The organism is Helicobacter pylori (assembly GCF_014496485.1).
GTDB lineage: Bacteria > Campylobacterota > Campylobacteria > Campylobacterales > Helicobacteraceae > Helicobacter > Helicobacter pylori_DD.
Genome location: NZ_JACTAX010000014.1, coordinates 1 through 43,187, shown reverse-complemented (window position 1 = coordinate 43,187; position 43,187 = coordinate 1). Strand labels below are relative to the sequence as shown.

Below are 43,187 nucleotides of genomic sequence, written 5' to 3'. Positions count from 1 at the left end.
AACTTTGATTTTTAATAGAATGCGCTAAAAAGCGAATGGATTAGGTAGAATTACATTCAAATACCTAACGGCTAAGCACTTACATCTCCGCCCTAAAGGACGGAGTTTTTCGTGCTAGTGGGATAAAATGATAATACTCGCGCCATCATTGATCCCTGATGAATTCCCTGCCGTTACCGAGCCGTCTTTTTTGAAAGCGGGTTTGAGCTTTGCAAGGGATTCTAGAGTCGTGTCTCTAGGGTATTCGTCTTCTTTAAAAACCACCACGCCTTTTTTATTCGCTATTTCAATAGGCGTGATTTCTTCTTGGAATTTCTTTGCATTAATGGCGGCTCTTGCTTTGAGTTGCGATTGGAGCGCGAAATTATCTTGCTCTTCTCGGCTGATGTGGTATGCTTGAGCGACATTATCAGCGGTGATCCCCATGTGGTAATCATTGAACGCATCCCACAATCCATCATGGATCATGGAGTCTATCATGTTCGCATTCCCCATTCTTTTCCCCTCTCGCATGTCAAACGACAAATAAGGTGCTGCACTCATGTTTTCCACGCCACCGCACACCACCACCTCATCGCGCCCAAGCATGATGCTGTCATGCGCTAATTGAATGGCTTTCATAGACGATCCACAAACCATATTGACGCTAAAAGCGTTTTTGTCATTAGGGATGCCGGCGTCCAGTTGGATCTGCCTGGCGATATTTTGACCCAAACCAGCACCTAAAACATTGCCTAAAATGACGGAATCCACATCACTAGGCTTAAGGCCGCTTGCATTCAAAGCGTCTTTAAGCACGCAAACACCCATTTCTCTAGCACCAACGCTCTTTAGAGAGCCTAAAAAACTCCCCACTGCACTTCGTTTTGCTGCCACTATAACCACTTCATTCATGTCTTTGCCTTTAAGTTGATTTATCAGTCATAGTATCACTTTTAGGTGATTGACACCCTAACAGGTTGGATTTTGTTTTAGGTTTTGTTTTGGATTGAGGGAGATCCGTTTATTTTTTTCTCAAAAATATTATTCTTATCGTTCAATGATTATTGCACAATACAGCTTCAAGTGTGGACCTAAAATCAAGCAGATATGCACTTTAGGCTCATGTTTCTCTAACACTTTAAAAAATTTCTTTCTAAGCAGTCTTTGCCTAGTTTCAGGGTTTTAATAGAATTTTAAGCAAACTCCCTAATCTCTTTTTCTAAAGCGTTAATAAAAACGCTTGAATAGGATTTTTCCTTAGGGAATTTGGCTAAAAAATCATTCAATAGCCCAAGGTATTGTTCCTTATTTAAAGCCCCTTTCAACACTTCGTATTTTAAAAAAAGCCAGTAAGTGTTAAGCACATCGCTTTGGCAATAGCTATCAATAATCTCTTTTTTCTCCTTTTGGCTTAAATGTGGGTTGTAATAAATCGCATGCACTAAATCCCCGCTCACATCAAACTTACCAGGTATATTCGTCATAGAGCAAATGCCATTTAGATTCAACCCCCTAACGGATCCATAATGGCTCAAGCTATCCATCAAATCCAAATGAAACTGCTCGCTATAACGCGCACGGTAATTTTCCAACAATCATAAAAAATATTTTTAGGGGTTTTTGAAAAATTCCAATAGATAGTTTTTCTAAAATTCACAACACCTTAAATAATAGAGTATAAGTTTGTCATACATGATTTATCAATGGTATATCTAAACGCTTACAGAGTTTTTTAAAATCTAATAGAATATTGGAATTATTTTTTAGTTCTAAATAAACAATATTTAAATTTTCAAGCTGTTGTTTATTCTGTTCGCTTAGGGTATAAACTATAAAAATATCTGTATCTCTTGCAATGACCGCATCAGCACTTTCGGGATTGCCTTTACTCATTAATTTAACTTCTACTCTATAAACTCTACTCCTATCCTTATTATAAAGTTTAAAATCTACTTCTCTATCATACTCCAATTTTTTGTCTTTCTTAAAATTAGTTGCATCAATATGACTTTCTGAAATACAGCAACGCTTACACAATTCTAACATTAAAGGCTTTTCAATTCTTTTACCTATCATAGAATATGCACTTCCTCTCAAAGCAATTTTCTTGGTTGCTAAGGCATTAATAACAAGCAAGCTTTCTTTTAAGTCTAAATTAACACTAATATCCTTATAGGTAATTTTAATATTGATACCTAAATCTGCCATATTGTTGTTTTCTAAGTTCTGCAATATTTCATATAGATATTTTAAATTATTTTGTGCAATATCTAAAACAACTTCTTTAGTAGAAGTCCCATAAGTATTAAAAATGGTTTTGATATTGGTTCCACACAGAATGGCTATATCTTTTGGATCTTTATTATCCAAAACATATTGCTGATACCAACTAAAATCTATAGATTTATCATGCATTTTTGCGTAAATAATATCTTTAAAAAAAGATATAGCAAAATCTAAAAACTCTGTGTTAATAGTGTTTAAAACTACTTCTCTATAATCTTTTCCTTTTAAGAGTAAATCAATCGTATGATTTAAAGCTAATTCATTAAAATTCATTTTTAGATTTCCTTAAAACCAAGTTTGATTAGATTTTGAGCATATTTTGGATGCTGTTCACATAATAAAGGAATACGCCCCATAGATTTTGCAACCATTCCAAAAGTACCACTACCGGCAAAAGGGTCGCATACAACTTCATTTTCAAAAGAGTAGTAATTTAGCACTCTTTCACAAAGACTTTCAGGGAATACAGCCGGATGGTCTTTACTAGACTTTGGAGTAATATACCAACAATTGGTAGTTTCTATAGGCAATTCTTTTTTTCCAAATAAAGTATTATTTTGTTTGCTTGGTTTTAATCGTTTTTCAGCTATTTTAATATTTTTATCTAGTAGAAAAGGGGCTTTTTTACGATAAACTAACAAACTTTCACTCACACAATTAGGCTTGTATCCTAAAGGTTTTTTATTTTGTAAATATCCTCCAATACGATTAGGCACGCTAAAATCAGGTTTAATCCATAGGATTTCATCTACAAAGTAAAATCCATTGTCAATTAAAATTTGATGGAAATCAAAATGAATAGGATAACGCACACTTTCAAACTCACGCCCAGCTCTCTTGGTAATCACAGGTGAAACATTAATGATAATAAAACGCCCCTCTTCTAACACTCTAAAACAAGCTTTTAAACTTTGAGACATGGCATTTAGATAATCTTTGTAATTTTTATAATCACTATAAATTCTAGCATTATAGTAGGGTGGTGAAGTAAAAATAAGATTGATAGAATTAGGAACGATTTTATTGAGCGTTTGTGCATTATCCCCAATTAATAAAGAAGGTTTTTTAATAATATTCTCTATAATTTTTAAAGGTAGTTTTTTGGTATGGCGATAGTCATAGTATTGTTTCATTTTTTGCATGTTTTCATTTTGATAGTATTGCAACAAGTCATCGCATAATTTTGCGAATCGCATATCCTTAGATTTATATAAAGCAGTGCGTAAAAATTGATAAACAACTTCCATGTAATGTTCTTTAAAAGCTTCTTGCTTTAAAAAATTATAAATAATATCATCATCAAGTTGCCTACCAATAGAGCTTGCTATCTCTCTTTTTAGATCAATACTTAAATCTTGTTTAAACAATTCTAGCAATTTATTTAAATGGTCTTCGCTAGGGTGAGATCCCATATCCTTAATGCGTTTAATTGTGTAAAACTCAAGGTTTTTAATAAAACTATATGGTTTATTTTTTGATATTGTAGGCATAAAAGACTCTTTATTAAAAATATTAGATAGATTGTTTATACAATTATAAAACTTCAAGCAAACTCCCTAATTTCTTTCTCTAAAGCGTTAATAAAAACGCTTGAATAGGATTTTTCCTTAGGGAATTTGGCTAAAAAATCATTCAATAGCCCAAGGTATTGCTCCTTATTTAAAGCCCCTTTTAACACTTCGTATTTTAAAAAAAGCCAGTAAGTGTTAAGCACATCGCTCTGGCAATAGCTATCAATAATCTCTTTTTTCTCCTTTTGGCTTCTATTAGGGTTGTAATAAATCGCATGCACTAAATCCCCGCTCACATCAAATTTACCAGGAATATTCGTCATAGAGCAAATGCCATTTAGATTCAACCCCCTAACGGATCCATAATGGCTCAAGCTATCCATCAAATCCAAATGAAACTGCTCGCTATAACGCGCGCGATAATTTTCCCATTTGTTTTCTTGGTTGTAAAAAGCGTCTAAAGTTAAATTGTATTTAAGGGCTTTGAGCGTGAGTAGAGGCATATCAAAGCCTCTGCCATTGAAGCTTATTAGGCGCGGTTGCTTTTCGTTAAAGTATCTAAAAAAATCTTCTAAAAGCTCTTTTTCGCTTGTAAAATCCTCTTTATTCTCGTGTTTTTGCCCAAAATTCCCCACTTTGACAAACTGCCCGTAATCATCGCCAATGACTGCTGCAATAGAGACAATTTCATGCAAATAAAGGGGCAAAAACTCGCTCCCGCTTTTTTCTTTTTGCTTTTCAAAACTTAATTCACAGATTTTTAGCGCATCATTTTCTTCTAATTGGAAATGCTCTTTACACAAGCTCACGCTAGGAATGGTTTCTATATCAAACACGCACAACATTACACGCTCCTTTCGCATTTTAACATTCTTGTCTCGCTTTTATTATATAACAATTAGTCTTATAGCGCTATAGTGCTAACTTTTAATCTAAAAACGATATAACTAAAAATTAAAAAAACTTATTTGGAGAATTGGAAGTGAAAGAAATCACTATCGCTCTTGTGGGCCAACCTAATGTGGGGAAATCGTCTCTCATCAACGCTTTGAGCAACGCCCATTTGAAAGTGGGGAATTTTGCCGGGGTTACCGTGGATAAAATGGAAGTGGGCTTGATCCACAAAGAGCATCAAATCACTATCATTGATTTACCAGGCACTTACGCGCTCAATGACTTCACCACTGAAGAAAAGGTTACTAAAGATTTTTTAGAAAAAGGGCAATACGATCTCATTCTCAATGTGGTGGATTCCACCAATTTAGAGCGTAATTTAGCCTTAAGCGCGCAGCTATTAGACACGAATAAAAAAATGCTACTTGCGCTCAACATGTGGGATGAAGCCAAGAAAGAAGGCATTAAAATCAATACAGAAAAGCTTTCTCAAGAATTAGGGATTGTGTGCGTGCCTACAAGCGCAAGATCCAAAGAAGATCGCTTGAACACCGAGCTTTTATTAGATGAAATTGTCAGGCTTTATTCTCAAAACACTACAAATAATGAAAGCATCAAAGTCCCGTCTCAAAGCTTCAAGGAGTCTTTAAAATACAGCCAGAGCGCTCAAAGAATCGCTAAATCAGTGATCAGTGAAAACAAACAAAATGCGAGTTTTGAACACACTTATAAGATTGATAAGATTTTAATGCACCCGCGTTATGGGATTTTCATTTTTTTAGGGTTTATGTTTATCATCTTTTCTTTGAGCTTTTTAATAGGAGGGGGAGTGCAAAAAGCGCTTGAAGAAGGGTTTAAATTTTTGAGCGATAGCGTTAAAGAAAATGTGGCTAATGAAGATTTAGCGTCTTTAGTGGGCGATGGCATTATTGGGGGAGTGGGAGCGACGGTTTCATTCTTGCCTTTAATTGTGGTGTTGTATTTTGGGATTTCTTTACTAGAGACGACAGGCTATATGAGTAGGGTAGCGTTTTTATTGGATGGGATCTTGCATAAATTTGGCTTGCATGGGAAGAGTTTTATCCCTTTAATCACCGGTTTTGGCTGCTCAGTGCCAGCCTACATGGCGACAAGAACCTTACAAAACTATAACGAACGACTGATCACGCTTTTTGTGATCGGCTTTATGAGCTGCTCGGCAAGGCTGCCTATTTATGTGCTGTTTGTAGGATCGTTTTTCCCTTCTTCTAGCGCGGGGTTTGTGCTGTTTTGTATTTATATTTTGGGGGCGGTTGTGGCGTTAGTGATGGCCAAATTACTCAAATTAAGCGTGTTTAAAGGACAAACCGAATCTTTTATCATGGAAATGCCCAAATACCGCTTTCCCAGTTGGAGAATGGTCTATTTCAGTATCTACACCAAATCGCTTTCCTACCTAAAAAAAGCCGGGACTTACATTTTAGTGGGAGCGATTTTAATCTGGTTTATGTCTCAATACCCTAAAAGCGATGCGGCTATGAAAACTTATAAACAAGAAAGCTTATTGGTCAATAAGGATACCACTCTTTCAAGCGAAGCCAAAGAAGAAAAATTAAAAGAATTAAAAGCAGAATTGGATAAAAAGAATTTAAAAAACAGCATTGTAGGAAGAGGTGGGGCGTATTTAGAAAAAGTCTTTAGCCCTATGGATTTTGATTGGCGTTTGAGTGTGTCGCTTGTAACCGGATTTATGGCTAAAGAGGTGGTGGTTTCTACTTTGGGTGTGTTGTTTTCTTTAGGGGATCAAAATGAAAAATCTGACGCTTTTAGAGGGATCTTAAGAAAAGAAGTCAGCGTGCCAAGCGGGATCGCTTTTATCGTGTTTGTGATGTTTTATATCCCTTGTTTTGCAGCGACCATTACTTTTGGTAGGGAAGCTGGGGGGATAAAGTTTGTGGCGTATTTATTCATCTTCACAACCGTTGTGGCGTATGCGTTTTCCTTGATAGCTTTTTATGCGACTCAAATTTTGGTTTAAAAAGGCTAGCCATAAAAGGGTTTAAAAACCCTTTGTCCGTTTAAAATTCACCTCATTAGAAATATTAAAAAATTTTTATTTTTCTTTATATCCTAATCTTTTCTATAAACATTCGCATTAATCGGTATTTTTGATAAAAAAGTCATTAATATTATCTAAATAATAATTTTTTAAAAATTTAAGCTAAAACTAATAATAGTTATTATAAATTTCACCTTGTTGTAAAAAAGAACATTTTTCATAAAAGGTGGTAAATGAAAAGGATTTTAGTCTCTTTGGCTGTTTTGAGTCATAGCGCGCATGCTGTAAAAACCCACAATTTGGAAAGGGTAGAAGCTTCAGGGGTGGCTAACGATAAAGAAGCGCCTTTAAGCTGGAGGAGCAAGGAAGTTAGAAACTATATGGGTTCTCGCACGGTGATTTCTAACAAACAGCTCACTAAAAGCGCGAATCAAAGCATTGAAGAAGCTTTACAAAATGTGCCAGGCGTGCATATTAGAAACTCTACCGGTATTGGAGCTGTGCCTAGCATTTCCATTAGGGGGTTTGGTGCGGGAGGCCCAGGGCATTCTAATACGGGAATGATTCTAGTCAATGGGATTCCTATTTATGTCGCGCCCTATGTTGAAATTGGCACGGTTATTTTTCCTGTAACCTTTCAATCTGTGGATAGAATCAGCGTAACTAAGGGTGGGGAGAGCGTGCGTTATGGCCCTAACGCTTTTGGCGGTGTGATCAACATTATCACCAAAGGCATTCCTACCAAGTGGGAAAGTCAGGTGAGCGAGAGGACCACTTTTTGGGGCAAATCTGAAAATGGGGGGTTTTTCAATCAAAATTCTAAAAACATTGACAAAAGCTTAGTTAATAACATGCTTTTTAACACCTATTTAAGAACAGGGGGCATGATGAATAAGCATTTTGGAATCCAAGCTCAAGTCAATTGGCTCAAAGGGCAAGGGTTTAGATACAACAGCCCTACCAACATTCAAAACTACTTGCTAGATTCGTTGTATCAAATTAATGATAGTAATAAAATCACTGCTTTTTTTCAATATTACAGCTATTTTTTAACAGACCCTGGGTCTTTAGGTATAGCTGCCTATAATGAAAATCGTTTTCAAAACAACCGCCCTAACAACGATAAAAGCGGGAGAGCGAAGCGATGGGGAGCTGTGTATCAAAACTTTTTTGGGGACACGGATAGGGTAGGGGGGGATTTCACTTTCAGTTACTATGGGCATGACATGTCAAGGGATTTTAAATTTGATTCTAACTATTTAAATGTCAATACCAATCCTAAATTAGGCCCTGTTTATACCAATCAAAATTATCCAGGATTTTTTATTTTTGATCATTTAAGGCGTTATGTGATGAACGCTTTTGAGCCTAATTTGAACTTAGTCGTCAATACCAATAAAGTTAAGCAAACTTTTAACGTGGGCATGCGTTTTATGACGATGGACATGTTCATTAGATCCGATCAAAGCACATGCGAAAAATCAGATATTATTGATGGGGTGTGCCATATGCCCCCATATGTTCTTTCTAAAAAGCCTAGTAACAATCAAGAAATGTTTAACAACTATACAGCGGTATGGTTGAGCGATAAAATAGAACTTTTTGATTCTAAATTGGTGATAACTCCAGGGCTTAGATACACCTTTTTAAACTACGATAACAAAGAGCCAGAAAAGAACGATTTTTCCGTATGGACCAGTAAAAAACAGCGTCAAAACGAATGGAGTCCCGCCCTTAACATTGGCTATAAACCTATGGAAAATTGGATATGGTATGCGAACTACCGCCGCAGTTTTATCCCCCCACAACACACAATGGTAGGCATTACTAGGACTAATTACAACCAAATTTTCAATGAAATTGAAGTGGGGCAACGCTATAGTTATAAAAATCTATTGAGCTTTAACACCAATTATTTTGTGATTTTTGCCAATCGTTACTATGCGGGAGGCTATAGTCCACAGCCTGTGAATGCTAGGAGTCAAGGGGTGGAATTAGAATTGTATTACGCGCCGATTAGGGGTTTGCAATTTCATGTGGCTTACACTTATATTGATGCGCGCATCACTTCTAACGCTGATGATATTGCTTATTATTTTACAGGCATTGTCAATAAACCCTTTGATATTAAAGGGAAGCGTTTGCCTTATGTGAGCCCTAACCAATTTATATTTGACATGATGTATACTTACAAGCACACGACTTTTGGAATCAGTAGCTATTTTTATAGTCGCGCTTATAGTTCTATGCTCAATCAGGCCAAAGATCAAACCGTGTGTCTGCCCTTAAACCCAGAATACACAGGGGGGTTAGAGTATGGTTGTAATTCAGTGGGGTTATTGCCCTTGTATTTTGTGTTGAATGTCCAAGTAAGCTCCGTTTTATGGCAAAGCGGTAGGCATAAAATCACAGGGAGTTTGCAAATCAATAACCTTTTTAACATGAAGTATTATTTTAGGGGGATTGGCACAAGCCCTACAGGGAGAGAGCCAGCACCAGGGAGATCCATTACAGCGTATTTGAATTATGAGTTTTAAATTAATTTCAAGCTATCCTTTTATGGCTTGAATGTTTTTAATATCAAACCATTTTAAAACTCGCCACTAAATTTTCGGTCAATAAATTAAACCCATCCACCAGAATAAACACTAAAATTTTAAAAGGCAGAGAAATCATTACAGGCGGGAGCATCATCATGCCCATCGCCATTAAAATAGAACTGATGACCATATCAATCACCAAAAAAGGCAAGTAGAGTAAAAAGCCGATTTGAAACGCTGTTTTCAATTCGCTTATCATAAACGCCGGGATTAAAACGCTCAAGCTCACATCATCAGGGGTTTTAGGGTTAGGCAAATTCCTAATCCTAAAAAAAAGGGCTAAATCCTTTTCTCGTGTGTTTTTAAGCATGAATTTCTTGAAAGGCAGAGCGCTTTTTTCAAACGCTTCGGTGTAAGAAATCTTTTTATCCATATAAGGCTTGATCCCTGTATCATAAGCCTTTTTCAAGCTAGGTTCCATGATAAAAAAAGTCAATATCAAAGAGAGCGAGACTAAAATTTGAGTGGGTGGGGTTTGTTGCGTGCCTAAAGCGGTCCTTAAAAAAGAAAACACCACGATCAAGCGGGTGAAACTCGTCATCACTAAAATCAACGATGGGGCTAAAACTAAAAGCGTGAGTAAGGCAATGACATTAAGGGTGGTTACGAGCTGTTTAGGATCATTAGGAGCGTTTAAAGAGAGATTGACGCTAGGCAAAGCGCTATCAGCGCTCATTAAAGGGCAAATGAGAATGAAAAAAATGAAAAAACGCAAAATTCTAGCCTTAAATCTTTGATGAAACGAAGTCAAATTATAAGATAAGGCATGTTAAAATTCCCTAAAATAACCCCATAAATTGAAGGATTTTAATGCTTTCTGTCATCATACTAGCCGCTGGCAAAGGCACTCGCATGCACTCTAGTCTACCTAAGACTTTACACACGATTTGCGGAGAGCCTATGCTGTTTTACATTTTAGAAGTGGCTTTTTCAATCAGTGATGATGTGCATCTTGTCTTACACCATCAACAAGAACGCATTAAAGAAGCGGTGTCAAAGCGTTTTAAGGGCGTTATTTTTCACGCTCAAATCGTGGAAAAATATTCAGGGACAGGTGGGGCCATCATGCAAAAAGATAAAACGCCTATTTCTACGAAACATGAGCGGGTTTTGATTTTGAATGCGGACATGCCCTTAATCACTAAAGACGCCCTCACCCCCTTATTAGAAAGCCAGAATAACGCCATAGGCTTACTGCATTTAGCTGACCCTAAAGGTTATGGGCGCGTTGTTTTAGAAAACCACCAGGCTAAAAAGATTGTAGAAGAAAAGGACGCTAATGATGAAGAAAAAAAAATTAAAAGCGTGAACGCTGGCGTGTATTTTTTTGAAAGAAAGTTTTTAGAAAGATACTTGCTCAAGCTTAATGACCAAAACGCCCAAAAAGAATACTACCTCACGGATTTGATCGCCCTAGGCATCAATGAAAATGAAAAAATTGACGCTATTTTTTTAGAAGAAGAGTGTTTTTTAGGGGTGAATAGCCAAACAGAAAGAGCGAAGGCTGAAGAAATCATGTTAGAAAGACTGCGAAAAAACGCCATGGACTTGGGGGTGATGATGCAATTACCAAAGAGCATTTATTTAGAAAAAGGCGTGAGTTTTAAGGGGGAGTGCGTTTTAGAGCAAGGGGTGCGTTTGAGTGGGAATTGCTTGATAGAAAACGCGCGCATTAAGGCTTATAGCGTGATAGAAGAGAGTCAAATTATTAATAGCAGTGTGGGGCCGTTTGCCCATGCGCGCCCTAAAAGCGTGATTTGTGATAGCCATGTGGGGAATTTTGTAGAGACTAAAAACGCTAAACTCCAAGGTGCTAAAGCGGGGCATTTGAGCTATTTAGGGGATTGCGAGATAGGGAAAAACACAAATATAGGGGCTGGCGTGATCACTTGCAATTACGATGGTAAAAAGAAACACCAAACGATCATCGGTGAAAATGTCTTTATAGGGAGCGATAGCCAGCTAGTCGCCCCTATAAATATCGGCTCTAATGTTTTAATTGGCAGCGGCACCACCATCACTAAAGACATTCCTAGTGGTTCGTTGAGCCTTTCACGCGCCCCTCAAACTAACATTGAAAACGGGTATTTTAAGTTTTTTAAGAAATCTTAAAGAGCTTGAAAAGAATTGCTGTTTTAAAACTTTATTGAGCGTATTTTTAAATAACGATTTACCTTAATCCTAATAATTTGTGAATAAATAAAACACTTATTGAGCTTCTTGTGATCTTTTGCCGATCTATAACAATTCTCTTAATGCGATTGTGGTATAAATATTCTTATCAAGGTGTGCCAAACATGCCTTGAGTCTCAATTTTTGAATCTCAATTTATGAAAGGATTTGTTATGAGTGGATTAAAAGCATTTAGTTGTGTAGTGGTTTTATGCGGTGCAATGGCTAATGTGGCTATAGCTGGTCCTAAAATAGAGGCAAGGGGTGAATTAGGCAAATTTATAGGGGGTGGTGTTGGGGGTTTTGTTGGTGATAAAATGGGCGGATTTGTTGGTGGTGCAATAGGAGGATATATTGGGTCTGAAGTAGGCGATAGGGTAGAAGATTATATCCGTGGCGTTGATAGAGAGCCTCAAACTAGAGAGCCTCAGACTAGAGAGCCACAAGCCCCAAGAGAACCTATCCGTGATCTTTATGATTACGGCTATAGTTTTGGGCATGCTTGGTGATCTTAAATGATCCAAGGTGATGGGGGGGGAGGAAATAACATGGATACTACAAAAGAGAACTTGAATGGCTCAAAAGAGCGTTTGAGCGATTTGGAATATCGATGGGCAATGGCTCTAGTCTATGGAGGATGTATCTCCATAACCACTAGGATTTTTTATGACATAAATGGTTCAGCTAGCGATCCGCTTTTTGACCCTAAATACAGCTATTATGTGTGGTTAGTGGGTCTAATAGCGGCTTTGTTGTCTAATCTCTTGTTTAATCCTAAAGGCAGGTCGGTAGGTTATTTAATGATTGAAACTTGGCAAGGATTCCCCAAGTTTTTTAAAGCCATTTTTAAGGCTAGGTTTTTTGGTGCGTTTTATGACGCTGTGTTAGGAGCAAGGCTAAGGGATTTTTATGTGATGCTTTTAACGATACCCTTTATTATCGCTATGCATGAAATTTCGGCGTATTGTGGGCATCCTAGCAATCTCCTTGTAGAGGGTTTGGTCATTTTAGGGTTTCAAGGTTTTCTTAAGCTTTGCGCTAAATGGGGGTGGTGATTTAACTCAAATAGCATTAAATGGAGGGGGAGTAAAAAAATTAAAGAAACTTTAAAACTCATTTTCATTAATAGAACAAATCCAACTTGAACTTTTCTTTTTCTTAAGTTTTTTATTGATACAATGCCAAATTTAAAAGAAAACGATTTGATTTAAAGGAAAAATTTTGATTACGGTGGTTAAACGAAACGGGCGCATTGAGCCTTTGGACATTACCAAAATCCAAAAATACACTAAGGACGCTACGGACAATTTAGAGGGCGTGAGCCAAAGTGAGCTGGAAGTGGATGCGAGGTTGCAATTCAGGGACAAGATCACTACTGAAGAAATCCAACAAACTTTGATTAAAACCGCTGTGGATAAGATAGATATTGGCACGCCTAATTGGAGCTTTGTCGCCTCAAGGCTTTTTTTGTATGATTTATACCATAAAGTAAGCGGTTTTACAGGGTATAGGCATTTGAAAGAGTATTTTGAAAACGCTGAAGAAAAGGGCCGCATCCTTAAGGGCTTTAAGGAAAAATTTGATCTAGAGTTTTTAAATAGCCAGATCAAGCCTGAAAGGGATTTCCAATTCAATTATTTGGGGATTAAAACCTTGTATGATCGCTATTTGTTAAAAGACGCTAACAATCACCCTATTGAATTGCCCCAACACATGTTTATGAGCATTGCGATGTTTTTGGCGCAAAACGAACAAGAACCTAATAAAATCGCCTTAGAATTTTATGAAGTTTTAAGCAAGTTTGAAGCGATGTGTGCAACCCCCACTCTAGCGAACGCGCGCACCACCAAGCACCAATTAAGCTCATGCTATATTGGCAGCACGCCGGATAACATTGAGGGGATTTTTGACAGCTATAAGGAAATGGCGCTATTGTCCAAATACGGCGGAGGGATTGGCTGGGATTTTTCTTTGGTGCGTTCTATTGGGAGTTATATTGATGGGCATAAAAATGCGAGCGCAGGCACGATCCCGTTTTTAAAAATCGCTAATGATGTGGCGATTGCGGTTGATCAATTAGGCACACGAAAGGGCGCGATTGCGGTGTATTTGGAAATCTGGCACATTGATGTGATGGAGTTCATTGATTTAAGGAAAAATAGCGGCGATGAAAGGCGAAGAGCGCATGATTTGTTCCCGGCCATTTGGGTGTGCGATTTGTTTATGAAAAGGGTTTTAGAAGACGCGATGTGGACTTTGTTTGACCCTTATGAGTGTAAGGATTTGACTGAGCTTTATGGGCAGGATTTTGAAAAACGCTATTTAGAGTATGAAAAAGATCCCAAAATCATTAAAGAATACATCAACGCTAAAGATTTATGGAAAAAAATCTTAATGAATTATTTTGAAGCCGGCTTGCCTTTCTTAGCCTTTAAAGATAACGCCAATCGGTGCAACCCAAACGCTCATGCAGGAATCATTCGATCCAGCAATCTATGCACGGAGATTTTTCAAAACACCGCGCCTAACCACTACTACATGCAAATAGAATACACCGATGGCACCATAGAGTTTTTTGAAGAAAAAGAGTTGGTAACGACAGATAGTAATATCACTAAATGCGCTAACAAGCTCACTAGCACGGATATTCTAAAGGGTAAGCCAATCTATATCGCTACTAAAGTCGCTAAAGACGGGCAAACGGCGGTGTGCAATCTGGCGAGCATCAATTTAAGCAAAATCAACACTGAAGAAGACATTAAAAGGGTTGTGCCGATCATGGTTAGGCTTTTAGACAATGTGATTGATTTGAATTTCTACCCTAACCGCAAAGTCAAAGCCACTAATTTACAAAATAGAGCCATAGGGTTAGGGGTTATGGGTGAAGCGCAAATGCTCGCAGAACACCAAATCGCTTGGGGGTCTAAAGAGCATTTAGAAAAAATTGACGCTTTAATGGAGCAAATCAGCTACCATGCGATTGACACGAGCGCGAATCTAGCGAAAGAAAAAGGGGTTTATAAGGATTTTGAAAATTCAGAATGGAGTAAGGGGATTTTCCCTATTGATAAAGCCAACAATGAAGCCTTAAAGCTCACCGAAAAAGGGCTTTTTAATCATGCTTGCGATTGGCAAGGTTTGAGGGAAAAAGTCAAAACTAATGGCATGCGTAATGGCTATTTAATGGCGATCGCTCCCACAAGCTCCATTTCTATTTTAGTAGGCACAACCCAAACGATTGAACCCATTTATAAGAAAAAATGGTTTGAAGAAAATTTGAGCGGGCTAATTCCTGTGGTAGTGCCTAATTTGAGCGTAGAAACTTGGAATTTTTACACATCGGCTTATGATATTGACGCTAAAGATTTAATTAAAGCAGCGGCCGTGCGCCAAAAATGGATCGATCAAGGCCAAAGCATTAATGTGTTTTTACGCATAGAAAACGCTAGCGGTAAAACCTTGCATGAAATCTACACGCTCGCTTGGAAATTAGGACTCAAATCCACTTATTATTTGCGCAGCGAAAGCCCTAGCATAGATGAAAAAAGCGTGTTGGATCGATCGGTGGAGTGTTTTAATTGCCAATAATATAAGCTTAAATAAGCTAATCTTTGCTAAAATGAGATTCAAAATGATTTAAGGAAGATGAATGCTTTTTGCGATGATTGGTTCAGGGGGGTTTATCGCTCCCAAGCACTTGCAAGCGATTAGAGATACTGGGCATTTTTTGGATTGCTCTTTTGATGTTCATGATAGCGTGGGGGTTTTAGATGAGTATTTTCCGCAATCAGAGTTTTTTACAAACATTGAAGATTTTGAAAAGCATTTAGAGCAATCTAAGGCTATGGGTAAAGAAATCAACTATTTGAGTGTTTGCACGCCCACGCACACGCATTTTGATCACATCCGTTTCGGGTTAAGAAACGGCATGCATGTGATTTGTGAAAAACCCTTAGTTTTAGACCCTGGCGAAATACAAGAATTGAAAGATTTGGAGGTGAAACACCAAAAAAGGGTATTTAGTCTTTTACCCTTACGCTTGCATTGCGACACGCTGGCTTTGAAAGAAAAAATCAAGAGCGAATTAGACAAAAACCCTAGCAAGGTGTTTGACATCACGCTCACTTATATCAGCGTTCAAGGGAAATGGTATTTTTCTTCATGGCGAGCGGATGTGAATAGGAGCGGGGGGTTAGCCACTCAAATGGGAGTGAATATTTTTGACACTTTATTGTATTTGTTTGGAGGCGTTAAAGACAAGGTTATCAATAGAGAAGAGCCTGATTGCGTGTGCGGGATACTCTTTTTAGAGCATGCCAAAATAAGATGGTTTTTTTCCATCAATCCAGAACACATGGGAGTGGCTAAAGAAAAAGTTTATCATAAAATGATCCTAGAGGGCGAAGAAGTCAATCTCACGCAGAGCTTTGATAACCTGTATATAGAAAGCTACAAACAGATTTTAGCTCAAGGGGGGTTTGGCTTGGATGACGCTACGGCGTCTATCAAACTGGCTTATGAATTAAGAAACCTTTCAGTCAGCGAACCCAATGAAGATTCGCATGTTTTGTGTTGCAAAAACAAAACAGACCAATAAAAGCATCACTTTTAAAAGCGTTGTTTAGGGGGTTTGGTTATTGGTGTTTGATTAGAATAGGGTTATTTTTAATTTTCTTTTAAGAGGGGTTTTACTTTTTTAAGGGTTTTTATGGATATTTATGTGTTATACATAGCGATAGGGCTTTTTACTGGCATTCTATCTGGGATTTTTGGCATTGGTGGGGGGTTGATCATTGTCCCTATCATGCTCGCAACCGGGCATTCTTTTGAAGAATCCATTGGGATTTCCATTTTGCAAATGGCGCTTTCATCGTTCGTGGGATCTGTTTTGAATTTCAAAAAAAAGTCGCTTGATTTTTCTTTAGGCTTGTTGATAGGGGCAGGGGGGCTGATAGGGGCGAGTTTTAGCGGATTTGTTTTAAAAATCGTTTCCAGTAAAATTTTAATGGTTATTTTCGCGCTTTTAGTTGTGTATTCTATGATCCAATTTGTTGTGAAACCCAAAAAAAAAGATTTGATAGCGGATACTAAACGCTATCATTTGCAAGGTTTAAAATTATTTTTAATTGGCGCGCTCACAGGGTTTTTTGCCATCACTTTAGGGATTGGTGGGGGGATGCTCATGGTGCCTTTGATGCATTATTTTTTAGGGTATGATTCTAAAAAATGCGTGGCGTTGGGGTTATTTTTTATTCTGTTTTCTTCTATTTCAGGAGCTTTTTCTTTAATCTATCACCACATCATCAATAAAGAAGTGCTCTTAGCAGGGGCGATTGTGGGCTTAGGCTCTGTTATGGGCGTGAGCATTGGGATTAAATGGATCATGGGGCTTTTGAATGAAAAAATGCATAAAGCTTTGATTTTGGGGGTGTATGGTTTGTCGCTGTTGATTATTTTATACAAACTCTTTTTTTAATTGATGGTTTTATACCACTACTATTTTAAGACCCCTAAGAGTTTCCCTTTAGAGTATTTGCATTTGTGCACTAATGAGAGCCATTTATTAAGGTTGGATTTTGATGCGGCCAATTTTTCTCATCACACCCCTATGAATACCCCATTAAAACTCAGCGTTCAAGCCTTGGAGCGTTATTTCTTGGGACAACTTTTTGAATTTGATACGCCTTTGGATTTGATAGGGACTTTTTTTCAAAAACAAGTTTGGTCTGCGTTATTAACTATCCCTTATGGTAAAACAAAAAGTTACGATGAAATCGCAAAGCTCATTAATAACCCTAAATCGTGCAGAGCGATTGGCAACGCTAACCGCAATAACCCTATTTCTTTGATCGTGCCTTGTCATAGAGTGGTGCGTAAAAATGGTGCTTTAGGGGGGTATAATGGGGGCATAGAAGTCAAAAAGTGGCTGTTAGAATTTGAAAGCAAAATTTTAAATGAGCGAGCTAAAAACTCTTTGATTTATTAAAAAATGGGGGTTTTAGTTGTTTTATAGTAAAAATGATTTTCTTAAGGGAGTAGGGGGGTGTTTTAATTTTCTTCCCAAATGCTCGCCGCTTCTTTTAAACGCTCTTTGTCAAAATGCGTGTAAATCCTGCTCGTATTCAAGCTCGCATGCCCCAAAGCTTCTTGAACCAAAATCAAATCATGGCGTTTTTGATAAAGCAAGGTCGCAAAAGAATGCCTTAACATGTGCGCCCCATTTTTCTCTCGCCTGAGTCCTGCAAAATTGATGATGCGTTCCACTTGCTTATACAAATACGCTTGCGTTAAAGCACTGCCTTTTTGGTTGCAAAACAATAAATCGTTTTTAACAGGATACAATTCCCTTTCTATGAGCCATTCTTTTAAAAGGCTCTCAATGTGGAAAGCTTTGAGCATCACCGCTCTGTATTTATCGCCCTTACCTTTAATCAAAATCGTGTAACAGCCATTTTCTAAAGTAAAATCCTTTATTTTAAGCTGTAAGGCTTCGTTAGAACGCATGCCTGTAAAAACGATGATTTTAATGAGCAGGCGGTTTCTGGCACGCACTTTAGCGGACATTTCTATTTTATCAATGCCCTCTAAAAATTTTTCTAATTCTTCATTATTTAAATGAGTAGGGAGCTTGTTGCCCGCGCTTTGATTGACTCCGCTAATGTTTTTAAGCGTGATATTATAAATATAAGATTTTTCATTTTCATCTTGATTTTGCTTGTCTATATAGCTAAAAAGCCCTAATAGAGCGATCCGGTAATTTTTCTTAGTGGCTAAACTCAAACCTCCGGTATAAATACTCAAAAATTCAGCCAACATGACTTCATCAATGCTTTTGAGCGATTTTAAAGAAAGCTTTTGAGCGTATTCGTAAAATTTGAGTAGGGGCAATGCGTAGGTGTTGATACCTAGTAATCCGGCACTGCGGGCTTTTTTGCAAACTTTTTCCAATTGGCTTGAATTGATGAACGCATGATTGAATTCGTTCAAGCATTCAAAAACCTTGTTTTGATCTTTCACTTGGGAATTAGACAGGCTCGTGCATTTGTAACGCAAAAAGCGCCCAATCCATAGCAAAAGATTTTCTACAGGGTCTTTTAATTCTTCTAGGGGGTGTTTCATTGGGGTTTTAGATTATTCTTTCAAACGCCTATCAGTATATAAGAGCCTTCATTCATTGATAAAGAATATCAACATATTGATTAACACATATCAGAGTTATTGTTGTTGTGATCAAATCTTATTGCCATAATTATTCCTTAAAATCTATTTTAGTTATGAAAACTGCACTTTTCAAACTTTTAAATCCAACCATTATACCACGCTATGCCACTAACCACAATATCAAATTCCAAACAAGATTAAGTCCCCCCTTTTTTAAATACCAATTTTTTATCCCTTTGATTTGACAAAGCGAGCGATGCGTTCAATCCCCTTTTCAATCTGTTCTTCTGAGCATGCAAAAGACAAACGGACATAGCCTTCCAATCCAAAAGCCTTTCCAGGCACTAACGCCACGCCTTCTTTTTCTAACAACTCATGGCAAAATCGCATCGAATCCCCCCCACAAAGGCTACCAATATGGATAAACAGATAAAACGCCCCATCAGGTTTTAAAGCATTCAACCCTCCAATCGCATTGATTTTTGCATGGGCTAAATCACAGCGCCTCTCAAAAGCCTGACGCATCGTTTCAATTTCCTTATCCACCAACCCCTCAAGTGCCACAATAGAAGCCATTTGCGTGATAGAATTGATATTGGAAGTGCATTGGCTTTGCAAGTTATTCATCAATTTGACTAATTTTTTATCCTTGCTCGCCGCATAGCCCATACGCCAGCCTGTCATCGCCACTGACTTGCTCAAGCCATTAATGGTAATGGTGCGTTTTTTCATCTCTTCACTCACCGCCGCACAAGAAACAAACTCCCCCTTATAAACAAGCTTTTCATAAATTTCATCGCTAAGCACCCAAATTGGAGTGTCTTTTAAAACTTCGCCCAAAGCCTCTAATTCCGCCTTGCTATAAAGCATGCCGGTAGGGTTTGATGGGGTGGTGAGAATGAGCATTTTCGTTTTGGGGCTTAAGGCGTCTTTAAGCTGCTTGGGGGTGATTTTAAAATGGCTTTTTTCATCGGTTTGAATGAATTGACTCACCCCTCCGCTGTATTTCACAAGCTCAGGGTAAGTTACCCAAAAAGGCACAGGGATAATCACCTCATCGCCCTCCCCTATTAAGGCCTGAATCGCATTGAACAGGCTTTGCTTGGCGCCATTACTCACTAAAATTTCACTCAGCTCATAATCCAAGTTGTTTTCTTTTTTCAATTTAAAAGCGATCGCTTTGAGTAATTCAGGAATCCCAGCCACCGGCGTGTATTTGGTGAAGCCGTCATTTAGGGCTTTTATAGCCGCATCTTTAATCGCTTGCGGGGTGTCAAAATCAGGCTCGCCCGCTGAAAAACTTAAAATATCTTTTCCTTGCGATTTCAATTCTTTAGCGAGCGTGCTGATAGCGATCGTTGTGGATTCTGAAAGGGATTGGATTTTAGAGGAATATAACATGCTTAATCCTTGTTAAATTTTTGAACTATCATAACATGATCAAAAAGATTTTAATTCTAATTTTCAAAAAACTTTAAAAAATGTTTCAAAAGAAAGCGGTGGTTTATGCAAGAAAACTCTAATTGAAAATCCAATTAGAGAAAAACAAGCGTTTTAAATCAGAAATTGTAACGATACCCTACATAAAGGCTGTATTGACGGCGGTAAGTGAAGCTCAAATTCCCATGGTTAAAATAATAAACATTGATAGTAGGAATCTTCACGCCAAAGTCAAATTCTTGATGCTGGCCAATATGGGTGCGGATCCCTAAATTAAAAAGGAACTGGAAAATCGCCGGATCAAGGCTATAGGAGGTGTGCTTATAAGGGCTTTTAGTTTCCAAAAAGGCCCCTGTCGTATTACCCCAAGAGTTGCCCGCGATTTGAGCCCCAAAAAAGAAACCAAAACTCGCATCTTCTTTATTGATGACATTGTATAAAGTGTCAATACCCACACCATAAGTGAACATGTCAGACAGATTGCCCATTGTCCCTACTTTGGTCGCGCATGGTTGGTGAAGCTCACACACCCCACCATTATCTGATGTCAAAGCGTTCGCTCCAAATACGGCATGCCCATAATCCATGAAGCCGTAATAGCGTGCACCAAACCATCTCTTCTCTCCAAAAAACTGCTTATAACCCACAGTAAGCCCTAAACCTTGCATAACGGCTAGATAGTCGGTTTTACCCACAGGGAACTTAGGATAGTTAAATTCACTGCTCTTTGGAGGGTTTTTGACGCTTTGTGAAGCCTGACCGACTTGATAGCTAATCCCCAAATACCAAGCGTTTTTCTCGCCTTTCACTACTTTATACTCTTTTGGCTTTTCCAATTGTTTTTGCACTTCTGTGCTACCTTCTGCTGCCAAAAGACTATTACCTAACACTACCGATAAACAGAGCGTTTTAAACACTACAAACTTTTTCATACAACATTTTTCCTTCTAAAAGTCTACATTTCGTATAATAATAACATAATAATCTATAAAAAACCTAAATTCTTAAGAAAAACACCCCTAAAACTTAAAATTTTAAATTTTCTAGGGGGTTTTAGCGGTTTGGCTCTGCGATTTTTTCTGTTTTTGGGGGGATTTTGGGATAAGGGGCATAAAAAGCGTTTGTTTTCACGCCCTCTTATACCCTTTTTATTGACTCTTTTTTTGTTGGTTTTTCACTCAAATCTCTTTTCGCTAATCTTTTCTATCAAATCCACGCTTTTTTCAGAGAGTTTGATGACCCTACAAAGGAGTTCAAAAATATATTTGCCGCCGGCGTAATCGTTTGGGTTGTTTTCAATCAAGCTGTCTTTATCTTTAGTGATTGAATAGCGTTCGATCACCCAGTCAATCGCGCTTTTGCCATTCACCACATAGTCAAAGGCTTTTTTAGGGATTTGAGTGATGGTGATATTTTGGTTATAGATGATGCTATCCCCTTTTTTATCCTTTTTCATTTGAACCACATCATAATAGCCTTCCACTTCTGCGTTCATCAGTGTGGTGTATTTAACGCTTGTGTGCATTTCCCCATTCTCATAGTTCAAATGCAACTCTCCTAATTCTTTGCCAAGAATAGAGAGTTCTTTAAAATCTTCGCTCAAAGCGACGCGCGGCGCTTCTTTGGCGAGGGAATTTTTGTATTTTTCCAAATAGCCTTTATGGTGTAAAATCGCATAAATGTAATAAAAAATCTCTTCTTCAGTGATAGCATTATCTTTATAATGCCTCCTAAAGAGGTTGAGCGCATAGCCGCTGATAGCGTTATAGCGATTCCCCAAATCATCGTAATAATACAAGGGGTAAGCTTGGGTGTTCGCCATTGTTTGGACATCAGTAATCTCGTTTGCAATCAAGCAAGAAAAATTTCTTGAAGCCATTGAACTAGTATTAATCACCACATTACGCGCACTTTTATCCGGGAAAATTTTTTTCATTGAGTAAAAACTCCAAGCAAGCTCTCGCTCGTAGTAAAAATATTGTTTGTTAAAAGGGCGATACAAACTAACAGAGATTTTTTCTTGCGAAAAATCATCGAGTTTTTTCCCTTTTATCAGTTGCGTTTTAAGATTTTGAACCCATGCGATTTTCGTTTTATCGGTGGTGATTTCTTGATCATTAAGTTGTTTGTAAAGTTCGCCTGATTTGACGCCTTTAGCGCGTTGTTTGAAAGCTTCCCTAAAAACCTCATTGAAGCGCTTCAAGTCAGCGTTATAAGTGTCAATGCATTTTTGCACCGATTGCATTAAAGCGTTTGGCGAAAAGTTATACACCCAAAGATCACGCCCGCTCACCACACCGCCAGAATTGATGTCAAAAATGCTGTCGTTTTGGAGTTTTTTGTCTCTTTTTAAAGGGATGAGTTTTTCAAATTCTTCATTCCTTTGGTTGATCCAATCGCCTTTGTCGTTCGGGACAATTTCCTTAAAAGGCACAGATTCCAAATTTTCAAAACCCGCGAGTAAGTTGAATTTGGCTTCTCTTTTCAAATAGTCTTCCACTTCGTAGTAATAAATCGTATGATTGGGGGCGTTCGTATCTTTCACAAAAAAGATGATCGCTACCGTCGCCCTGGATCCGCTATCAAAGATTTTCCCTCCCTCTTTTTTTGACACTTCCCCTGAAGTGCGCTGATTGCCTCTCAAATTCAGCACATAAAGATACGAAAATTCTTGTGCCACGCATTTCCTAAACCCGTCCGCGCTTTTAGAGTCAATGAAACTCCCGTTCACCACAAAGCCTATCACCCCCTTATCTTTTAAAAGATCGCTCGCCATGCGGATGCTGTGGATGAGCGCGTCTCGTGTGGTTTTCCCCACTTTAGCGGTGGAATTTTTGCCGTAAGTTTCATAAACCCGTTTTTCAAGCTTAGGGTGGGTGAGGTTTTGGTTGTTATCGTTTTCGCTTTTGGCGCCGCTTGAATAAGGCGGGTTGCCGATGATGACTCTAATGTTTTGCTTTTCCATAGTGGTTTTGATTTCTTGGTTTTCTTTCAAATCTTCAAAGCCAGGGATTACCCCCTTAGCGCTTTTTTCTTCCAAGTAATCCAAGCTGTCCGTGAGCGCGATGTTTTTGAAATTTTTTAACGAGCTGTCCCTATTTTGCGCGACTTGGGTGATATTGATTAAAGCGATATAATAAGATAAAAGCACGATGTCAAAAGCGAACAAACCTTTTTGAAATTTCTCTTTCAAGGCTTCATCGCTAATGAGATCATTCTCTTTAGAAAGCAAACGAGCGATAAAACTCCCGGTGCCGGTGAAGGGGTCAAAAATCGTGATGTTTTTATCGTTAAAATCCGTGTTGAAATGCTTTTTCAAAATGCCGTTAGTGGCCCTTAAAATGAAATCCACTACCTCTATAGGCGTATAAACGATCCCTAGTTTTTCGCTTTGCTTTCTAAAGGCTTCTTTAAAGAAAGTGTTGTAGAGATTTTTAATGAGTTCTTGTTGGCTTTTTTGGCTTTTGGCGCGCACCGCTTCGGTTTTCACGCTTTCATAGAGGTTTTTAAGATCTTTAGTTTCTCCTTCTAATCCCAAGCTAGAGAGTTTTAAAACCATTTTATCCAAGGCTTTTGCGATAGGGTTTTGGATATTGTCCCCAAAAAGCGCATCAAAAATGGGCTTAGTGATGACATGGGAAGTGATCATGTCTAAGGCTTCCTCTTCTTTGATGTTTTGATGGATATTGCCTCTTAACGAAGTTAAAAAGTTGTCAAAAATTTCAGGGTTTTTGTCAAAAATGTCTTTTAAGCGCTCATTCAAGGTCCTTGCGATATTCCCCGTTTTTTTAGCGAAATTTTCCCAATAATTCCTGTCCCCTAATTTAGTGGGCATGACGTTATACACAGCGTCCGCTAGATCTTGCAATAAGATAGCGTCAAAAAGGGTTTTTTCATCGTTTTGCTTTTTGTTATCATCGCTTCCAAAGATTTTGATTTTTTCTTTAAAAGTGGCTTCATCAACCAGGCTTGAATCATGGCTTCTTAAGGCTTTTATCACTTTCCAAATGTTTTTGAAATTGGTGTTATTGACGGCTTCATCCAGGTTTTTAATTTCACTCTCTTCTAAAGCGATAGGCAAAATGATATAGCCTCTTTTCTTGCACTTGGCTTTGCGCATCACCCTACCCACCGCTTGGATAATATCCACCATAGCGCTTTTGCCATCAAAAAAGACGATGCTATCTAGTGCTGGGACATCCACCCCTTCGCTCAAACACCTAGCATTACTTAAAACCTTGCAAGTGTTAGGCTCGAATTGGTTCAAGTTTTCTAATTTGTCAAGCCTCTCCTTACAATTCATGGTGCCATCAACATGATCGATGCTGATTTTTAGGTTTTTAAAACTCTTTTTCTTCAGCTCTTCATCATAGCATTCCATGATCGTTTCAAAGGAGTCTTTGATATTTTTACTCGTTTGTATGCTTTTACAAAAGCTTATGGCTCTTTGAGAAACAAAGGTGTCTGCTTTGTTTTTCAAGTCATTGTCTTCTTTGTTTTCATCGTCTAAAACGATTAGATCCTGCTTGGCTAACCCTTTATGCGTGCCAACGATCTTACACACAAATTCGTTATTGATGAGCTTTTTATCTAATTTAGTGCCTTCGGCTTTGAGCTGGCTGATCTTTTTATTCACGCTGTTAGTAACGCCGCTTAAATTTTATCTTTCTCTTTGGCTTTAGCTTTGGAGCTTTCGCTATACACTTTAGGCGTGGCGGTCATATACAGGCGTTTTTTCGCTTTGATATTTTCATCGCTATGACAAAGCGTGAAAGCGTTTTTATCGTCCCTTTCATTACTAGAATACATAGCCCCTACCGTTCTGTGGGCTTCATCGCAAATGATGAGATCGATTTCTTTTAAACCCGCTTCTTGCGCTTCTTTAATACGCAACGCACTTTGATAAGTTGAAAAGATGATGAAGCACTTGTTTTCTTTTTGCGCTTTTTCATAAACGCTTAAAATGTCTTCAAGGCGAGTGGAGGCCTTTATAGGGAGCTCAGAAAATTTAATATCGTCATTGTCTTCGTTCTTACTTTGCCCGACTTTATCATCGCTGCACACGATAGAAGCGTAAAAGGGATCGCTTTTTTCTTGCGCGTATTCTCTAAAAGTTTGAGAAAGCAAAGCGATGCTTGGCGCTAGAAAAAGCGTGATCTTAGGGTCTAAAGCTTCCATGATTTTTAAAGAAGTGTAGGTTTTGCCTGTCCCGCATGCCATAATGAGCTTGCCTCTAGCGTTTTTAGGGTCAGAAAAATACTCTTTAGTCTTTTCAATCGCTTCCGTTTGGTGAGGGCGCGGCCTTTTCTTATCGCATAAGGGGATTTCGTCTTCGGTTTTTGTGGGATCAAACTTTTCCCAATCAATACGAGAATAAATGAAATCCTCTTCAGTGATTTCATCAATGTCAATCCCCATTCCTGTGCTTCTGATTTGCTCAATTGCTTTAAGGGCTTCAGAGGTTAAATTAGAAGTGGAGATGATGATCCCTTTTTTAAACCTGACCTCCCCCACCCCGCTTTGCAATTGGGTTAAAAAAGGTGAAATGTCGTTATACGAGACGCTGTTTTGATGGAATTTGCATTGCACGGCGATGTATTCTTTGTTTGAGGTCGTAATGACTATATCAATCCCCTTATCGCGCTCCTTCCCCCTTAATTCCCAATCATACCAAAGATCAATAGACTCGTATTCGTTAGCGCTGTCATGCTCTTGTAAAAATTGTTTAGAAATTTTTTCAAACAAGCTCCCTTTATGGCGAAGGTTGGGTATGGCGTGCAGTTTTTCTTTGATGAGTTTATAGGCGCTGATTTCTTGCATTTTTCATTCCTTATAGCGGTGTTATAAAGTCCTGTATTATATAAAAAAATAGGATTTTAATTAACTTGCTTTATTGTTTTAGATTTCATTTTATTGTAAAACTCTTAAGGGGATAGGGGGTATTTTGAAATAATTCCCCCCCTACAACCCCCCTTTAACAACCCCCTAACCCAAGAAGACCGCTTTTTTCAATAAGCTATCGCTTGCTTTTCGCAAGCTCTTTGATATTTTAATTGTTAAAAATGCCTTTAAGCGCTTTTTAACCTCTATTCAGCGCTTTTTAAAGCTTTAGCGATGAGTTCTAAAGGGTGCAAAAATGGCGGGGTGTTAGGGTCGTCTAAAGACTTTAGGGCGTTGTTTAATTGCATGTGGCATGCCCCACATTCTGCGCTCAAAATTCTAGCTTGAGTGTCCATGATTTCTTTAGCCCTAAGAAGCCCCACTTTTAAAGAAAACTCCGCCTTTTCGGTTTGCATCGTAATCCCCCCAAAACCGCAGCAATTGTCCGGCATTTCTTTAATTTCATAATGCGCATTGAGCAAGTTGTGCACTTCTTTGTGAGCGTTTAGGGTTTTTTTGGCATGGCAAGGGTTATGATAGGTGATAGTCTCTTTTTTCCCTTTAGGGATTTTTTCTAAAAGACTTTTTAAGGGGGTGTGTTTCTCTAAAAACACGCTCGCCAGATAGATTTTAGGCGTGATTTTTTCCAAGCGCTTCACATACAAATCCTTATCCTTTTCGCCTAAAAACACCTTGTAATAATCGTTGATGAGCATGCTAGCGCATGTGGCTTCAGGCACAATGATCGCATCCACTTTATCTAAATAGCTTTCAAAGCATTCTATGTTTTTTTTCACTAAAAAAAGCGTGGTGTCTTTATCGCCGGTAAAATACGCAGGCGCTGAGCAGCATTCTTGCTTAGGGATGATCGCTTGAACGTTGAGTTTTTCTAAAATATACAACAAGCTTTCCCCTACTTGCTGGTAATGGTAATTGCTCAAGCACCCTATAAAAATCGCCACTTTTTGAATGGGGTTTTCTAAAGGCTTTATTTCTGCATGCTTTTGTAAAAAACTTTTTTGATTTAAGGGAGGCAGAGCGCTTTTTTTGAAGCGTTTGAACAAGCCTTTAAACACCACTCTAGGCTCTAAACTATCCCCCACTTGCTTGAAAATACAAGGGGCTAAAAAATGCGCCACCGAAAACACCCTATCCATTTTTTTGCGGTTTTTTAAAAGGGAAAAATAGGATTTTTTATACCAAGCGATGCCGTATTTTTGAGCGATTTTTTCTCTGGCTTTTTCTATTAAAGTGTCTATGGGCAAATGAAAGGGGCAAGTTTCCACGCAAGCGGTGCATAAAAAGCAAGTTTCTAAAAGGTGTTTTAAATTCGTGTCTAATTGGAGCTTGTTTTGAGCGTTTAGGCGCATCAAATCTAAAAAGCCTCTAGGCGAAGTCGTTTCGTCTTTATGAATGCGGTATATGGTGCAACCTGGCACGCATTTAGCGCATTTAACGCAAGCGTCCCCTACTTCTTCAAAGATATTTCCATTAACATTTTCATTCATAGCGTTTTACTGAAATGTTTTTCGCCCCCACGCAAATACGCGTCAAACTCCATAGCCATGTTTCTTACGAGCATGCCCCCTGTTTTTGTCATCTCAAAGCCTTTAGAATTGAAAGAAAGCAAGCCCGCTTCTTCATAAGGCTTTAATTTTTCTAATTCTTTTTTAAAATGCACTTTAAAATCAACAGAAAATTTTTCTTCAATCTTAGAGTAATCCAATTTTAAATTGCTCATCATTTGCATGATCACTTCTTTTCTCAACGCATCTTCTTGGCTGAGCACTACACCCCTTTCTACCGGTAAATGCCCCAAATCAAGGGCTTTTTCATAACGGTGCAAATCCTTATAATTTTGCGTGTAATAATCGCCCCCTTCGCCAATGCTCGTAACGCCAATGCCAATGGTTTGGGTGAATTTCTTCGTGGTATAGCCTTGAAAATTACGGCGTAACTCCGCCTTTTGAAGGGCTAGATACAATTCATTATCGCTTTTAGCGAAATGATCCATGCCTATCATTTGGTAGTTGGCTTTTTCTAAAAAACTGATGAGGGATTCTAAAATCTCTAGTTTGTCTCTAGGGCTTGGCAATAAGGTCTCATCAATTTTACGCATCGTTTTTTTCACCCAAGGCACATGCGCGTAATTAAACACCGCTAATCGGTCCGGATCCAGTTTCAAAACCCATTCCAAAGTTTTTAAAAAACTTTCTTTAGTCTGGTTGGGCAAGCCATAAATCAAATCAAAATTAATGGATTTGATGCCGTAATCTCTGGCGAGTTTCACCGATTCTTGAACCATTTCAAAAGGCTGGATCCTGTGAATGGCTTTTTGGACTTCAAAATCAAAATCCTGCACCCCAAAACTCAAGCGGTTAAACCCCCTATCAAACAAGGTTTGCATGTGTTCTTTAGTGAAATGCCTAGGATCAATCTCACAACTCATTTCAATATCTTGGCTGAAATTGGGGAAAACTTCTTGAATGCTTTGCGTGATTTCATCTAATTGAATGGGTGAAAAAAAGGTCGGCGTGCCGCCTCCATAGTGGAATTGCGCCACTTCTCTGTTGGTATCCATCGCGTTTTTTAAAAGAGCGAGTTCTTTTTTAAGGTAGCTGATATAGCGGGTTTTTTTCTCTTCTAAGCTGGTGTAAATGACTGAACAAGCGCAAAAATAACACGCGCTCCTGCAAAAGGGCAAATGCGTATAAAGCGATAAGGGCATGGGGTTTTTGAGATGGTCATGGTTAAAAAACGCCGTTTTCAAGCTCTCTTCATTAAAATTTTCGTTAAACTCCACCGCTGTGGGGTAGCTGGTGTATCGTGGACCGGGCTTTGAATATTGTGAAAATTTTTCAAAATCAATGGTTTGCATTAAAAATTTTCCTCATCGCTGTTGTCAAAATTTTCAAAATTATTCTCATTAAAAGGGGGTTGTTTGAACATGTTGTCAAAATTAAAAAATAAATTAGGGTGTTCTTTTTTGATTTGTTTGACAAAGTTTAAGGTGTTGATATTGGGCAAATTCCCGTCTTTTTGGCGTAAATTTTCTAACAATTGCAAAGAAACTTCGCGCACATCTTCAAAATCAATCGGCGCTTGGGTGATAATATCCCTTTCTAATTCCGCCCTAAGCCTGGCTTCAAAAGCCTTTCTGGCGTTTTCTGCCAAAAGAGAGATCACATTGTCCGGCACCAAAACATAATTTTTATCTTCTTCATCAGAAATAAAATAAGCTTCATTTTTTTTAAACGCCCCTTTTTCTAACTCTAAAAGCATTTCATTAGCGCTGATTTTTTTGAGAAAGGCTCTGTTTTTTTGGGTGGTTAAGCTATGGATAAGTTTTTGTGATTTGGTTTTAGAAACTCGTTTTTTAGGTAATTTTTCCATTTATATCCTTTTTAAGCTGATTGTATCCAATTTCGTTTAATTCTCATTATAAATCGTTTTTAAATACTCTATTTTTGAAGTCAAATTGAGTAATACCATATCGGCTAACACCAATGAAAGCAAACTCTCGCACACCACACTCCCTCTAATCGCAATGCAAGGATCATGCCTACCCTTTAACAAGCATTCGCATTCATTGTTATTAATGTCTATGGTTTGTTGAGGTTGGAAAATGCTTGGCGTGGGTTTGAAATGCGCTCTAACGATAATTTCTTCCCCATTGCTCATGCCCCCTAAAACTCCCCCGCTATGATTGCTTAAAAACCCTTTTTGATTCATTAAATCATTATACTCTGAGCCTTTTAATAAAGAGCTTTCTACCCCCTTGCCTATTTCAACCGCTTTCACCCCGTTAAGCCCCATCATCGCTTCAGCGATTTTAGCGTCTAATTTAGCGTATAGCCCTTGACCTAATCCAATGGGGAGTTTTTGATTGGTTTTTGCACTCCTTGCTCTAATCAAAGCCACGCCCCCGATGCTATCGTGGTTTTTGATAGCGTTTTGAATGGCTGTTTTTTGCGCTTCTTCTTGTTTTTCATCTAGGGCAAAAATCTCGCTTTTTAAGGCGTGATTGAAATCATAATTTTTGGCTTTAATACCTCCTATTTCCATAATCCCGCTTTCACAAACAATACCGATTTCTCTTAAAAGCATTTTAGCAAACGCCCCAGCAGCCACTCTTATAGCGCTCTCTCTGGCCGAACTCCTCCCCCCACCCCTAAAATCTCTGATGCCGTATTTATGAAAATAAGTGAAATCCGCATGGCTAGGCCTGAAAAGGTTTTTAATGTTATCATAATCCTTGCTCCTAGCCCTTTGGTTGTGGATTAAAAACCCTATGGGCGTCCCTGTGCTAAAATCTTCAAAAACCCCGCTTGTTATTTCCACTTTATCGTCTTCTTTTCGTGGCGTGGTGAAAACGTTCCTCCCCCCTTGGCGGCGCTTCATTTCCTTTTCTAATAAGTCATAGTCTATTTTAATCCCGCTAGGCATGCCGTCTAATACCCCCCCTATCACATCCCCATGCGATTCCCCAAAGGTCGTGAGCCTTAAAAAACGCCCCAAAGTGTTCATTTGGCTTCCTTAAGTTTTTGAAGCGCATAATAAGCACATTGCTGTTCGGCTTCTTTTTTGCTTTTGCCTTTAGCGGTCGCATACATTTTATCTTGAATGTATAGAGCCATTTCAAATTCTTTATGGTGATCGGGGCCTTTTTCTTGGAGTAATTGGTAAGTGGGGATCACGCAAAATTGCGCTTGGGTCAATTCCTGTAAGGCGGTTTTATAGTCCATAAACAAATGCTCCAGATCCAAACGCTTGTAAGCGCGATTGAGTAAATTTTGCATGATTTTGCGCACCTTAGCTAACCCTGCTTCTAAATACACCCCGGCCATTAAAGCCTCAAAAGCGCTTGATAAAATAGAGGGTTTTTCTCTCCCATTAGAAATTTCTTCAGAAGAAGAAACGCGCAAATAATCTTGTAAGGCGATCGCTTTCGCTAATTTAGTAAAACCATGCGCGCTCACAATAGAAGCCCTTAATTTAGAGAGTTTTCCCTCATCGTATTGGTAGAATTTATGGTATAATAGCTCCCCTATCACCAAACCCAACACCGCATCGCCTAAAAATTCCAAGCGCTCATTGTTTAAAGCGAGCTTGCATGATTTATGCGTTAGGGCTTGTTCCAATAAACGCTTGTCTTTAAAAGAATACCCTAAAGCTTTTTCTAGCGTTAGATAAGGGTTATTAGGCGTTACATAAGGGCTATTTTGAGAGCGTTTGTTTTTCATCATTATTCCCTTTAAGTGGTCGTTTTGACCCGTTTTTGCGCCTCTAATTTAGCGAGATTATCGCATCGTTCGTTTTCGGCATGCCCGTTATGCCCCTTGATCCAAACAGCCACAATAGAATGCCCTTTAGAGACTTTTAAAAATTCTTTCCATAAATCCACATTTTTAACTTTAGTAAAATTCTTTTTTTGCCAGTTAGCTAGCCACACATTGATCGCTTGGCACACGTATTGCGAATCGCTATAAAGCGTGATATGGCATGGGCGTTTCAAAATTTTTAAGGCTTCATTGAGCGCTCTTAATTCCATGCGGTTATTCGTGGTGAATTCTTCGCCCCCACTGATGGTTTTTTCTTTATCTTTATAGCGTAAAATCGCCGCATACCCGCCTGGCCCGGGATTGCCCAAAGAAGAGCCATCGCAAAAAATTTCAATTTCTTGCATCTTAATCCACTCCCACAGCATGCGTTTTTTTAGAGATTTTAAGCACCATATCCATAAACGCTAACTGGTAACACACAGGACACCTATGGCTTTCAAAAGGAAAGATTTGTTTGCAATGCTTGCAGCGGTATTCAAAAGTCAGACGCGCTTTCATAGGGCTATGCAATAGAGCGCGTAAAACCTCTAATTCAAAAACTTGGCAAGGTTTGTTATCCAAAAGCAGCCCTTGAGATCGCGCGATGTCTTGCAAAAGGGCATGTTTTTCTAAAATAAAAGCAGGGATATTCATATCCCATAAAAGATCGATCACATTTTCTAGCCGTTTAGTTGCATCAATTTCTTGCCAAAAAAGATTTTCATCATAAGATTTTAAATAATTTAAAGCGATTTTTTTCAAATCTAACGACGCTTTTGAAACATGCAAGATTTTAGCCGCATCTTCCTTATTCTCTATTAAATGCATTAAATAGAGGTAATTTTTAATCGTTTCAATTTCAGGCACTTCTAATTCTTCCAAACATTCCAAAATCTCTAAAGCCTTTGAATAATCTTTTTCTAATTCATACGCATGCAAAAGTTTCAATAACGCTCCCACATTCCTTGGGGAAAAGCGCAAAATTTCTTTCACGGTGTCTTTTGTTTTTTGCAAATACCCCACGCTAAAATAATTTTCAGCCAATAAATCTAAAACAGCGATTTTTTCTTCATCTTTTAGGGGGCGATTCAAAAGCCCTTTTAAGATTTCAATACTCATTTCTATGTCAGCGATTTTAGAATACGCCCTGGCTAAAAACATCAAACTAGAAATTTTGGCATGCTTTAAAAGCTCATCTAAATTCTCACTGCTCGCGTAAGCGTTTTGATTTTGGGCGAATTTTTGTAAAAATTTTTTGTTTCTCTTTCGGGTGAAATACGCCCTAGCCTGTTCTAATAAAATCACAAGAGCGATAATGAAAGTGAATAAAGCAATAGAAAATAAAGAATCTTTATAGAGGAAATTGAAATGTTGCACAATCTAAAAATCACTCTCTAATCATCACAATCCTAGACTTAACGCGCAATTTTTCAAAATGCTCTTCTAAAATCTTATCTTTAGATTCTTCCACTAATTTTTGGGCGATAAATTGCTTGGCTTGACTGAAGCTCACTTCGTTTTTACCCTTTTTTTCCTTGATATAAAAGGTGATAAACTGCCCCCCACCCCCATTCATAACGGGCGTGAAAGAGCCTTGCTCATGCGAAATAAAGACTTGAGCGATTTGAGGGTTTAGGGTTTTCATTTCTATTTTTTCATTAGCCTTACTCACCCCTGGGACTTCCAGATTAGGGTCTGCCATAGCCCTTTCTAAATCCTCTTGATTGGTGGAAGTGTAGCGCACGGTTTCTATTTCAGTGGGGATACTGAATTGCTCCTTGTGCTTGTTGTAATATTCGCGCATTTTAGTTTCAGAGCTGGTATCCACATTCGTGAGTAAGATATTACGCAACAATTCTTGCATTTCTAAATGCTCCTTAAGCTGATCTCTATAGAGTTTATAATGCCCCTCAGCCATAAGCATTTGTTTGAAATGGTTTAAATCCATGCCTTGCTGTTGTGCCATCATCGCCATTTCTTGGTCTAGCTTGTCATCATCTACATGGATTTTTAAGCGTTCAATTTCTTGGTTTTTAATGCGCTCCGCAATCAAACGATCCCTGGCTTGAGCCTTACTCACTTTAGATTTTTTTTGCTCTTCTTGGATTTGATACAGCGTGATAGGCGAGCCATTAACGAGCAAAGAAATGCCCCCTACGACCTTATCTTCAAGGGTGTTGTTGGTAGCGTTATTAGGATTACCAAAAATAGAATTGAATTGAGAGCTAGGGCTTGTTTCCTTATTTTTTTCAGTAGCTTGAGGGGTTGTATCTTTTTTTTCAGGTTTTGGCGCGTTATTTTGAACGCCTTGATTTTGAACGCCCTTACCACTCCCTTTGATTTTAGGAGGCGTGATCTTTGGAGTGGGATTTTTGGTATCCCCATGATGGACTTCTGCTCTGGGTTTTGCTCTGGTTTTGGTTGTTTTCTTTTCTTCGGTGTTTTTCTTTTCTTCTTTATTCTTCAAATCCTTATTCTTTAATTCCTTACTCTTCAATTCTTGGCGGATTTTTTTATCCAAAGAAGACTCTTGCTTCCTCCCTTCTAAGGCTTCTACTTTAGAATCAGGCTCTGCATAAACCACCCCAATAAATAATAGAACCTTAGAAATATAAGAAAAAATTTTCCTCATCAATCCAATTTCTCTTTCAAAATAGCATTCACCACGCTAGGATTAGCCCCTTTTAGATTCTTCATCGCTTGCCCTACAAAAAACCCAAAAAGCTTGTCCTTACCGCTTTTGTATTCAAGCACCTTATCGGCGTTGTTTTTTAACACTTCTTCTATGACTTTAACAATCGCTTCCGTGTCATTGACTTGAGACAAGCCCATTTGTTCAATAAGGGTATCCACATCGCCCCCTTGCTCTTCTAAAAGCTTGTCTAACACATCTTTAGCGCTCTTGCCTGAAATCTTGCCCTCATCAATGCGTTTGGCTAAAGCGCCTAACGCATGAGCGCTAATCCCACAATTTTCTAAAGTAACTTCAGCCTTCAAACGCCCTAATAATTCCACGCAAAGCCATGTCACGCTCGTTTTAGCCTTAACCCCAAGATTAAGCATGCTTTCAAAATACTCCGCCAATAAAGGATCGCTCACCAATAAATTCGCATCGTCTTCTTTAAGGTTAAAATCTTTCATGTAGCGGGTTTTTTTCGCGCTGGGCAATTCATTGATCTTTTGAGCTTCTTTTAAAAGTTTCTCATCAATAAAAACGGGATACAAATCCGGATCTTTAAAATAGCGGTAATCCGCTGATTCTTCTTTATTGCGCATAGAAAGGGTGATCCCTTTATTAGTGTCAAAAAGGCGTGTTTCTTGAACGACCTCTTCACTATAACGCCCGTTCTCCCACGCCGCGCTTTGGCGCTCTATCTCGTATTCAATCGCTTTAGCGATGAATCTAAAACTATTCAAGTTTTTGATTTCCACCCTCGTGTAAAGCTTTCCATCGCCCTTAGGTCTAATGGATACATTCGCATCGCACCTGAAATTCCCCTCTTGCATGTTCGCATCAGAAATCCTTATAAAACGCACGATAGCATGGAGCTTTTTCAAATACGCTATGGCTTCTTCACTATTTTTCATGTCCGGCTTGCTGACAATTTCTAATAAAGGGGTGCAAGCGCGGTTCAAATCCACCAAAGAATAACTGCCCTCATGGATATTTTTACCGGCGTCTTCTTCCATGTGGGCTCTTTCAATACGCACGATTTTTGTGCCCTCTTTGGTGTCAATCTCTAACTTCCCATCGCTCACAATGGGGACTTCAAACTGCGAAATTTGATAAGCCTTAGGCAAATCAGGGTAAAAATAATTTTTCCTCGCAAAAATGGAATGTTGGTTGATGTGAGCTTCAATGGCTGTGCCTAATTGGATGGCTTTTTTAACCACTTCTTTATTCAATACCGGCAAAGCTCCCGGTAAGCCCAAACACACAGGGCAAGTGTTAGAATTAGGGGATTCTCCAAAGCTTGTGGAGCAAGAGCAAAAGATTTTGGTTTTAGTGTTGAGTTGGACATGGACTTCTAGCCCGATTACAGCTTCAAATGGCATTATTTGTCCTTCTTTTTATTGCTCACAATGGCAAAAGTCAAGTCATTGATTTCGGTGTGCGCTTTAATGAAATCATTGATTTCTTTCAAACTCATTTTTTGGATTTGATCCAACAGCGTTTGGTTGAAATTTAAAGGCAAACCTAAATAAAAATAATTGTAAGTGGTGTTCAAGCGGCTAGAGATCGTTTCATTCCTTAAAGGCTCAGAGCCTAGTAAAAACTTTTTAGCGTCGTCTAATTCTTGTTGCGTCATGCCTTTTTCTATAAATTCTTTGACTATTTTTTTAACTAAGGCAACGCTTTTAGCTTGAGTGCTGAGCTTGGTTTGCAAATACCCGCTAGCAAAATGCGCCACTTTAGAAAAGTTGGAGCGGATATACACGCTATAAGCCAAGCCCTCTTGAACCCTGATTTTTTCCATCAAACGAGAGCCAAACCCCCCACCAAGCACAAACATCATGACTTTAGATTTCGCTAAATCCTGTTTTAAATCCTTGATTTTAAAGGGTGCACCAAAATACACGAAAGCCTGTTCAGTATCTTTATAGAGGACTTTTTCGCTTTTTTTATCGCTCGTTTCAAAATAAGGCTCTTCATAAGCTTTACCTTGTGGCAAGAAATTAAGAGCGTTATCTAAACGCTTAAGGGTTTGATCGATTTTCAAATCGCCCCCAAGCACCACCACGAGCTTATTGAGTTCAAAGACCTTAGAAAATTGCTGTTTCAAATCCTCTAGCTTGATTTTTTGAATACTCTCTTTAGTGCCTAAGGCCGCATTAGCTAAAGGGGTGTTAGCAAAAAGTTCTTGCTTTAAAGTCAATTTAGCCAAATAATCAAAATCGCTTTCTTTTTGTAAAAGCGCGGCCAACATTTGGGTTTTGACTTTTTCTAAAGCGTTTTGCGTGAAATTAGGGGATTTCAAAAGTTCTTTTAAGCGCGTAATGGCTTCATCTTCGTATTCTTTTAAAAATTCTAAAGTGATTTGCAAATCTTCTGCGCTGGTATCCACATTCAAACTGATCGCTTTTTGCTCTAAAAGTTGCGCAAACCCCACCGCACCAAGCTCTTTAGTGCCTTCGTTTAAAACTTGCGCGAATAGTTTCGCTAAGCCTAACTGGTTTTTATCGCTTAAGCTCCCACCCCCTCTAAAAGCTAAATGGATAAACCCCATAGGCAACAAATGGTTTTCTTCATAAATCACAGGGACTTTAGCTTGATTGATTTCTTGGTGTGTCAAAGCGCTCGCTTGTAACCCCATAAAAACTCCTAATAATAAAGTGATTAAAAATTTTTTCATGCTCTTTATACCTTTGCTTTAGCCGGATAACGCTTTAAGATTTCATAAGCGGTGTTTCGCTTAGCCGCCACGCTCCCAATGTCTTCAATAAGCTCTATCATTTCCGCTTCATTCATGCAAAAACTCGTCCCGGCCGCTTTCACTACATTTTCTTCCATCATCACACTCCCTAAATCATTCGCTCCAAACAATAAAGCTAACTGCCCTATCATAGAGCCTTGAGTAACCCATGAGCTTTGTATGTTTTGAACGTTATCTAAAAAAATCCTACTGCATGCCAAATAGCGTAAATACCGATTGGAACTCGCCTTTTTAATGCTTGGGATTTCTTCTTTTAAAGGGGTGTTGTTGGGCTGAAAACTCCATAAAATAAAAGCCCTAAAGCCGCCGGTTTCATCTTGCAAATCGCGCACCCTTTGTAAATGCTCCACTACATCTTCTTCATTATCCACGCTCCCAAACATCATGGTAGCCGTGCTTTTAATCCCGCAAAGATGGGCCATTTTATGCACTTCAATCCATCGATCACTGCTCAATTTTTTAGGAGCAATGACATCGCGCACCCTATCGCTTAATACTTCTGCTCCCGCTCCTGGAATGGAGCTTAACCCGGCGTTTTTCAACCTTTCTAAAACTTCTTTTAAAGACAATTTAGAGATTTTAGAAATGTAATCAATTTCAACCGCGCTAAAACCATGAATGGTGATAGTGGGGAATTTTTGAGCGATATGGCTGACTAAATTTTCATAATAGTCTATTTTAAGCTGCGGGTGCACTCCCCCTTGAAAAAGGATCTGCGTGCCGCCAATAGCGAGCAATTCTTCAATCTTTTGATCAATTTCTTCATAGCTCAACACATAGGCGTCTTTTTCTTTTAAGGTGCGTTTGAACGCGCAAAACTTGCAATCCACAAAACAAATATTGGTGTAATTGATATTCCTATCCACAATAAAAGTCGTCAAGTTTTCAGGGTGCAAGCGTTGCTTGATTTTTAAAGCCCTTTGCCCTAATTCTTTCAAGGGCGCGTTTTTCATTAAATCCAAAATTTCTTCTCTGTTGATGCGCATTTTAAAACCTTGTTCCCATAGAAAATTCAAAGTGTTGCGTGTAATCGTCCATGTTAGGGTTGAAGCACAGCCCTTTACATTTTTTGCCATTGCCATCGCCCCATTGGTTGAAAAACGCTATAGGGAAAATCAACACCAAAGGCCCCATGGGCGAAATCCATTCAATCTGTAAGCCTGTAGAAGCCCTCCAAGTCGCTCTTTCAAACCCAGCCCCTATCACGCCATAATCTTTAAAATTCGCTGTCGTGAGGGGAGCATTATAGAAGAAACTCCCTCTAGTTGGAGTTTTAAAGGTTAAGAAACCAAAGTCAAAAAACCACGCTAAGCGCATTTTAGCCGCTTTTAACACCCCATAGCTCAATTCAGTAGAAGCGGTGAAAATCCCATCGCCTCCAAGCCACAAGCCAAACTCATCTTTAGGCGTAACTGAGCCGTTTCTAAAGCCTCTCACCGTGGTTACGCCCCCCATGTAGAAAGTGGAGTTTAAGGGCAAGTAATCATCGGTGTTATACCTAAAGATATAGCCCCCTTGCGTTTTAAAGCGAGCGATCAAATCTATCAATAAATATTTTTGCAAATGGTGGTAAGCGGCGAATTTACCATAAACTTTAGTGTTACGGACATTCCCGCCTAACCCGTTCCACGAATTGAGCGTGCCAGAGCTTGGCAAACCAGACATCGTCGCATAAGAGCTAAAGATAACCCCATTTCTAGGGAAATAATAATCATCGGTGTTGTCATAGCTCACATCAAGAGTGAAAGAGCTGGTGATAGGCGTATGGTAATCCCTATCCCAAATACCTTTTATTTCTGGTGAAGTGGTGATCGCTCCAGGATTAGAACAGCTTTCAGGGACCAATGGAGTTCTACCGCCTGATAAGCGGTTGATAATCACCGATGCGGGTGTGGAACATTGCCTTGGAGAGACCACTTCATTCACAGAGGAATAGTAGCGGTTGTATAAAGGGCTGCTGAAACCAAGGAGCTTGGTAACGTTCAAGTTATACCCTAAGCTCACATGGGTTCTGTTACCCAGCATGCGCCCGACATTCACCCCAAAGCCTCCGCCTTGTTGGATGTATTGGTAGCTTATCCTGTAATCCGCATAAAGATTGATCGTAGAGCTATACCAGCTGTCAAAAATCCTTGGATTAGTCAAGCTTAAATTCCCGGCAAACATACGCCCCGCCCCTCTTGGCATGCCCGGATAAGATCTACCCCCCCCTGTAGCGATGTTAGCATACAAGCTCATGCTTTGCCCTGTGCCAAAAAGGTTTCTTTCGCTCACGCTCCCATTAAGCATAAGCCCTCCATAAGAGCCATAGCCTAACCCAAATTGCAACTGCCCGGTGCGCCCCTCTTCTACGCTCACTAATAAATCCATAAGCGAGCTATTCACCCTTTTTTCTTCAATTTTGACTTTAGAGAAAAACCCTAAACGCCTCAAAGAATTTTCGGAATTTCTCAGTTTGGTCAAGTTGTATTTATCCTTAGGCCCTAACAATAACTCCCTTCTGATGATCCTATCGCTCGTGCGCTGGTTCCCTGAAATGATGACATCATTGATATACACCATATCGCCCACTTCAATACGATAAATAACTTTCACAAGCCCGTTTTTTTCATCTTTATCCAAGTCTGGCTTCACCACCGCAAACGCATAACCCTTATCGGCGATTTCGGTTTTTAAAATTTGCGCATCCGCTCTTAAATGCTCAATATTAAAGACATCTTTCCTTTTAACTTTAAGGGCTTTTTCTAAGGTTTTTAAGGGGACTACCGGGTTGTCAATCTCTATTAAAATGTCTGAAATCCTGTATTGGATCCCCTCTTTGACTTTATAATGAAGCTTAGCGTCATGGGTAGAAAAATCCGTTTTCAAAAAAGGCGAAGAAATGTGAGCGTCCAAATAACCCCTACGCATATACACATCTTGGATACGCATAGAATCGTATTCTAATTGATCTAAACGCAATTTCCCGTCATTCAAACCCCACATCCAACCCATGAAATCGCGCTGTTTGTTCGCGCTCAAAGACTCAATCACACGGCGTTTTAATTTTGCGCTTCCCTCATAAATGGATTGTTTGATATAAATACTATCCCCCCTATTCACATCAAACACGATCAATAACGCGCCCTCACTGACCTTTTCTGTGCGCACCTCCACCACGCTCCCATAATAGCCCTGCCCCTCTAAAGCCGTTTTTAAAGCCGTTTTAGCATGCTCTAATTTTTGCTCATCAAAGGTGTCGCCCTTTTTGATCCCCATTTGGGATTTTAAGCCGTCTTTTTCCTTTTCAGTCCCATAACCCTTGATTTCTACCCCGGCAATCCTGGCTTTTTCATCAAAATGAAACTCTAAAATGCCGTTTTCAAAAGTGGCATAAACGTCTTTAAAATACCCTTGATTGAACAAAGCTAAAACAGCGGTGTCTATTTTTTTAGAATCCACCATATCGCCCACACGAATCTTTACAATTTCATTAGCGAGCATGTCAGACATGTAAGAAAGCCCGACATAAGAAATGGACTTGACTTTCATTTCTTTAGGCGTTTGATTGGATTGAGTGGTTTCGTTTTGAGCTTCATTCTTTTGAGTCTCACTTTTTTGAGCCTCTTTTGGAGTTTCTTTTGGAGAAGCCAAATCGTTTGGTTTAGAGCCGTCATTTTCTAAAGCTTCAACGCCGGTATTGATACATGCGAAAACAAGAGAAGATAGAATAAATTTTTTAATACTGATTTCCTTAATAGATTTTAGCTTGAGTGTTGTTAGTAGCGTTATTATAACTAATCATTCTTAAAAACGCTAAAAATCATTAAAATTTTTGTATAAAATTATACAAACTATCCCTTTCTACCGCAACAAAGCCAGAATCCTTGATTTTAAATACCAAATCTTCTTTTTCTAAACCATGCCGGCTCTTCGCGCCTGCCGCGCTTTGAATGCTCTCTATTTCTATCGTGCCGTCCAAATCGTTAGCGCCAAATTCTTGAGCCACTAAAGCCAAATTCAAGCCCAAAGTCGCCCAATAGGCTTTAATGTGGGGGATATTGTTTAAAAGAATGCGAGATATGGCGATGGTTTTTAAGATTTCTATCGCGCTAGGGGATTTTCCCACTTTCAAATAATTGTTTTCTTTTTGATACAACAAAGGGATAAAAGCGTTAAAGCCCCCTTCTTTATTTTCCACTTTATTTTTAGGGCTTTGGATTTTTTTGATCCTTAGCATGTGATCGATGCGATGGATTTTATCTTCAATATGCCCAAAAAGCATGGTAGCGTTACTCATTTTGCCTAATTTGTGCCAATAAGCATGGATTTCTAACCACCGAGAAGATCCCACCTTACCACTACAGATTTTACGCCTGATCTCTTCATCAAAAATCTCCGCCCCCCCACCCGGCATGGAATCCACCCCGGCTTTGAGCATGTCTTCTAGCACCAATTCAAAAGGTTTGTTGAATTTAGTGCTTAAAAAATGCACTTCTGCAGCGGTCATGGCTTTTAAGTGCAAGTTAGGCATTTCTTGTTTGATGGTTTCAAACACCTTTAAATACCATTCATAGGAGTAATTAGGGTTATGAGCGCTCACGATATGGACTTCTTTAATCCCCTTGTTGTAGGAATTTTTAACCTTTTCTAGGATTTCTTCTAAGCTCATTTCATAAGGGTTAGGGTTTTTTCTGTGGGCTGAAAAAGCGCAAAATTTGCAAGCGTCCGCGCAAATATTACTAGGGTTTAAATGCCTATTGACATTAAAATACACGATTTTTTGGTGCATGTTCTGGCGCATGTGATCCGCTGCTTCCCCTAGCGTGTATAAATCATAATCATAAAGCTTCACTAATTCTTTACTTTCAGTAACTTGATTGTCTAATACTTTTTCCAAAAAGTCCATGGTTAAATTGCCTTTCATTTTAAAGATAAACATTGTAGCATTTTTAGATTGAAGAATGCTTTTTATATATTATATAAAAATATCCCTTTTAATCCCCCCTATTGATACCAACCCCTTTTTTACCTAATTCTCATTAAAGTGATTTTTATGATAAAATCTAAGCTTTATCAAGCCATTGGCTGGTGTTCTTTCTCATTTTTATAAATTTTTGAAAATTTTCATACTCTTGTTTACTTTTTCATTATCATTTATGCTATAATTATGGGACAACTTAAACCAACACAAAGGAGATACTATGTTATCAAAAGACATCATTAAGTTGCTAAACGAACAAGTGAATAAGGAAATGAACTCTTCCAACTTGTATATGAGCATGAGTTCTTGGTGCTATACCCATAGCTTAGATGGCTCGGGGCTTTTCTTGTTTGACCATGCGGCTGAAGAATACGAGCATGCTAAAAAGCTTATCGTCTTCTTGAATGAAAACAATGTGCCTGTGCAATTGACCAGCATCAGCGCGCCTGAGCATAAGTTTGAAGGTTTGACTCAAATTTTCCAAAAAGCCTATGAACATGAGCAACACATCAGCGAGTCTATTAATAATATCGTCGATCACGCCATAAAAAGCAAAGATCATGCGACTTTCAATTTCTTGCAATGGTATGTGGCTGAACAGCATGAAGAAGAAGTGCTTTTCAAGGATATTTTGGATAAAATTGAGTTGATTGGTAATGAAAACCATGGCTTGTATTTGGCTGATCAGTATGTCAAAGGGATCGCTAAAAGCAGGAAATCTTAATTTTAGGGTATTGGGTGCAAAAACTAGCCGTTTTTGATTTTGACTCCACGCTAGTCAATGCTGAGACGATTGAGTCTTTAGCGAGGGCGTGGGGGGTGTTTGATGAAGTGAAAACAATCACTTCGCAAGCCATGAATGGCGAGACAGATTTTCATAAAAGTCTTATTTTAAGGGTTTCTAAACTCAAAAACATGCCCTTAAAACTAGCCAAAGAAGTTTGTGAAAGTCTGCCTTTATTTGAGGGGGCGTTTGATCTCATTAGTGCCTTAAAAGAGAAAAATTACAAAGTGGTTTGCTTCAGCGGAGGCTTTGATTTAGCGACCAATCATTACAGGGATTTATTGCATTTAGATGCGGCTTTCAGTAACACGCTGATCGTGGAAAATAACGCCTTAAACGGCTTGGTTACCGGGCATATGATGTTTTCGCATTCTAAAGGTGAAATGCTACTCGCCTTACAACGCTTATTGAATATCAGTAAAGATCGCACTTTAGTCGTTGGCGATGGAGCGAATGACTTGAGCATGTTCAAACATGCCCATATCAAAATCGCTTTCAATGCTAAAGAAATTTTAAAACAGCACGCCACGCATTGCATCAATGAGCCTGATTTAGCCCTAATCAAGCCTTTGATTTAAAAAAATTTTTTTGTAAAATTCCTTTAAAAGGATAACCATGTTTCAGCCCCTATTAGACGCCTTTATAGAAAGCGCTTCCATTGAAAAATGGCCTCTAAATCTCCCCCCCCTAAAAATCGCTGTGGCGAATTGGTGGGGAGAT

Annotated in this window: 30 protein-coding genes and 4 pseudogenes; 11 read left to right on the top strand and 23 right to left on the bottom strand. The window is 38.7% G+C overall.

The genetic code is table 11. The features are described from left to right. Positions 1-123: 123 nt before the first annotated feature. From IC572_RS07145 to IC572_RS07125, 5 genes and pseudogenes are all read right to left on the bottom strand, one after another. Positions 124-894: pseudogene (locus IC572_RS07145) on the bottom strand (acetyl-CoA C-acyltransferase); the annotation flags it as partial. A 281-nt stretch (positions 895-1,175) separates the two neighbouring features. Beyond that, positions 1,176-1,571 (bottom strand): annotated as a pseudogene (locus IC572_RS07140) (3'-5' exonuclease family protein); the annotation flags it as partial. A 97-nt stretch (positions 1,572-1,668) separates the two neighbouring features. Next, positions 1,669-2,541, bottom strand: a complete 873-nt coding sequence (locus tag IC572_RS07135; protein ID WP_187855645.1) for a CfrBI family restriction endonuclease — start codon at positions 2,539-2,541, stop codon at positions 1,669-1,671. Between the two features lie 2 nt (positions 2,542-2,543). Further along, complete coding sequence (locus IC572_RS07130; protein WP_187846953.1) at positions 2,544-3,758, bottom strand: DNA-methyltransferase; 1,215 nt, start codon at positions 3,756-3,758, stop codon at positions 2,544-2,546. Positions 3,759-3,811: 53 nt separating this feature from the next. Beyond that, positions 3,812-4,624, bottom strand: a complete 813-nt coding sequence (locus IC572_RS07125) for a 3'-5' exonuclease (protein WP_187855643.1) — start codon at positions 4,622-4,624, stop codon at positions 3,812-3,814. 137 nt (positions 4,625-4,761) lie between these two features. On the opposite strand from IC572_RS07125, the gene feoB reads away from it, so the two are divergent. Together feoB and IC572_RS07115 are read left to right on the top strand one after the other, a co-directional pair. Then, positions 4,762-6,690 carry a ferrous iron transport protein B gene (gene feoB / locus IC572_RS07120; protein WP_187855641.1) on the top strand — a complete coding sequence of 643 codons (1,929 nt, stop codon included), beginning with the start codon at positions 4,762-4,764 and terminating at the stop codon, positions 6,688-6,690. Between the two features lie 254 nt (positions 6,691-6,944). Continuing rightward, entirely contained in the window at positions 6,945-9,248 is a 2,304-nt protein-coding gene (locus tag IC572_RS07115) for a TonB-dependent receptor family protein (RefSeq protein WP_127994950.1), read from the top strand. A gap of 43 nt (positions 9,249-9,291) precedes the next feature. Here the strand turns inward: IC572_RS07115 and fliP are convergent, their stop codons facing one another. Next, positions 9,292-10,026 (bottom strand): flagellar type III secretion system pore protein FliP, encoded by a 735-nt coding sequence (fliP, locus tag IC572_RS07110; protein ID WP_187855639.1) that lies wholly within the window; start codon positions 10,024-10,026, stop codon positions 9,292-9,294. Between the two features lie 95 nt (positions 10,027-10,121). Here fliP and glmU point away from each other — a divergent pair, with 95 nt between their 5' ends. From glmU to IC572_RS07075, 7 genes are all read left to right on the top strand, one after another. Further along, entirely contained in the window at positions 10,122-11,423 is a 1,302-nt protein-coding gene (gene glmU, locus IC572_RS07105) for a bifunctional UDP-N-acetylglucosamine diphosphorylase/glucosamine-1-phosphate N-acetyltransferase GlmU (protein ID WP_187855637.1), read from the top strand. Positions 11,424-11,656: 233 nt separating this feature from the next. Continuing rightward, entirely contained in the window at positions 11,657-11,992 is a 336-nt protein-coding gene (locus IC572_RS07100; protein ID WP_187855635.1) for a pantothenate kinase, read from the top strand. 39 nt (positions 11,993-12,031) lie between these two features. Continuing rightward, entirely contained in the window at positions 12,032-12,538 is a 507-nt protein-coding gene (locus IC572_RS07095; protein ID WP_000381664.1) for a hypothetical protein, read from the top strand. A gap of 166 nt (positions 12,539-12,704) precedes the next feature. Continuing rightward, the gene (locus IC572_RS07090; protein WP_187855633.1) at positions 12,705-15,071 is read left to right on the top strand and encodes a ribonucleoside-diphosphate reductase subunit alpha; all 2,367 of its coding nucleotides are present in this window, start codon (positions 12,705-12,707) and stop codon (positions 15,069-15,071) included. 61 nt (positions 15,072-15,132) lie between these two features. Next, the gene (locus tag IC572_RS07085; protein ID WP_187855630.1) at positions 15,133-16,080 is read left to right on the top strand and encodes a Gfo/Idh/MocA family protein; all 948 of its coding nucleotides are present in this window, start codon (positions 15,133-15,135) and stop codon (positions 16,078-16,080) included. Between the two features lie 111 nt (positions 16,081-16,191). Then, positions 16,192-16,959, top strand: coding sequence for a sulfite exporter TauE/SafE family protein (locus tag IC572_RS07080; RefSeq protein WP_187855628.1), 768 nt, complete (start codon positions 16,192-16,194; stop codon positions 16,957-16,959). A gap of 3 nt (positions 16,960-16,962) precedes the next feature. Then, positions 16,963-17,469: a methylated-DNA--[protein]-cysteine S-methyltransferase gene (locus IC572_RS07075; RefSeq protein ID WP_187855626.1), complete on the top strand. Its 507-nt coding sequence runs from the start codon at positions 16,963-16,965 to the stop codon at positions 17,467-17,469. A gap of 62 nt (positions 17,470-17,531) precedes the next feature. Here IC572_RS07075 and xerH read toward each other — a convergent pair whose 3' ends face one another. The 17 genes and pseudogenes from xerH to mqnE all read right to left on the bottom strand — a co-directional run bounded on the left by xerH (position 17,532) and on the right by mqnE (position 41,608). After that, on the bottom strand, positions 17,532-18,602 hold the full coding sequence (gene xerH / locus IC572_RS07070; RefSeq protein WP_180464061.1) for a tyrosine recombinase XerH: 1,071 nt from the start codon (positions 18,600-18,602) through the stop codon (positions 17,532-17,534). Positions 18,603-18,872: 270 nt separating this feature from the next. Continuing rightward, positions 18,873-20,045, bottom strand: coding sequence for a pyridoxal phosphate-dependent aminotransferase (locus IC572_RS07065; RefSeq protein WP_187855624.1), 1,173 nt, complete (start codon positions 20,043-20,045; stop codon positions 18,873-18,875). 158 nt (positions 20,046-20,203) lie between these two features. Further along, on the bottom strand, positions 20,204-21,016 hold the full coding sequence (locus IC572_RS07060) for an outer membrane protein (RefSeq protein WP_033588460.1): 813 nt from the start codon (positions 21,014-21,016) through the stop codon (positions 20,204-20,206). Between the two features lie 242 nt (positions 21,017-21,258). Next, positions 21,259-25,904 (bottom strand): annotated as a pseudogene (locus IC572_RS07055) (type ISP restriction/modification enzyme). A 266-nt stretch (positions 25,905-26,170) separates the two neighbouring features. Beyond that, the gene (locus IC572_RS07050) at positions 26,171-27,472 is read right to left on the bottom strand and encodes a (Fe-S)-binding protein (protein ID WP_187855622.1); all 1,302 of its coding nucleotides are present in this window, start codon (positions 27,470-27,472) and stop codon (positions 26,171-26,173) included. Further along, positions 27,469-28,842: an oxygen-independent coproporphyrinogen III oxidase gene (gene hemN / locus IC572_RS07045; RefSeq protein WP_187855620.1), complete on the bottom strand. Its 1,374-nt coding sequence runs from the start codon at positions 28,840-28,842 to the stop codon at positions 27,469-27,471. The genes IC572_RS07050 and hemN overlap by 4 nt, the downstream gene beginning before the upstream one ends. Further along, positions 28,842-29,357, bottom strand: coding sequence for a DUF2603 domain-containing protein (locus IC572_RS07040; RefSeq protein WP_000413462.1), 516 nt, complete (start codon positions 29,355-29,357; stop codon positions 28,842-28,844). Before IC572_RS07040 ends, hemN begins: the two co-directional genes overlap by 1 nt. A 36-nt stretch (positions 29,358-29,393) precedes the next feature. Further along, complete coding sequence (gene aroC, locus IC572_RS07035; RefSeq protein ID WP_187855619.1) at positions 29,394-30,491, bottom strand: chorismate synthase; 1,098 nt, start codon at positions 30,489-30,491, stop codon at positions 29,394-29,396. Then, positions 30,488-31,207, bottom strand: coding sequence for a ribonuclease III (gene rnc, locus IC572_RS07030; protein ID WP_001890433.1), 720 nt, complete (start codon positions 31,205-31,207; stop codon positions 30,488-30,490). The genes aroC and rnc overlap by 4 nt, the downstream gene beginning before the upstream one ends. Next, a pseudogene (gene rnhA / locus IC572_RS07025) lies at positions 31,182-31,650 on the bottom strand (ribonuclease HI). The gene rnc and the pseudogene rnhA overlap by 26 nt, the downstream one beginning before the upstream one ends. A gap of 1 nt (position 31,651) precedes the next feature. Further along, positions 31,652-32,662 carry a tetratricopeptide repeat protein gene (locus tag IC572_RS07020; protein WP_187855615.1) on the bottom strand — a complete coding sequence of 337 codons (1,011 nt, stop codon included), beginning with the start codon at positions 32,660-32,662 and terminating at the stop codon, positions 31,652-31,654. Between the two features lie 10 nt (positions 32,663-32,672). Continuing rightward, positions 32,673-33,917 (bottom strand): SurA N-terminal domain-containing protein, encoded by a 1,245-nt coding sequence (locus IC572_RS07015; RefSeq protein WP_187855613.1) that lies wholly within the window; start codon positions 33,915-33,917, stop codon positions 32,673-32,675. Continuing rightward, positions 33,917-35,341 (bottom strand): Asp-tRNA(Asn)/Glu-tRNA(Gln) amidotransferase subunit GatB, encoded by a 1,425-nt coding sequence (gatB, locus tag IC572_RS07010; RefSeq protein WP_187855611.1) that lies wholly within the window; start codon positions 35,339-35,341, stop codon positions 33,917-33,919. The genes IC572_RS07015 and gatB overlap by 1 nt, the downstream gene beginning before the upstream one ends. Then, positions 35,341-36,639, bottom strand: a complete 1,299-nt coding sequence (locus tag IC572_RS07005) for a M16 family metallopeptidase (protein ID WP_181332496.1) — start codon at positions 36,637-36,639, stop codon at positions 35,341-35,343. The genes gatB and IC572_RS07005 overlap by 1 nt, the downstream gene beginning before the upstream one ends. Before the next feature lie 5 nt (positions 36,640-36,644). Beyond that, positions 36,645-37,706, bottom strand: coding sequence for a dehypoxanthine futalosine cyclase (locus tag IC572_RS07000; protein ID WP_187855609.1), 1,062 nt, complete (start codon positions 37,704-37,706; stop codon positions 36,645-36,647). A gap of 1 nt (position 37,707) precedes the next feature. Beyond that, positions 37,708-40,443, bottom strand: a complete 2,736-nt coding sequence (gene bamA / locus IC572_RS06995; RefSeq protein ID WP_187855647.1) for an outer membrane protein assembly factor BamA — start codon at positions 40,441-40,443, stop codon at positions 37,708-37,710. Between the two features lie 82 nt (positions 40,444-40,525). Further along, positions 40,526-41,608, bottom strand: coding sequence for an aminofutalosine synthase MqnE (mqnE, locus tag IC572_RS06990; protein WP_187855607.1), 1,083 nt, complete (start codon positions 41,606-41,608; stop codon positions 40,526-40,528). Positions 41,609-41,903: 295 nt separating this feature from the next. On the opposite strand from mqnE, the gene IC572_RS06985 reads away from it, so the two are divergent. Further along, positions 41,904-42,407 (top strand): ferritin, encoded by a 504-nt coding sequence (locus IC572_RS06985; RefSeq protein WP_000949229.1) that lies wholly within the window; start codon positions 41,904-41,906, stop codon positions 42,405-42,407. Between the two features lie 14 nt (positions 42,408-42,421). Beyond that, complete coding sequence (serB, locus tag IC572_RS06980) at positions 42,422-43,045, top strand: phosphoserine phosphatase SerB (protein WP_039090874.1); 624 nt, start codon at positions 42,422-42,424, stop codon at positions 43,043-43,045. The last annotated feature ends 142 nt before the right edge of the window (positions 43,046-43,187 follow it).

What these genes read in the sequence shown, in the direction of transcription:
- IC572_RS07135 (WP_187855645.1), bottom strand. Translation starts at nt 2,541, where the DNA reads ATGAATTTTAATGAATTAGCTTTAAATCATACGATTGATTTACTCTTA.
- IC572_RS07130 (WP_187846953.1), bottom strand. Translation starts at nt 3,758, where the DNA reads ATGCCTACAATATCAAAAAATAAACCATATAGTTTTATTAAAAACCTT.
- IC572_RS07125 (WP_187855643.1), bottom strand. Translation starts at nt 4,624, where the DNA reads ATGTTGTGCGTGTTTGATATAGAAACCATTCCTAGCGTGAGCTTGTGT.
- IC572_RS07115 (WP_127994950.1), top strand. Translation starts at nt 6,945, where the DNA reads ATGAAAAGGATTTTAGTCTCTTTGGCTGTTTTGAGTCATAGCGCGCAT.
- glmU (WP_187855637.1), top strand. Translation starts at nt 10,122, where the DNA reads ATGCTTTCTGTCATCATACTAGCCGCTGGCAAAGGCACTCGCATGCAC.
- IC572_RS07100 (WP_187855635.1), top strand. Translation starts at nt 11,657, where the DNA reads ATGAGTGGATTAAAAGCATTTAGTTGTGTAGTGGTTTTATGCGGTGCA.
- IC572_RS07095 (WP_000381664.1), top strand. Translation starts at nt 12,032, where the DNA reads ATGGATACTACAAAAGAGAACTTGAATGGCTCAAAAGAGCGTTTGAGC.
- IC572_RS07085 (WP_187855630.1), top strand. Translation starts at nt 15,133, where the DNA reads ATGCTTTTTGCGATGATTGGTTCAGGGGGGTTTATCGCTCCCAAGCAC.
- IC572_RS07080 (WP_187855628.1), top strand. Translation starts at nt 16,192, where the DNA reads ATGGATATTTATGTGTTATACATAGCGATAGGGCTTTTTACTGGCATT.
- IC572_RS07075 (WP_187855626.1), top strand. Translation starts at nt 16,963, where the DNA reads ATGGTTTTATACCACTACTATTTTAAGACCCCTAAGAGTTTCCCTTTA.
- xerH (WP_180464061.1), bottom strand. Translation starts at nt 18,602, where the DNA reads ATGAAACACCCCCTAGAAGAATTAAAAGACCCTGTAGAAAATCTTTTG.
- IC572_RS07065 (WP_187855624.1), bottom strand. Translation starts at nt 20,045, where the DNA reads ATGTTATATTCCTCTAAAATCCAATCCCTTTCAGAATCCACAACGATC.
- IC572_RS07060 (WP_033588460.1), bottom strand. Translation starts at nt 21,016, where the DNA reads ATGAAAAAGTTTGTAGTGTTTAAAACGCTCTGTTTATCGGTAGTGTTA.
- IC572_RS07050 (WP_187855622.1), bottom strand. Translation starts at nt 27,472, where the DNA reads ATGAATGAAAATGTTAATGGAAATATCTTTGAAGAAGTAGGGGACGCT.
- hemN (WP_187855620.1), bottom strand. Translation starts at nt 28,842, where the DNA reads ATGCAAACCATTGATTTTGAAAAATTTTCACAATATTCAAAGCCCGGT.
- IC572_RS07040 (WP_000413462.1), bottom strand. Translation starts at nt 29,357, where the DNA reads ATGGAAAAATTACCTAAAAAACGAGTTTCTAAAACCAAATCACAAAAA.
- aroC (WP_187855619.1), bottom strand. Translation starts at nt 30,491, where the DNA reads ATGAACACTTTGGGGCGTTTTTTAAGGCTCACGACCTTTGGGGAATCG.
- rnc (WP_001890433.1), bottom strand. Translation starts at nt 31,207, where the DNA reads ATGAAAAACAAACGCTCTCAAAATAGCCCTTATGTAACGCCTAATAAC.
- IC572_RS07015 (WP_187855613.1), bottom strand. Translation starts at nt 33,917, where the DNA reads ATGAGGAAAATTTTTTCTTATATTTCTAAGGTTCTATTATTTATTGGG.
- gatB (WP_187855611.1), bottom strand. Translation starts at nt 35,341, where the DNA reads ATGCCATTTGAAGCTGTAATCGGGCTAGAAGTCCATGTCCAACTCAAC.
- IC572_RS07005 (WP_181332496.1), bottom strand. Translation starts at nt 36,639, where the DNA reads ATGAAAAAATTTTTAATCACTTTATTATTAGGAGTTTTTATGGGGTTA.
- IC572_RS07000 (WP_187855609.1), bottom strand. Translation starts at nt 37,706, where the DNA reads ATGCGCATCAACAGAGAAGAAATTTTGGATTTAATGAAAAACGCGCCC.
- mqnE (WP_187855607.1), bottom strand. Translation starts at nt 41,608, where the DNA reads ATGGACTTTTTGGAAAAAGTATTAGACAATCAAGTTACTGAAAGTAAA.
- IC572_RS06985 (WP_000949229.1), top strand. Translation starts at nt 41,904, where the DNA reads ATGTTATCAAAAGACATCATTAAGTTGCTAAACGAACAAGTGAATAAG.